Annotated in this window: 55 protein-coding genes, 1 pseudogene and 1 riboswitch (1 of these 57 running past the window's edge); of the genes and pseudogenes, 31 read left to right on the top strand and 25 right to left on the bottom strand. The window is 74.0% G+C overall.

Annotated elements, in window-relative coordinates:
- Positions 1 to 87 carry the start of a GntR family transcriptional regulator gene (locus ABZX67_RS14995; RefSeq protein ID WP_355359445.1) on the bottom strand. It extends 723 nt beyond the left edge of the window, so only the first 87 of its 810 coding nucleotides appear in the window; its start codon is at positions 85 to 87; the stop codon falls past the left edge of the window.
- Positions 88 to 281: 194 nt separating this feature from the next.
- Between ABZX67_RS14995 and ABZX67_RS14990 the strand changes: the two genes are divergently transcribed.
- Positions 282 to 1472, top strand: coding sequence for a zinc-dependent alcohol dehydrogenase (locus tag ABZX67_RS14990; RefSeq protein WP_355359442.1), 1191 nt, complete (start codon positions 282 to 284; stop codon positions 1470 to 1472).
- 7 nt (positions 1473 to 1479) lie between these two features.
- On the opposite strand, the gene ABZX67_RS14985 is transcribed toward ABZX67_RS14990, so the two are convergent.
- Positions 1480 to 2889, bottom strand: coding sequence for an FAD-dependent monooxygenase (locus ABZX67_RS14985; protein ID WP_355359439.1), 1410 nt, complete (start codon positions 2887 to 2889; stop codon positions 1480 to 1482).
- 23 nt (positions 2890 to 2912) lie between these two features.
- A complete protein-coding gene (locus ABZX67_RS14980; RefSeq protein ID WP_355359436.1) occupies positions 2913 to 3290 on the bottom strand; it encodes a metalloregulator ArsR/SmtB family transcription factor in 378 nt (125 codons plus the stop codon).
- 120 nt (positions 3291 to 3410) lie between these two features.
- On the opposite strand from ABZX67_RS14980, the gene ABZX67_RS14975 reads away from it, so the two are divergent.
- From ABZX67_RS14975 to ABZX67_RS14965, 3 genes are all read left to right on the top strand, one after another.
- A complete protein-coding gene (locus tag ABZX67_RS14975) occupies positions 3411 to 5381 on the top strand; it encodes a heavy metal translocating P-type ATPase (protein ID WP_355359433.1) in 1971 nt (656 codons plus the stop codon).
- Between the two features lie 45 nt (positions 5382 to 5426).
- Positions 5427 to 5651: a hypothetical protein gene (locus tag ABZX67_RS14970; protein WP_355359430.1), complete on the top strand. Its 225-nt coding sequence runs from the start codon at positions 5427 to 5429 to the stop codon at positions 5649 to 5651.
- A gap of 66 nt (positions 5652 to 5717) precedes the next feature.
- Positions 5718 to 6608, top strand: a complete 891-nt coding sequence (locus tag ABZX67_RS14965; protein ID WP_355359665.1) for an alpha/beta hydrolase — start codon at positions 5718 to 5720, stop codon at positions 6606 to 6608.
- On the opposite strand, the gene ABZX67_RS14960 is transcribed toward ABZX67_RS14965, so the two are convergent.
- Complete coding sequence (locus ABZX67_RS14960) at positions 6556 to 7476, bottom strand: LysR substrate-binding domain-containing protein (RefSeq protein ID WP_355359427.1); 921 nt, start codon at positions 7474 to 7476, stop codon at positions 6556 to 6558. The two genes, ABZX67_RS14965 and ABZX67_RS14960, sit on opposite strands and share 53 nt — an antisense overlap.
- 111 nt (positions 7477 to 7587) lie before the next feature.
- Between ABZX67_RS14960 and ABZX67_RS14955 the strand changes: the two genes are divergently transcribed.
- Positions 7588 to 7950 (top strand): nuclear transport factor 2 family protein, encoded by a 363-nt coding sequence (locus tag ABZX67_RS14955; RefSeq protein WP_355359424.1) that lies wholly within the window; start codon positions 7588 to 7590, stop codon positions 7948 to 7950.
- Between the two features lie 63 nt (positions 7951 to 8013).
- On the opposite strand, the gene ABZX67_RS14950 is transcribed toward ABZX67_RS14955, so the two are convergent.
- Positions 8014 to 8931 (bottom strand): NAD(P)-binding domain-containing protein, encoded by a 918-nt coding sequence (locus tag ABZX67_RS14950; protein WP_355359421.1) that lies wholly within the window; start codon positions 8929 to 8931, stop codon positions 8014 to 8016.
- Positions 8932 to 9006: 75 nt separating this feature from the next.
- Here ABZX67_RS14950 and ABZX67_RS14945 point away from each other — a divergent pair, with 75 nt between their 5' ends.
- Entirely contained in the window at positions 9007 to 12249 is a 3243-nt protein-coding gene (locus ABZX67_RS14945) for a BTAD domain-containing putative transcriptional regulator (RefSeq protein WP_355359418.1), read from the top strand.
- Here the strand turns inward: ABZX67_RS14945 and ABZX67_RS14940 are convergent.
- The 5 genes from ABZX67_RS14940 to ABZX67_RS14920 form a co-directional block, all read right to left on the bottom strand.
- Positions 12246 to 13490 (bottom strand): GTP-binding protein, encoded by a 1245-nt coding sequence (locus tag ABZX67_RS14940; protein WP_355359415.1) that lies wholly within the window; start codon positions 13488 to 13490, stop codon positions 12246 to 12248. The two genes, ABZX67_RS14945 and ABZX67_RS14940, sit on opposite strands and share 4 nt — an antisense overlap.
- Positions 13491 to 13495: 5 nt before the next feature.
- The gene (gene rpmF, locus ABZX67_RS14935) at positions 13496 to 13666 is read right to left on the bottom strand and encodes a 50S ribosomal protein L32 (protein WP_355359412.1); all 171 of its coding nucleotides are present in this window, start codon (positions 13664 to 13666) and stop codon (positions 13496 to 13498) included.
- 82 nt (positions 13667 to 13748) lie between these two features.
- Positions 13749 to 14288 carry a PadR family transcriptional regulator gene (locus tag ABZX67_RS14930; protein WP_355359409.1) on the bottom strand — a complete coding sequence of 180 codons (540 nt, stop codon included), beginning with the start codon at positions 14286 to 14288 and terminating at the stop codon, positions 13749 to 13751.
- A gap of 68 nt (positions 14289 to 14356) precedes the next feature.
- Positions 14357 to 16378 carry an NADPH-dependent 2,4-dienoyl-CoA reductase gene (locus tag ABZX67_RS14925; protein ID WP_355359406.1) on the bottom strand — a complete coding sequence of 674 codons (2022 nt, stop codon included), beginning with the start codon at positions 16376 to 16378 and terminating at the stop codon, positions 14357 to 14359.
- 92 nt (positions 16379 to 16470) lie between these two features.
- Positions 16471 to 16719, bottom strand: a complete 249-nt coding sequence (locus ABZX67_RS14920; RefSeq protein ID WP_355359662.1) for a hypothetical protein — start codon at positions 16717 to 16719, stop codon at positions 16471 to 16473.
- A 225-nt stretch (positions 16720 to 16944) separates the two neighbouring features.
- On the opposite strand from ABZX67_RS14920, the pseudogene ABZX67_RS14915 reads away from it, so the two are divergent.
- Positions 16945 to 17376, top strand: a pseudogene (locus tag ABZX67_RS14915) (MBL fold metallo-hydrolase); the annotation flags it as partial.
- Between the two features lie 202 nt (positions 17377 to 17578).
- Entirely contained in the window at positions 17579 to 17812 is a 234-nt protein-coding gene (locus ABZX67_RS14910) for a hypothetical protein (RefSeq protein WP_355359403.1), read from the top strand.
- Between the two features lie 53 nt (positions 17813 to 17865).
- Here the strand turns inward: ABZX67_RS14910 and ABZX67_RS14905 are convergent, their stop codons facing one another.
- The 8 genes from ABZX67_RS14905 to ABZX67_RS14870 form a co-directional block, all read right to left on the bottom strand.
- Positions 17866 to 18711, bottom strand: coding sequence for an ATP-binding cassette domain-containing protein (locus tag ABZX67_RS14905; RefSeq protein WP_355359400.1), 846 nt, complete (start codon positions 18709 to 18711; stop codon positions 17866 to 17868).
- On the bottom strand, positions 18708 to 19457 hold the full coding sequence (gene cbiQ / locus ABZX67_RS14900) for a cobalt ECF transporter T component CbiQ (RefSeq protein WP_355359397.1): 750 nt from the start codon (positions 19455 to 19457) through the stop codon (positions 18708 to 18710). Before cbiQ ends, ABZX67_RS14905 begins: the two co-directional genes overlap by 4 nt.
- 6 nt (positions 19458 to 19463) lie before the next feature.
- Positions 19464 to 19862, bottom strand: coding sequence for an energy-coupling factor ABC transporter substrate-binding protein (locus ABZX67_RS14895; RefSeq protein WP_355359394.1), 399 nt, complete (start codon positions 19860 to 19862; stop codon positions 19464 to 19466).
- Positions 19859 to 20551, bottom strand: a complete 693-nt coding sequence (locus ABZX67_RS14890; RefSeq protein WP_355359659.1) for an energy-coupling factor ABC transporter permease — start codon at positions 20549 to 20551, stop codon at positions 19859 to 19861. Before ABZX67_RS14890 ends, ABZX67_RS14895 begins: the two co-directional genes overlap by 4 nt.
- A gap of 29 nt (positions 20552 to 20580) precedes the next feature.
- Positions 20581 to 20817, bottom strand: a riboswitch (cobalamin riboswitch).
- A gap of 11 nt (positions 20818 to 20828) precedes the next feature.
- Positions 20829 to 21251, bottom strand: a complete 423-nt coding sequence (locus ABZX67_RS14885) for a PTS fructose transporter subunit IIA (RefSeq protein WP_355359391.1) — start codon at positions 21249 to 21251, stop codon at positions 20829 to 20831.
- Complete coding sequence (gene dhaL, locus ABZX67_RS14880) at positions 21248 to 21874, bottom strand: dihydroxyacetone kinase subunit DhaL (RefSeq protein WP_355359388.1); 627 nt, start codon at positions 21872 to 21874, stop codon at positions 21248 to 21250. The genes ABZX67_RS14885 and dhaL overlap by 4 nt, the downstream gene beginning before the upstream one ends.
- Before the next feature lie 8 nt (positions 21875 to 21882).
- Positions 21883 to 22875 carry a dihydroxyacetone kinase subunit DhaK gene (dhaK, locus tag ABZX67_RS14875; RefSeq protein ID WP_355359385.1) on the bottom strand — a complete coding sequence of 331 codons (993 nt, stop codon included), beginning with the start codon at positions 22873 to 22875 and terminating at the stop codon, positions 21883 to 21885.
- Positions 22876 to 23085: 210 nt separating this feature from the next.
- Positions 23086 to 23238: a hypothetical protein gene (locus ABZX67_RS14870; RefSeq protein WP_355359382.1), complete on the bottom strand. Its 153-nt coding sequence runs from the start codon at positions 23236 to 23238 to the stop codon at positions 23086 to 23088.
- A 293-nt stretch (positions 23239 to 23531) separates the two neighbouring features.
- Here ABZX67_RS14870 and ABZX67_RS14865 point away from each other — a divergent pair, with 293 nt between their 5' ends.
- The 4 genes from ABZX67_RS14865 (at position 23532) to ABZX67_RS14850 (ending at position 29055) form a co-directional block, all read left to right on the top strand.
- Positions 23532 to 23891, top strand: coding sequence for a hypothetical protein (locus ABZX67_RS14865; protein ID WP_355359379.1), 360 nt, complete (start codon positions 23532 to 23534; stop codon positions 23889 to 23891).
- 12 nt (positions 23892 to 23903) lie between these two features.
- Complete coding sequence (locus tag ABZX67_RS14860) at positions 23904 to 27488, top strand: hypothetical protein (RefSeq protein ID WP_355359376.1); 3585 nt, start codon at positions 23904 to 23906, stop codon at positions 27486 to 27488.
- 341 nt (positions 27489 to 27829) lie between these two features.
- Entirely contained in the window at positions 27830 to 28267 is a 438-nt protein-coding gene (locus ABZX67_RS14855; RefSeq protein WP_355359373.1) for a hypothetical protein, read from the top strand.
- Positions 28268 to 28428: 161 nt separating this feature from the next.
- On the top strand, positions 28429 to 29055 hold the full coding sequence (locus tag ABZX67_RS14850; protein ID WP_355359370.1) for an antibiotic biosynthesis monooxygenase: 627 nt from the start codon (positions 28429 to 28431) through the stop codon (positions 29053 to 29055).
- 21 nt (positions 29056 to 29076) lie between these two features.
- Here the strand turns inward: ABZX67_RS14850 and ABZX67_RS14845 are convergent, their stop codons facing one another.
- The gene (locus tag ABZX67_RS14845) at positions 29077 to 29871 is read right to left on the bottom strand and encodes a VOC family protein (protein ID WP_355359367.1); all 795 of its coding nucleotides are present in this window, start codon (positions 29869 to 29871) and stop codon (positions 29077 to 29079) included.
- A 111-nt stretch (positions 29872 to 29982) separates the two neighbouring features.
- A complete protein-coding gene (locus ABZX67_RS14840; RefSeq protein ID WP_355359364.1) occupies positions 29983 to 31593 on the bottom strand; it encodes an FAD-binding oxidoreductase in 1611 nt (536 codons plus the stop codon).
- Between the two features lie 214 nt (positions 31594 to 31807).
- Here ABZX67_RS14840 and ABZX67_RS14835 point away from each other — a divergent pair, with 214 nt between their 5' ends.
- Positions 31808 to 32329 (top strand): DUF2165 domain-containing protein, encoded by a 522-nt coding sequence (locus tag ABZX67_RS14835; RefSeq protein ID WP_355359656.1) that lies wholly within the window; start codon positions 31808 to 31810, stop codon positions 32327 to 32329.
- Positions 32330 to 32352: 23 nt separating this feature from the next.
- On the opposite strand, the gene ABZX67_RS14830 is transcribed toward ABZX67_RS14835, so the two are convergent.
- Positions 32353 to 33222 carry an aldo/keto reductase gene (locus ABZX67_RS14830; protein WP_355359361.1) on the bottom strand — a complete coding sequence of 290 codons (870 nt, stop codon included), beginning with the start codon at positions 33220 to 33222 and terminating at the stop codon, positions 32353 to 32355.
- Positions 33223 to 33366: 144 nt separating this feature from the next.
- Between ABZX67_RS14830 and ABZX67_RS14825 the strand changes: the two genes are divergently transcribed.
- Both ABZX67_RS14825 and ABZX67_RS14820 read left to right on the top strand, forming a co-directional pair.
- Positions 33367 to 34746: a condensation domain-containing protein gene (locus tag ABZX67_RS14825; RefSeq protein WP_355359358.1), complete on the top strand. Its 1380-nt coding sequence runs from the start codon at positions 33367 to 33369 to the stop codon at positions 34744 to 34746.
- Between the two features lie 298 nt (positions 34747 to 35044).
- Positions 35045 to 36256: a glycosyltransferase gene (locus ABZX67_RS14820; protein ID WP_355359355.1), complete on the top strand. Its 1212-nt coding sequence runs from the start codon at positions 35045 to 35047 to the stop codon at positions 36254 to 36256.
- A gap of 78 nt (positions 36257 to 36334) precedes the next feature.
- Here ABZX67_RS14820 and ABZX67_RS14815 read toward each other — a convergent pair whose 3' ends face one another.
- The gene (locus tag ABZX67_RS14815) at positions 36335 to 37033 is read right to left on the bottom strand and encodes an alpha/beta fold hydrolase (RefSeq protein WP_355359352.1); all 699 of its coding nucleotides are present in this window, start codon (positions 37031 to 37033) and stop codon (positions 36335 to 36337) included.
- Positions 37034 to 37274: 241 nt separating this feature from the next.
- Here ABZX67_RS14815 and ABZX67_RS14810 point away from each other — a divergent pair, with 241 nt between their 5' ends.
- The 5 genes from ABZX67_RS14810 to ABZX67_RS14790 all read left to right on the top strand — a co-directional run bounded on the left by ABZX67_RS14810 (position 37275) and on the right by ABZX67_RS14790 (position 41791).
- Positions 37275 to 37940 (top strand): hypothetical protein, encoded by a 666-nt coding sequence (locus tag ABZX67_RS14810; RefSeq protein WP_355359349.1) that lies wholly within the window; start codon positions 37275 to 37277, stop codon positions 37938 to 37940.
- Between the two features lie 151 nt (positions 37941 to 38091).
- Positions 38092 to 39177: an S-(hydroxymethyl)mycothiol dehydrogenase gene (locus ABZX67_RS14805; protein ID WP_355359346.1), complete on the top strand. Its 1086-nt coding sequence runs from the start codon at positions 38092 to 38094 to the stop codon at positions 39175 to 39177.
- Entirely contained in the window at positions 39174 to 39806 is a 633-nt protein-coding gene (locus ABZX67_RS14800; protein WP_355359343.1) for an MBL fold metallo-hydrolase, read from the top strand. The genes ABZX67_RS14805 and ABZX67_RS14800 overlap by 4 nt, the downstream gene beginning before the upstream one ends.
- Positions 39807 to 39933: 127 nt before the next feature.
- Complete coding sequence (locus ABZX67_RS14795; RefSeq protein ID WP_355359340.1) at positions 39934 to 40749, top strand: universal stress protein; 816 nt, start codon at positions 39934 to 39936, stop codon at positions 40747 to 40749.
- 16 nt (positions 40750 to 40765) lie between these two features.
- Entirely contained in the window at positions 40766 to 41791 is a 1026-nt protein-coding gene (locus tag ABZX67_RS14790; protein WP_355359337.1) for a pyruvate, phosphate dikinase, read from the top strand.
- Between the two features lie 39 nt (positions 41792 to 41830).
- Here the strand turns inward: ABZX67_RS14790 and hpnR are convergent, their stop codons facing one another.
- A complete protein-coding gene (gene hpnR / locus ABZX67_RS14785) occupies positions 41831 to 43342 on the bottom strand; it encodes a hopanoid C-3 methylase HpnR (protein WP_355359334.1) in 1512 nt (503 codons plus the stop codon).
- A gap of 154 nt (positions 43343 to 43496) precedes the next feature.
- On the opposite strand from hpnR, the gene ABZX67_RS14780 reads away from it, so the two are divergent.
- Together ABZX67_RS14780 and ABZX67_RS14775 are read left to right on the top strand one after the other, a co-directional pair.
- The gene (locus ABZX67_RS14780) at positions 43497 to 43805 is read left to right on the top strand and encodes a DUF1876 domain-containing protein (RefSeq protein ID WP_355359331.1); all 309 of its coding nucleotides are present in this window, start codon (positions 43497 to 43499) and stop codon (positions 43803 to 43805) included.
- A 102-nt stretch (positions 43806 to 43907) separates the two neighbouring features.
- A complete protein-coding gene (locus ABZX67_RS14775; RefSeq protein ID WP_355359328.1) occupies positions 43908 to 44183 on the top strand; it encodes a DUF1876 domain-containing protein in 276 nt (91 codons plus the stop codon).
- A 126-nt stretch (positions 44184 to 44309) separates the two neighbouring features.
- Here the strand turns inward: ABZX67_RS14775 and ABZX67_RS14770 are convergent, their stop codons facing one another.
- A complete protein-coding gene (locus tag ABZX67_RS14770; protein ID WP_355359325.1) occupies positions 44310 to 44711 on the bottom strand; it encodes a ChaB family protein in 402 nt (133 codons plus the stop codon).
- Positions 44712 to 44943: 232 nt separating this feature from the next.
- On the opposite strand from ABZX67_RS14770, the gene ABZX67_RS14765 reads away from it, so the two are divergent.
- From ABZX67_RS14765 to ABZX67_RS14750, 4 genes are all read left to right on the top strand, one after another.
- Positions 44944 to 45909 carry a thiopeptide-type bacteriocin biosynthesis protein gene (locus tag ABZX67_RS14765; protein ID WP_355359322.1) on the top strand — a complete coding sequence of 322 codons (966 nt, stop codon included), beginning with the start codon at positions 44944 to 44946 and terminating at the stop codon, positions 45907 to 45909.
- 1 nt (position 45910) lies between these two features.
- Positions 45911 to 48640, top strand: coding sequence for a lantibiotic dehydratase (locus ABZX67_RS14760; protein ID WP_355359319.1), 2730 nt, complete (start codon positions 45911 to 45913; stop codon positions 48638 to 48640).
- Positions 48641 to 48659: 19 nt separating this feature from the next.
- Positions 48660 to 48812, top strand: coding sequence for a hypothetical protein (locus tag ABZX67_RS14755; protein WP_355359316.1), 153 nt, complete (start codon positions 48660 to 48662; stop codon positions 48810 to 48812).
- A gap of 77 nt (positions 48813 to 48889) precedes the next feature.
- A complete protein-coding gene (locus ABZX67_RS14750) occupies positions 48890 to 50056 on the top strand; it encodes a lanthionine synthetase LanC family protein (protein WP_355359313.1) in 1167 nt (388 codons plus the stop codon).
- Here ABZX67_RS14750 and ABZX67_RS14745 read toward each other — a convergent pair.
- On the bottom strand, positions 50021 to 51199 hold the full coding sequence (locus ABZX67_RS14745; protein WP_355359310.1) for a galactosyldiacylglycerol synthase: 1179 nt from the start codon (positions 51197 to 51199) through the stop codon (positions 50021 to 50023). The two genes, ABZX67_RS14750 and ABZX67_RS14745, sit on opposite strands and share 36 nt — an antisense overlap.
- A 210-nt stretch (positions 51200 to 51409) precedes the next feature.
- Between ABZX67_RS14745 and ABZX67_RS14740 the strand changes: the two genes are divergently transcribed.
- The 5 genes from ABZX67_RS14740 to ABZX67_RS14720 form a co-directional block, all read left to right on the top strand.
- Positions 51410 to 52192, top strand: coding sequence for an SDR family NAD(P)-dependent oxidoreductase (locus tag ABZX67_RS14740; RefSeq protein WP_355359307.1), 783 nt, complete (start codon positions 51410 to 51412; stop codon positions 52190 to 52192).
- 4 nt (positions 52193 to 52196) lie between these two features.
- Entirely contained in the window at positions 52197 to 53081 is an 885-nt protein-coding gene (locus ABZX67_RS14735; protein ID WP_355359304.1) for a DMT family transporter, read from the top strand.
- Positions 53075 to 53941, top strand: coding sequence for a polysaccharide deacetylase family protein (locus tag ABZX67_RS14730; RefSeq protein WP_355359301.1), 867 nt, complete (start codon positions 53075 to 53077; stop codon positions 53939 to 53941). Before ABZX67_RS14735 ends, ABZX67_RS14730 begins: the two co-directional genes overlap by 7 nt.
- A 161-nt stretch (positions 53942 to 54102) precedes the next feature.
- A complete protein-coding gene (locus ABZX67_RS14725; RefSeq protein WP_355359298.1) occupies positions 54103 to 55179 on the top strand; it encodes a class I SAM-dependent methyltransferase in 1077 nt (358 codons plus the stop codon).
- Positions 55180 to 55226: 47 nt separating this feature from the next.
- Positions 55227 to 55442: DUF6153 family protein (locus ABZX67_RS14720; RefSeq protein ID WP_355359296.1), on the top strand; the 216-nt coding region annotated here is incomplete at its 3' end.

The raw sequence follows: 55442 nt of genomic DNA, 5'->3' as shown, positions 1-55442 counted from the left end.
CGCTATCCGGCGGTGGATGAGGTCGTCGCGCAGCGCGGCGGCGACCTGGAGGTAGAGCGGAAGTGCGGGGGCCTGAGGCTCAGCCATGTTCAACCCTCAATTTCCTTCGCTCAGCGTAGCGGAGCGTGCTGTTTGCGTGAGGAATCCTTATCATTGGTCTAAACCTTCACGGAAGGGGGGTCCGGCCCGTCCCCCGCACTCTGGCCGAAAACGGATTCACCGGCGACGCGCCCGGGTACCCGGTGCGCGCCCCCGCAGGAGCCGGTGAAGGGACACGCACGATGAGGGCCGTGACATGGCAGGGCAAGCGCGACGTACGGGTGGAGACAGTGCCGGACCCCCGGATCGAACATCCGACGGACGCGGTCATCAAGGTCACCTCCACCGGGCTGTGCGGCTCGGACCTGCACTTGTACGAGGTGCTCACGCCGTTCATGACCCCCGGCGACATCCTCGGGCACGAGCCGATGGGCATCGTGGAGGAGGTCGGCGCCGAGGTGCCGGACCTCAAGCCCGGCGACCGGGTCGTCGTCCCCTTCCAGATCGCCTGCGGCCACTGCTGGATGTGCGTCTCGGGGCTCCCGACCCAGTGCGAGACCACCCAGGTGCGGCAGGAGGGCATGGGCGCCGCCCTGTTCGGCTATTCGCGGCTGTACGGCTCTGTGCCCGGCGGCCAGGCCGAGTACCTTCGCGTGCCGCAGGCGCAGTTCGGCCCCATCAAGGTCCCCGAGGGCCCGCCCGACGACCGCTACCTCTACCTCTCCGACGTCCTGCCGACCGCCTGGCAGGCCGTGCGGTACGCCGATATCCCGCCCGGCGGCTCCGTCGCCGTCCTCGGACTCGGCCCCATCGGCGACATGTGCTGCCGCATCGCCCTCCACCAGGGCGCCGCGCAGGTCATCGGCGTCGACCTGGTGGGGGACCGCCTCCAGCGCGCGAAGGCGCGCGGGGTCGAGGTGTTCGACCTGAGCGGCCACGACAGCCAGGAGGAGCTGGTGGACGCGGTCAAGGCCCACACCCGGGGCCGCGGCCCCGACGCCGTCATCGACGCCGTCGGCACCGAGGCGCACGGCAGCCCCCTGGCCCGCACCCAGCAGCAGGCCGCCGGTCTGCTGCCCAAGTCGTGGGCGGCCAGGCTCCACCAGAAGGCCGGAACCGACCGGCTCGCCGCCCTGTACCTCGCCATCGACCTGGTGCGGCGCGGCGGCACGATCTCCCTCAGCGGCGTCTACGGCGGCGCCGCCGACCCGCTGCCGATGATGACGCTGTTCGACAAGCAGATCCAGCTGCGCATGGGCCAGGCCAACGTCCGCCGCTGGGTCGACGACATCCTGCCCCTGCTCACCGACGACGACCCGCTCGGCGTGGACGGCTTCGCCACCCACCACCTCCCGCTGGCCGACGCCCCGCACGCGTACCGGATGTTCCAGCACAAGGACGACGGCGCGGTGAAGGTGGTCATGCGCCCGTGACGCTAGGTCAGGCGCCCGCGGACTCCCGCCACATCTGCGGCTCGGTGGGCGCCTCGCGGACCGGGCCGAACAGCACCGCCCGCACGATCCGCGGCGCGAACAGCGCGGTCGGCGGCTCCACCAGTGACAGGACGGAGCGGAAGGCCGCGCCCACCTCCGGGTCGCCCACCGCCCGTGCCTGGACCCGCTGGAGGTACCAGGCGACGGCCCGGTCGGCGGCCCGCGTCCGCGCGGCGTCGCCGCGGGCGCCCGGCATGTTCCGGTCGGCGCCCGCCGAGACGTCCCACGCCTGCCGGGAGGCGTCGAACAGCGCGCGCTGCACACGCCGGGTCGTCGGCGTACGCCGCGGATGGGCGAGCGCGTCGCGCAGCGCCACCGCGGAGAGCGCGGCGACGGACATGCCCTGCCCGTAGATCGGGTTGAACGTGCACAGCGCGTCGCCGGTGGCGAGGAAGCCGGCCGGGCGGCGGCCCGGACGGTCGTAGCGCCGCCGCACGTTCGCCGTCCGGCGGAAGCCGTGGACCGGCCCCTCGGGCTCGGCCTTGGCCAGCCACTCGCTCACCAGGGGGTGGGGCAGGCGGGCCGCGTACTCCTCGAACGCCTCGGCGTCCGTGGGCGGTTCGTCGCCGCGCAGCCCGGAGAGCGTCACCAGGTGGCGCCCCTCTTCGGTGGGAAGCACCACGGCGCCGCGCGTCTGGTGCGGGTTGGGGACGATGTACTGGCCCAGCCCGTCGGTGCCGTCGCCCGCCGAGCCGTCGCGGTACACCCTCGTCGCGTAGGCGAGGCCCGTGTCCAGCGTCTCCTCGTGCGGCGGCTCCGCGCCGATCGCCGACAGCCACGCAGGCGCGCGCGAGCCGCGCCCGGACGCGTCCACGACCAGGTCCGCCGCGAGTGGCCGCGCCTCCCGTTCGGCGCCCTGGGCCGCGCCGCGCTCCCGCAGCAGCACGCCCCTCACGCGCGCGGCGTCGCCGACCAGTCCGACGGCCTCCGTGCCCTCGACGGTCCGGATCCTGGGGTCGGCCAGCACGCGGCGGCGCACGACGTGCTCCAGGTGCGGCCGGGAGCCGGTGAGCAGGTACGCGCTCGCGGGCGTGCGGCGGTACCAGTGCCCGTCCTGCCACTGTACGAGGTCCTCGGGCATGCCGACGCGGGGCGCCCCCTGGGCGCGCAGCTCGTCCACCACGCCGGGCAGCAACTCGTCCAGGGCCCGCCGGCCGCTGTCCAGCAGGACGTGGATGTGTCGTCCCTGCGGCACGCCCGCGCGGGGCTCCGGTCCCTCGGGGAAGCGGTCCCGCTCGACGATGGTCACGCGCTCCGCGTGGTCCGCCAGCACCCGGGCCGCGAGGAGTCCGGCGAGACTTCCGCCGATGACCACCGCGTGCCGCACGTCGTGCGCCGTCTCCAACTCGTCGGCCATGCCCGCCCCTTCGGGTCGTCCGTCTAGGACTGCCCAGTATCCACGGCGGATTGGGGCAGATCACGCGCGCCCAGCCGAAGGTGCTCGATGTGGTACACGGCCTCGTCCAGCAGTTGGGCCACGTGGTTGTCGTAAAGGCTGTACTCGATCCGGCGGCCCTGGCGCACGCCGGTGACCAGGCCCAGCGCCCGCAGCAGGCGCAGCTGGTGCGAGACGGCGGACTGCTCCATGGCGACCGACTCGGCGAGCTCCGTCACCCCGCAGGGGCCCTGGCGCAGCCGGGTCAGGATCATCAGCCGGGATGGCGTGGCGAGGGCCTGCAGCGTGGCGGCGATGGTGGCCGCGGACTCCGCGTCGAGGCGGGCTGCGGGGGTCGTCTCGCCATGCACTCCGTGTCCCATGCAGGTCATCGTAACCGCGTGTCCACACGTATAGATGAAGACGTCTTCATGTATTCGGGTATGGTGAGACCGTACTCCCCGTCCTCACCCCCGTGCGTCCCTTGGAGAGGTGTGCCTCCGATGGCTTCCCCGGTGCTCGACACCGACCGGTCCGCTTCCCGGTCCGCGGCTCCCTCCGCCGCCCCCGCGCCCCCCGCCCGCCGGACCCGGCTCCTCGCCCTGCCCGAAGTGCGCTGGGCGGCCCTGTCCGCCGTCGCCTTCCTGGCGGCGTTCCCGCTCGACCTGGCCGGGGCGCCGGCGTGGGCCTGGGGCCCGCTCTACGCCCTGTGCTACGCCGCCGGCGGCTGGGAGCCGGGCTGGGCCGGACTCCAGGCGCTGCGCGAGAAGTCCCTCGACGTCGACCTGCTCATGGTCGTCGCGGCCCTCGGCGCCGCCTCGATCGGCCAGTTCCTCGACGGCGGGCTGCTCATCGTCATCTTCGCCGTCTCCGGCGCGCTGGAGGCCCTCGCGACCCGTCGTACCGCCGACTCGGTGCGCGGCCTGCTCGACCTCGCCCCCGCCAAGGCCGTACGGCTGACGGACACCGGGGAGGAACCGGTGGACGTGGCCGACCTGCGGGTCGGCGACCTCGTCCTCGTACGGCCGGGGGAGCGGCTGCCCGCCGACGGCACGGTCCTCGACGGCGCGAGCGACGTCGACCAGGCCACCATCACCGGCGAACCGCTGCCCGCCGCCAAGGCCCCCGGAGACGAGGTCTTCGCGGGCACCCTGAACGGCACCGGCGCGCTGCGCGTCCGCGTCGACAAGGACGCCTCCGAGTCGGTCATCGCCCGGATCGTCGCCATGGTCGAGGAGGCCAGCGCGACGAAGGCCCCGACCCAGCTGTTCATCGAGAAGATCGAGCAGCGCTACTCGGTGGGCGTGGTCGTCGCGACCCTGGCGCTGTTCGCCGTGCCGCTCGCCCTCGGCGCGGAGTTCACCGAAACGCTGCTGCGGGCCATGACGTTCATGATCGTTGCCTCGCCGTGCGCGGTCGTCCTCGCCACCATGCCGCCGCTGCTGTCCGCCATCGCCAACGCCGGGCGCCACGGCGTCCTCGTCAAGTCGGCCGTCGTGATGGAGCGCCTCGGCCAGGTCGACCGCGTGGCCCTGGACAAGACCGGCACCCTCACCGAGGGGGCCCCGCGCGTCACCGGCATCCGGCTGCTGAACGACACCGAGACCGACACCGTCACCGAGTCGGAGGTCCTGTCCCTCGCCGCCGCGGCCGAGCTCCCCAGCGAACACCCCCTGGCCCGCGCGGTCGTCGCGGCCGCGCGGGAGCGGGACCTGCCGGTGCCCGCCGCCACCGACTTCGCCTCGACCCCGGGCGTCGGCGTCCGGGCCCTCGTCGAGGGGCGGAAGGTCACGGTCGGCCGCCCGGAGGCGCCGTCCGACACCGTGCGCGAGGTAGAGGCCGAAGGCCGCACCGCCGTCGTCGTCACCGTCGACTCCACCCCCGTCGCCGTCCTCGGCGTCGCCGACCGGCTGCGCGACGGGGCCCCGGCCGCCGTCGCCGCCCTCGCCCGGCTCAGCGGCACCGCGCCCGCCCTGCTGACCGGCGACAACGAGGCCGCCGCCCGGCGGATCGCCGCCGAGGCCGGGATCGAGGACGTCCGGGCCGGGCTGCTGCCCGAGGACAAGGTGGCGGCCGTCCGCGCGTGGGAGCGCGCGGGGCAGCGCACCCTCGTGGTGGGCGACGGCGTCAACGACGCCCCGGCCCTCGCGGCCGCGCACAGCGGTGTCGCGATGGGCCGCGCCGGCTCGGACCTGGCCCTGGAGACCGCCGACGCCGTCGTCGTACGCGACGAACTGGCCACGGTCCCCGCGGTCGTGGCCCTCTCCCGGCGCGCCCGCACCCTGGTCGTGCAGAACCTCGTCATCGCGGGCGTCTGCATCGGCGCCCTGGTCGTCTGGGACCTCGCCGGCCACCTGCCGCTCCCGCTCGGCGTCGCCGGCCACGAGGGCTCCACGGTCCTCGTCGGCCTCAACGGCCTGCGCCTGCTGCGCGAGTCGGCGTGGCGGAAGGCGCTCGCGGCGCCCTCCGGCTGAGGCCCGGGGGCCGCGCGCCGGTCCTTCGCGGCAGAATGCCGAGCCATGACCGACACCGAACCCTCCCGCTTCCTGCGCCTTGTCCTGCGCGCCGACGCCTTCACCACCTCCACTCCCGGCACGATCACGCTGATCGTGGCCCTGCTCACGCTCGTCTTCACCGACACCGCCGCGGGCTTCGGCGCCGCGGCGGTCCTCTTCGCCGCGTGGGTCGCCGTCGGCTGGACCGGCCGCAGGCATCAGCGGCCGGGCGGGCGGAACCGGGGATGAGGAAGGAGTGCCCGGCCGCGCCGACGGTAAGACGTGATGCGTGAGCCGAGCCCCAGGGAGGCCGGGATGTTCGAGGGCTTCGAGACAGCGCGGATCGACACCGGTGAGGCTTCCGTCTTCGTACGCTTCGGCGGAAGCGGTCCGCCCGTGGTGCTGCTGCACGGTCACCCCCGCACCTCGGCGACGTGGCACCGGGTCGCTCCGCTGCTCGTGCGGGCCGGCCACACGGTGGTGTGCCCGGACCTGAGGGGGTACGGGCGCTCCCGGGGGCCGCGTTTCACAGCGGATCACGCGGGCTATTCCAAGCGCGCGGTCGCCGGGGACGTGGTGGCCGTGATGCGCCGCCTCGGGCATCGCCGGTTCGCGCTCGTCGGCCACGACCGCGGAGGAGCCGTGGCCCTGCGCCTGACGCTCGACCACCCGGAGACCGTCTCCCGGGTGGTCTTCGCGGACTGCCTGCCGCTGACGGAACACCTGTCGCGGATCACCGTCGAGTTCGCCACCCAGTGGTGGCACTGGTTCTTCTTCGCGCAGCCGGGCATCCCCGAGCGGGTCATCACCGCCGATCCCACCGGTTGGTACCGCGGCGACCCCGAGGACATGGGGCAGGAGAACCACGACGAATGGCGGCGGGCCACCTCCGATCCCGACGTGGTGCGGGCGATGCTCGAGGACTATCGCGCCGGTCTTACCGTCGACCGGCGGCATGAGGAGGCCGACCGTGCCGCCGGTGCGCGCATCGCCTGCCCGACGCTCGTCCTCTGGTCACTCCGGGACGACCTGGAGGACCTGTACGGCGATCCCCGCGCGATCTGGCGCCGGTGGGCCGCCGACGTCCGGGGCCACGGCATCGACTCCGGACACCACGTCGCCGAACAAGCGCCCGAAGAACTGGCCTCGGCGCTCACCGACTTCCTGCGGCCGGACCGGGACCGCCTTGATCAGCGGGTCCGCTGAAGGCCTGCCCGCAGTGCCGCAGCAGCTCGCGTACCGCCGGGTTGTGCGTGCTCCGCCAGACGAGGACGAGCAGCGCGGGGGTGGTGATGTCGTCGAGGGGGAGGGCGGTGAGGCGGTCGCCGTAGTGCCGGGCCATCGAATCGCTGAGGACGGCGACGCCGAGCCCGCGGGCGGCGAGGTCGGCGATGGCGTCCGGGGCGCTGGCCTCCAGGGCGATCGGGGGCCGGACGCCCTGGGCCGCGCAGGCGTCGTCGAACACCGTGCGCAGGCCGGTGCCGGGCGGCATGCAGACCAGCGGGTGGGAGCACGCGTCGCGCAGGGTGACCCGCCGGCGCCGCGCCAGGGGATGCCCGGCCGGGACCGCGACGCAGAGCCGCTCGTCGATGAGGGTCAGCGCGTCCAGCCCCTCCGGGACGGCGGCCGCGGCCCCGATCAGGGCCAGATCGAGGGTGCCCGCGCGCACCGCCTCGGCGAGCCGGTCGGAGCGGTCCTCCAGCAGCGAGAGCTCCACCCCGGGATGGGCTCCACGGAACGAGGCGAGCGCGTCGAACAGCGGCGTGACGGTGCAGCCGCTGACCATCCCGACGGTCACGCGCCCGCGGATCAGGTCCGTCACCTCGCCCACCGCCTGGCCGACCGCCCGGGCGGCGGCGAGAGCGGCGCGGGCCGGTTCGAGGGCCGCCTTCCCCGCGACGGTGAGGGTGACGGTCCGCGCGGAACGGTCGAACAGCTCGGCCCCGAGCTCCCGTTCCAGCTGCCGGATCTGCGCACTGACGCCGGACTGGCTGATGTGCACCCGCTCCGCGGCCCAGGTGAAGTTCCGCTCTTCGGCGACGGCGACGAAGTACTCCAGCTGCCTCAGTTCCATGACTGAGGATTCTAGTTCTCAGAAGAACCATCTGTTCGACTTCTGATCGGGAGGTCGGGAGGATCGGAAGCGCTGAAAGACCGACACCCAGCCCGCCTCCAGGAGGAATCCATGCCGGAGTACGAGAAGGCCATGCGCCCCGAGGACATCACCCGCCTGCTCGTCGAACGCTCCAACGCCGGCGACGCGGCCGGAGTCGCCGCGCTCTACGAGGAGGACGCCGTGCTGGCCTATCCTCCCGGCCGGCAGACGGTGGGCCGTGAGGCGATCCGCGCCCTGTGGGAGAAGGTGCTCGCGGGCGGGCCGCGGTTCGAGCCGGAAGAGCCCCTCCCGACGCTGATCAGCGGCGACATCGCCCTTACCTCGACCCCGCCGAAGGACGGTGCCGGCGCTCGCGCGCAGGTGGTCAGGCGCCAGCCGGACGGAAGCTGGCTGCGCCTGCTCGACCAGCCCGAGTTCGTCCCGCTGCCCTGACACACGGGGAGGCACCCGGCCGGATGTTCCGGCCGGGCGCCCCGGCCCGGCAGGCCGCCGCGGCTACGCCCGGCCCCGGAAGACCTCGACGAGGGCGGCATAGCTCGCACCGGCGTGGCCCGCGTCGATGGCGCGCTCGGTGAGGGCCTGGATACGGGCCGGCCAGTCGGTGTCGACGCCGGCGGCCGCGCTCTCCCGCACCAGGTGCTTCATGGTGGCCAGATGGGTCTCCAGAGCTGCGTCCTCGGCCGGGTAGGCGCCGCGGTCGATCTGGCCGGCGTACGCGCTGATGAACCCGGTCACGCTGCCCACCCACTGGTTGGTGAAGGGCGCGAACGTGCCGGCGTCGACCTTCGCCGCGCCGAGCAGCGCGGCTCCGTGCAGGAACGCGTTGAGCGTGCCCCACATGACGCCGAGCAGCGCCACGTCGTACAGGGAGGCGAGCCCGGGGTCCTCGCCGAAGAAGGTCGCCTTGCCGAGCCGGCCGAGGGTCTCGCGGTGCTTCTCGAAGGCCTCCGGCGCCCCGCTGAACAACAGGAACGCGTCCGGGCTGCCGATCACCTCGGGGATGGCCATGATCGCGCCGTCCACGTAGTCGGTGGTCCACTGCGCCAGCTCGCGCGCCTCCTCGGAGGTCCCGGAGGTGAGGTTGACGAGGGTACGTCCCGCGAGGTCGTCCCGGTACGGGCCGAGCGCGTCGCGTACCGCGGTGGCGTCGCTGAGGCAGACGACGACCAGGGAGCTCGCCCGGAGGGCGTCGGCGAGGGAGGGCGTGAACACGGCCCCGCGGGCGACCAGTTCGTCCGCCTTGCCCGCGGACCGGTTCCACACGGTGGTCGGGTGACCCGCGTCGAGGAAGGTGCCGGCGAGGGCCCTGCCCATCAGGCCCAGGCCGATGACGGTGACGGCCTCGCCGCCCCGGTCGGCGTTCGACGCGGCGTCAGAAACGGTGCTGGTTACGGGATTCGGTGTGTTGGTCATGGCACGACTGTGCGCGAGCGGGGTTCCGGTCCGTCTCCGGAAACGTTCCGGTGAGGTTGCGGGTAACGTGACGGGGTGCGTTTCGGAGTGCTGGGTCCCCTGGAGGTGCGGACGTCGGACGGGCAGCCCGTACGGGTCCGTGAGGCGAGGGTCCGCGCCCTGCTGACCGCGCTCCTGGTGCACCGGGGCCGGGCCGTCTCGGTCGACCGGCTCATCGACGCCCTGTGGGGCGACGCGCCACCGGCGAACGACGTGCGCACCCTGCGGTCCAAGGTCTCGCTGCTGCGGCGCACCCTGGAGGACGCCGAGCCGGGCGGCCGCGACCTCATCGAGTCCCGGCCACCGGGCTACCTGCTGCGGGTCGACGACGGCGCGGTCGACGCCGGACGCTTCGAGGCGCTGCTGCGCCGGGCGCAGGCGTCCACCGGCGACCCGCGTGCCAGGGCCCGGCTGCTCCGCGAGGCCGCGGGGCTGTGGCGGGGCGAGGCGGCGTTCGCCGACCACGCCGACGCCGATTTCGTACGCGCCGAAGCCCGGCGGCTGGAGGAACAGCGGCTGGCCGCACTGGAGGAACTGGCCGAGGCACGGCTCGAACTGGGCGAGCACGCGCTGCTCGCCGGCGAGCTGGGCGAACTCGTCGCCGCGCACCCGCTGCGCGAGCGGCTGCGGGCCGCCCACGTCCGCGCCCTCTACCTCGCGGGCCGGCAGGACGAAGCGCTGGCGAGCCTCGCCGAGCTGCGCGACCGGCTGCGCGACGACCTCGGCCTCGACCCCGGCCCCCGGCTGGCCGCACTGCACGAGGCGATTCTGCGGCAGGACGCCGACCTCGCCCCCGCGGCCGCCGCCACGGCGTCGCACGGCGTACGGCAACACGGCAACCTGCCCGCCCCGCTGACCGACCTCGTCGGTCGCGACGAGGACGTACGACGGATCGAGGCGCTGCTGACGCGCGAGCGGCTGGTGACGCTGACCGGCGCCGGCGGGGTCGGCAAGACGCGGCTCGCACTGGAGGCGGCCGCACGCCGCGCCCTCGGACTCGCGGACGGCGCCCGGCTGGTGGAGCTCACCACGGCACGCACCGCCGCGGAGGTGCACGAGGCCGTCGCGGCGGTACTCGGCCTGCGGGACGACCCGCGCGTGCCCGCGCGGCCCGCGGCCGACCAGCTCGCCGTCGCCCTCCGGGGCCGCGACACGCTGCTGGTGCTGGACAACTGCGAGCACGTCGTCGAGCCGGTCGCCGAGCTGACCGCACAGCTCCTGCGGGCCGCGCCCGCCCTGCGGGTCCTGGCCACCAGCCAGGAGCCGCTGTCGGTCGTCGGCGAACGCCTGTGGCCCGTGGCGCCCCTGGACCTCCCGGACGCCGACGCGCACATCGACCCCGACGGACGCGACGCGTACGACGCCGACGAGCCCGACACGGACCGGCTGCTGCGCTCCAGCGCCGTACGGCTCTTCGTCTCACGCGCCACCGCCGCCGCCCCCGACTTCCGGCTCGAACCGGGCAACGCGCGGGCCGTCGCCACCATCTGCCGCCGCCTGGACGGCATCCCCCTCGCGCTCGAGATGGCCGCCGCCCGGGTGCGCCACATGCCGGTGGCCGAGCTCGCCGCCCGGCTCGACGACCGCTTCCGGGTGCTCACCGCCACCCTCCGCTCCGCCCCGACGCGGCAGCGGACGCTGCGCGCCGCCCTCGACTGGAGCTGGGGCCTGCTCGGCGAGCAGGAGCGGATCGTGCTGCGCCGCCTGGCGGTGTGCGCCGACGGATGCACGCTGGAGGCCGCCGAGGCGGTCTGCGCCGGCGGCCGGGTGCGCAGCGCCGACGTCCTCGACCTGCTGAGCCGGCTGGTCGACCGCTCGCTGGTCGCCCGGCACGACGGCCGCTACCGGCTGCTGGAGTCGGTCGCGGCCTACTGCGCGGAGCGGCTGGCCGAGGCCGGGGACGACGAGGTCCGGGGCGCGCGCGACCGCCACGTCGCCCACTACACCGCGTTCGCCGCACACGCCGACGCCCGCCTCCGGGGTCCCGAGCAGCGCCTCTGGCTGCGCCGGCTGGAAGCCGAGACCGCCAACGTCCGCGCCGCCCTCGACCACGCGGTACGCCACGGCCTCGGGGACGCGGCCCTGCGGCTGGCCAACTCCATGGCGTGGTACTGGTTCCTGCGCGGCCGGTTCGCCGAGGCGCGGCGCTCCTTCGACCTCGCGCTGTCCGGCGACGGCGCCCCCGCACGGAAGGCCGCCGCCCGCGCATGGCGGGCGGGCATGTCGCTGCTCCTGCTCGACACGCGGTACGAGACCGACGACCAGGCGGCGGTGACGTCGTACGACACCGTCGACGACCCCGCGGGCCGGGCCCGTGCGCGGTGGTTCCTCGCGTTGAGCAGGACCGGGTTCGGCGATGCGGCGGTGACCTGCCACCTCGCCGAACGGGCGCATGCCGGGTTCGAGGAGCTGGGCGACCGCTGGGGCGCCGCCGCGGCGCTGGCGGTCCGCGCCGAAGTCCTCCTCCACCAGGGCAGGCTGGACGAGGCGCGGACGGACGCCCGGCAGGCGCGGGCCGCCTTCGAGGAACTCGGCGACGGGTGGGGCCGGCTCCAGGCCGCGTACACCCTCGGGGACCTGGCCGAGATGGCGGGCGACTACGGCGCGGCGGAGGGCCTGCGCGAGGAGGGCCATCGGCTCGCGAGCGCGCTCGACCTATGGAACGACGCGTCCAGGATGCTGGCACGGCTCGGCCGCACCGCCGTGCTCACCGGTGACCTCGACCGCGCCGAGGAGCTCCACGAGCGCGCCAGGCGGCTGGCCGCCGCACACGCCTACCAGCGTGGCGAGGAGTTCGCCGAGGTGGGGCTGGGGATCGTGGCGCGCCGCCAGGGCAGGCTCGACGACGCCGCGGCGCACTTCCACGCCTGGCTCGACTGGTGCCGCCGGTGGGAAGGAGACCACGGCGTGGCGTTCATCCTCGCCGAGCTCGGGTTCATCGCCGAACAGCGCGGTGACGCCGCCGCGGCCCGGGAGCTCCACCGGGAAGGACTCGGCCACGCCCGCCGCACCGGCGACCCGCGCGCCCTCGCCCTCGCCTTCGAGGGCCTCGCCGGAGCGGAGGCCCTGGCCGGCGAGCCCGTGCGGGCCGCCCGCCTGCTCGGCGCGGCGGCCGCCGCCCGCGACGCGGTCGGCACGCCGCTGCCCAAGGCGGAACGCGGCGACGTCGACCGCATCACCGATCGCGTCCGCGCGACCCTGGCGCCGGAGGCGTACGACCACGCCTTCGCGCAGGGCGCGGCGGACTTCCCCGCCTGCGCGGGCCCCGACATCCCCTAAGCGGAAATCCCCTGAACGCCGACGCCCCCACCCACACCCACGTGTGAGTGGTCGTGCCGGTGCACGGGTCCTTCGTCGAGGTCGCAGGCGTCGTCCGCCCCGTGGACGTCCCACGCGGGGAACGGGTCCTCCCACGGGCCGCTCTCGCGCTCCGTCATCAGGCAGGCATCCAAGGCGGTGTGCAGCGCGTCGGCGCGCAGCTCCGTCCCGATGAAGACCAGCTCCTGGCCGCCCTGGTCGCCGTCCTCGCGGGCGCCGGACGGCTCGAAGCGGGCGACGGCGCCGGCCTGGGACCACAGCCCGGTCACGTGGTCGCGGCCGGCGAGCCGGAAGAAGCCCTTGGAGCGCAGGATGTGCCCGTAGGCTCCGCTGTCCATGCCCTCGGTGACGAACCGCCACAGCCGCTCGGGGTGGAAGGCGCGGTCCGCCCGGAAGACGGTGGAGGAGATGCCGTACTCCTCGGTCTCGGGGACGTGGTCGCCGTTGAGCTCCATGACCCAGCCGGGCGCCTGCTGGGCGCGCTCCAGGTCGAACAGGCCGGTGCCCAGGATGTCCTTGGGCTCCACCCGGCCGCGCTCGGCGGTCAAAATCCGGGCGGCCGGGTTGAGCCGGGTGAGCGCGGCCGCCAGCCGGGCCGCGTCCGCCTCCCCGACGAGGTCCAGCTTGTTGAGGACGATGACGTCCGCGAACTCGATCTGGTCCATCAGCAGATCGCTGACCGTGCGCTCGTCGTCCTCGTACTGGTCGAGGCCCCGCTCGGCGAGCCCGTCGCCGCCCGCCAGCTCGGGCAGGAAGTTCGCCGCGTCGACGACCGTGACCATGGTGTCGAGCCGGGCCAGGTCGCCCAGGGTGGCGCCGTCGTCGCGGGGGAAGGCGAAGGTCGCGGCGACGGGCATCGGCTCCGAGATGCCGCTGGACTCGATGAGGAGGTAGTCGAAGCGGCCCTCGCGGGCCAGCCGGTCCACCTCCTCCAGGAGGTCGTCGCGCAGGGTGCAGCAGATGCACCCGTTGGTCATCTCGACCAGCCGCTCCTCGGTGCGGGAGAGGGCCGCCTCGCCGCCGCGCACCAGGGCGGCGTCGATGTTGACCTCGCTCATGTCGTTGACGATCACGGCGACCCGCAGGCCCTCCCGGTTGCCCAGGACGTGGTTGAGCAGCGTCGTCTTGCCCGCGCCGAGGAAGCCGGAGAGGACCGTGACCGGGAGGCGGGCGTCGGACGCGGTCGCCGTGGCCGTCGTCATCGTGCTCAGCCCTCCGGCTGGATCAGGCCGCGCTCGTACGCCTTCACCAGGCGCTGCGGCACCTGGTAGACGGAACCGTCGACCGTCACGGGCACCAGCTGGGGCGTGGACGCCTTCCACTGGGCGCGGCGGTGGCGGGTGTTGGAGCGGGACATCTTCCGCTTGGGTACGGCCATGACTGCGAGACCTCCATCGTCGGTACGGTGGCGGTCACGCTACATGGAAATGATTACCGTTAACAAACTTGGTGGAGTCCCGTCAGTGGTCGCGGTCGAACTCGGCCAGCGCCTCCGTCAGCCACGCCGTCCAGAACCGCTCCAGCTCGATGCCCCCGCGCAGCACCAGATGGCGCAGCCGGTCCGCCTCGGCGGCGCGGCGCTCCGGCGGGAACTGCCGCTCCTCCATGCCGAGGTACTCCTCCAACTGCGCCTGGTGCAGCACGAGATGGCGGCGCAGCTCGTCGGCGAAGCCCTCCGTCCCCACCACCGCCGCGGCGCGCAGCCGCAGCAGCAGGGCGTCCCGGATGGGCTTGGGGTCCTCGCTCCTGCGCACCCACGCGGTCAGCGCCTCGCGGCCCGCGGGCAGGACCTCGTACTCCTTCTTCTGCCCACGGGCCGGAGCCTGCGAGGGCAGGGCCCGGATGTGCCCCGCCTGCTCCAGTTTTCCCAGCTCGCGATAGATCTGCTGATGCGTGGCCGACCAGAAGTAGCCGATCGACCGGTCGAACCGGCGGGTCAGCTCCAGACCCGAGGACGGCTTCTCGAGCAGAGCGGTGAGGATCGCGTGCGGGAGTGACATGACCGCATCCTAGGGACGCGCGGACAGCGGGATCAGCACGGTCGGCGCGGTCAGCGGGGTCCGCGCGGTCACAGCTCCGCCGCCAGCCGCGTCCCCTGGTCGATCGCGCGCTTGGCGTCCAGCTCGGCGGCCACGTCGGCGCCGCCGATCAGGTGCGCGGACACCCCGGCCGCCACGAGCTCCTCGTACAGCTCGCGCCGCGGCTCCTGCCCCGTGCACAGCACGACCGTGTCGACCGGCACGGTACGGGCCTCGCCGTCCACGGTGATGTGCAGGCCCTCGTCGTCGATCCGCTCGTACGTGGCGCCCGCGACCATGGTCACGCCCCGGTGCTTGAGCTCGGTGCGGTGGATCCAGCCGGTCGTCTTGCCCAGCCCCGCGCCGACCTTGGACGTCTTGCGCTGCAGGAGGTGCACGGTGCGCGGCGGCTTCGGACGCTCGGGGGCGCGCAGCCCGCCGCGCCCGGCGTACGACGTGTCGACGCCCCACTGCCGGAAGTACGTCTCCGGGTCCCGGCTCGCGCCCTCGCCGCCGTCCGTCAGGAACTCCGCCACGTCGAAGCCGATGCCGCCCGCGCCGATGACCGCCACCCGCTCGCCGACCGGCGCGCCGTCGCGCAGCACGTCCAGGTAGCTGACCACGGACGCGTGGTCGACACCGTCGATGGCGGGCGTGCGGGGGGTCACGCCGGTCGCGACGACGACGTCGTCGTAGCCGGCGAGCGACTCGGCGGTGGCGTACGTGCCCAGGCGTACGTCCACGCCCTGCTCGGCCAGCCGCGTACGGAAGTAGCGGAGCGTCTCGTCGAACTCCTCCTTGCCCGGCACCCGCTTGGCGATGTTGAGCTGTCCGCCGATCTCGTCCGCGGCGTCGAACAGCGTGACGTCGTGGCCGCGTTCGGCGGCGCTCACCGCGCACGCGAGCCCGGCCGGGCCGGCGCCGACCACCGCGACGCGCTTGCGCAGCCGGGTGGGGGAGAGGACCAGCTCGGTCTCGTGGCAGGCGCGCGGGTTGACCAGGCAGGAGGTGATCTTCCCGCTGAAGGTGTGGTCCAGGCAGGCCTGGTTGCAGCCGATGCACGTGTTGATGGCCTCCGGCCGGCCCTCCGCCGCCTTGGCGACGAAGTCCGGGTCGGCGAGGAAGGGCCGGGCCATCGACACCATGTCCGCGCGCCCCTCCGCCAGGATGCGCTCGGCGACCTCCGGGGTGTTGACGCGGTTGCTGGTGATCAGCGGCACGGAGACCGAGCCCATCAGCCTCTGCGTCACCCAGGTGTACGCGCCGCGCGGCACGGAGGTGGCGATGGTCGGTATCCGGGCCTCGTGCCAGCCGATGCCCGTGTTGATCATCGTCGCGCCGGCCGCCTCGATCTCCTTGGCGAGCGCCACGACCTCCTCCAGGGACGAGCCCCCGGGCACGAGGTCCAGCATCGAGAGCCGGTAGATGACGATGAAGTCCTCGCCGAGCCGCTCGCGCGTCCGCCGGACGATCTCCAGCGGGAAGCGCACCCGGTTCTCGTACGAGCCTCCCCACCGGTCGGTGCGGTGGTTGGTCGCGGCGGCGATGAACTCGTTGATCAGGTAGCCCTCGGAGCCCATGATCTCCACACCGTCGTACCCCGCCGACTTCGCCAGCTCGGCGGCGCGTACGTAGTCCTCGATCGTCTGCTCGACCTCGGCGTCGGTCAGCTCGTTCGGTACGAAGGGGCTGATCGGCGCCTGGAGGGCGCTGGGCGCGACGAGGTCGCGGTGGTAGGCGTACCGCCCGAAGTGCAGGATCTGCATCGCGATGCGCCCGCCGGCCGCGTGCACCGCGTCCGTCACGACCCGGTGCTGCGCCGCCTCCTGCTCGGTGGTGATCTTGGCCCCGCCCTCGTACGGCCGCCCCGCGTCGTTCGGCGCGATCCCGCCCGTCACGATCAGCCCGACGCCCCCGCGTGCCCGGGCCGCGTAGAAGGCGGCCATGCGCGCGAAGCCGTTCTCCGCCTCCTCCAGGCCGACGTGCATCGACCCCATGAGCACGCGGTTGGGCAGGGTGGTGAACCCCAGGTCCAGCGGGCTGAGCAGATGCGGGTACGGGCTCGGGGTCATGGGGCCTCCTCGGCGGGTGTCGTCGCACCAGTTGTAGACGACGCCGGACGTCTTGTGCAACAAGTTGCATAAGGCTCCCGGCGTGACCTGCGCTACGTACGGCGCGCCCCCGCATTGAGGAGCTCGAAGACGGAGGAGAAGCTTTCCGCCCCCTTCCCCTCGGCCGCCCGCCCGTCCAGCAGCGCCTTCAGCGGCTCGTGCACGGCGGCGCCGACGCCGTGGGTCCGGCCGAGCCGGACGAGACGGCCGACCGCGACCCGGTTCAGGTCGACGGTGGAGACCCCGTTCGGGTACGCGCCCGAGGCGGCCTCGCCCGCGACCTCCGGCAGGAACTCCGCCATCCCGCGCAGCCCCCGCCGCCGGCGGCGCGAAGTCCCCCGGCGGCAGGCCGCCGACGGCGTCGAGCAGCGCGGCCGCGGGCGGCCCTGGGCGCGGCGCGGTTCGCCGCCGCGTACGCCACCGGCCTCCGGCAGGGGGCGTGACGGGCGCGAGCTGCGGTACGCGCCCCCGCGGTACCACCATGGAAGGGAGGACGCCCCATACCCCAGGAGCATCGGAGCTCCGCCATGACCAATCTGAAAGCCGGCCGCGATGTCACCGTCCTCGCGGACTGCCTCGAAGTACCCGGGATCGGCTTCCTGCCGGTCAACGCGTTCGTGCTGCACGCCGAGGAGCCGGTCGTCGTGGACACCGGCCTCGGCCTGCCGGACCGCGATTTCCTGGAGCGGCTCGGTTCGGCCGTCGACCCCGCCGACGTGCGGTGGATCTGGCTGACGCACCCCGACCGCGACCACACCGGAGGACTGTTCGCCCTGCTGGAGGCCGCCCCGCGGGCACGGGTCGTCACCACCTTCGTCGGTGCGGGGATCATGTCCACCGAGCGCCCGCTGCCCCTCGACCGGGTCTTCCTGCTGAACCCCGGGCAGTCCCTGGACGTCGGCGACCGCACGCTCGCGGCGTTCCGGCCGCCGCTCTACGACAGCCCCGTGACGGTGGGCTTCTACGACGACCGCTCGCGCACCTGCTTCACGTCCGACTGCTTCGGCGCGCCGATGCCGGACGCGGACCTCGCCGACGGCGGCACCGCCGAGGCGGTCGCCCCCGAGGACCTGCGCGCCGGGCAGCTGCTGTGGGCGACCGCCGACAGCCCCTGGGTGCACAACCTGGACGTCGACAAGTACCTCGCGACGATCCCGGCCGGTGCGGGAGATGGACCCGGAGGTGGTGCTCAGCACGCACCTGCCGCCGGCGACCGGACTCACCCCCCTGATGATCGACACGATCAGCGGCGCACCGGGCGCGGACCCGTTCATCGGGCCGGACCAGCAGGCGCTGGAGCGGATGCTCGCGGGCTTCGAGCCGTCCGGAGCGGCGGCCCGGGGGGATCCCGCCGAGGCCGCCGCCGCGACCCCCGTGCCGGGCCCGCCCACCTGAGCACGCGGCCCCCGACCCCTACGCCTCCCGGGGGCCTACGCGCCCCGTACCGCCTACGCGCCCCGTACCGCGGCCGCCCACTCCTCCAGCTCCTCCGGCGTGCGCGGCCCCGGCGCGTCCGCGCCCAGCAGGCCCCTGTCCCGGAGCACCCGGGCCACCGCCATGCCCCACGGGCGGCGCAGCCGGGCCGCGTCCAGCAGGGCGGCGTCCGCGAGGAGCTCGGCCACCGGGCCGGTGCGCAGGCCGTCCGGGGTGAGCACCGCCGCGTCGTCCGCCCAGCGCAGGGCCAGGTCCACGTCGTGCGTGGCCATCACGACCGTCGTCCCGGACGCCCGCAGCCGGTCCAGCACCTCCAGCAGCCGCTCCTGGCCGTGCGGGTCCAGGCCCGCCGTCGGCTCGTCGAGGATCAGTACCCGGGGGCGCATCGCGACCGCGCCCGCGATCGCCGCCCGCTTGCGCTGCCCGTACGACAGCAGGTGCGTCGGCCGGTCCTCCAGCGCCGTGATGTCCAGCGCCTCCAGGGCCTCGCGCACGCGGGCGCGTACCTCCGCCTCCGCCAGGCCCAGGTTCATCGGCCCGAACGACACGTCCTGCCCCACCGACGCCGCGAACAGCTGGTCGTCCGGGTCCTGCACCACCAGCTGCACGGTCGTCCGCAGCCGGGTCAGCCCCGCCCTGTCGTACGACACGTCCTCGCCCGCCAGCAGCAGCCGCCCGCTCGCACACCGCAGGCCGCCGCTCAGCAGCCGCAGCATCGTGGTCTTGCCGCTGCCGTTGCGGCCGAGCAGCGCGATCGCGCGCCGCTCCGGCACGGCGAAGTCGATGCCCGACAGCACGGCGGGCCCGTCGTCGTAGGCGAATCCCGCACCGACCAGTTCCACGACGGCGTCACGATTCATGGCAGGAACCTTTCGAGTACGAGGGTGGCGGCGACGAGCCCCGCCAGCAGGGCGCCCGTCGCGGCCAGGAACCGCCGGGAGACCGCCGCCTCCGGCACCAGCACGCGCAGCGTGCCGTCGTAACCGCGCCCGGCCAGCCCGGTCTGGAGCCGCGCCGCCCGGTCGAAGGCGCGGACGAACGCCGTCGCGCCGAGCCCCGCCAAGGACCGCCAGGCGGCCGCCCGGCTGGTCAGCCCGAGTCGCGCCGCCTGCGCTTCCCGGATCCGCCGCACGGCGTCCAGCAGCAGGAAACTGATCCGGTACATCACCAGCGCCACATCCACCACCGGCGCCGGCACTCCTGCCCGCACCAGCCGGGGCAGCACGTCCGAGACCGGCGTCGTGAACGCGAACAGCAGCACCCCGAGCGACGCCGCCGACGTCCGCAGCAGCAGCTGCCCGGCGTGCACCGGACCGTCCGGCGCGAGCGCCACCCACCCTTCCGGACCGCCGACCTGGAACAGCAGCGGCACCGCGCCCGTGACGCAGAAGCCCAGCGGCACGCGGAACGCCCGCCACAGCTGCCGGCGCCCGACACCGGCCGGGCCCAGCAGCACGGCGAGGGTGGCGGCGGCCACCAGCACGGCCCCCGGCCACGGCGGCAGACAGATCGCGAGGACCGTCAGACCGAAGCCGAGCACGGCCTTCTCGCACGGGTGACGGCGGCGCCAGCGACTGCTGTGCGCCGCCGCGTCGATCGGCAGCACCGGCGGCTACTCGGCCGTCGTCTCGGCGACTTCGGCCGTGCGGGCGGTGTCGGCGGTACGGCTGGTGCCGGCAGTAGCGGGAACGGCCCCGGTACGGTCCAGTGCCCGCGCCTCACCCTGCCTGCGGCCGCGCCGCAGCCCGAAGTAGTACGCCAGCACGCCCGCGCCGATCGCGGCCTGGAGCGCGAAGAGCGCCGACTCGATCTCACCGGACGGCGGCTCGTACAGCGGGCTGAACCACGGCTCGTAGTCCGGATCCAGCTCGGTGATGGCGGTCTCGGCCTGCGCGTCCGCGCCCGTGAACGGCTCCTCCTTGTGGTCGCCCATGCCCAGCGCGAGCGGAAGCACGGCGAGGGCCACGACGACGAGGAGCAGCAGCGTGTTGATCCTGGCGTTACGGCTCATCGCGCCACGGCCTCCTTCTTCACGGGGTGCGCCGGCAGCACACCGAGGCGGGCCAGATCGCCCTTGCTGGACTGCGTCAGCAGCCGCATCACCAGCACGGTGAGCAGGCCCTCGCTCACGGCCAGCGGAAGCTGCGTGACGGCGAAGATCCCGCCGAACTTCGCCAGCGCCCCGGCGAAGCCGCTCGCCGGGTCGGGGAACGCCAGCGCCAGCTGCACGCTGGTGACGCAGTACGTGGACAGGTCGGCGACGAACGCCCCGAAGAACACGCTCACCATCAGCGGCACGTCGAAGCGGCGCAGCAGCCAGTACGTCCCGAAACCGGCCCACGGCCCGACGACCGCCATCGAGAAGGCGTTGGCGCCCAGCGTGGTGAGCCCGCCGTGCGCCAGCAGCAGCGCCTGGAAGAGGAGCGTGATGGTACCGAGCACCGCCATGATCGGCGGCCGGAACAGGATCGCGCCCAGCCCCGTCCCGGTCGGATGGGAGCAACTGCCCGTCACGGAGGGCAGCTTCAGAGCGGACAGGACGAAGGTGAAGGCACCGGACGCGCCGAGCAGGAGAGTCGATTCGGGATGGGCCTTGACCTCGCGGGTCAGGGCCCGGACGCCATGGGCGACGAAAGGGGCGGCGGCGACGGTCCAGGCGACCGCGTGCACAGGGGGCAGGTACCCCTCGGCGATATGCATGATGTGGGAGACCCTCTCCAGCACCTCGTGGATGGACAACGCGCCCTGGCCGGTCTCCTGGCTGACGGGTCATGCAACGCCGCGGCTCCGCCTTCCCGGACACCACGGTCTCCCGTGGGGTTCCAGTGGCTTCCCGGGGTGGTTTCCCCGGAAGTGGAGCCGGACTTCCCGATCACAGTGGCGAGGGCCGCACCGGTACCGCACCGGTTTCCCGTACACCAAGGCCCTGCGACACTAGTGCGTTGACCAGGTACATCACAACCCGTCCCGCACGCGGTCACTCCTTGCGATAGCCGTACGCCTCCGACGCGGCCGCCACCACGGCCTCCAGGTCGCCGCCCGCCGAGGCGGTGACCACGGCCGCCACCGCGCCCTCCACGAACGGCGCGTCGACCAGCCGTGTGCCCTCGGGAAGCTCGTCGCCCTCCGCCAGCAGCGCCTTCACCGTCAGTACGGCGCTGCCGAGGTCGACCAGGACGGCCACGCCCGCCCCGGCGTCGACCGACGCCGCCGCCCCGGCGATCAGCTCGGCGCTGGTGCCGAGCCCGCCGTCCGCGGTGCCGCCCGCGGCGGCCACGGGCGCGGTCCCGCCGCCGCCCGCCAGGCCCCTGGCCAGCTCGGCCACGGACGACGCGACCGCCGCGCTGTGCGACACGAGGACGATGCCCACGCGCCCGCCCGCGCCCGCGCCCCCGCTCACCGGGCGGCCTCCGCTTCCCGCAGCGCCGCGATCAGCAGCGCCGAGGACGCCGCGCCCGGGTCCTGGTGCCCGATGCTGCGCTCTCCGAGATAGCTGGCCCTGCCCTTGCGGGCCTGCATCGGTACGGTCCCGAGGGCGCCCTCCTCGGCCGCCCGCGCCGCCGCGGCGAACGCCTCTCCCGGCGGGGCGGTGCCGAGCGCCTCGACGGCCGGCTCCAGTGCGTCGAGCATCGTCTTGTCCCCGGCCTTCGCCCCGCCGAGCTGCGCCACCGCGGCCGCGCCCGCGCGCAGCGCCTCGGCCAGCGCGGCGGGAGTCACCTCGGCGGCGTCGCCCAGCTCCTTGCCGGCGCGCCGTAGCAGCGTCCCGTACAGCGGCCCCGACGCCCCACCCACGGTCGAGATCAGCTGCCGCCCGGCGAGCACGAGCACCGCGCCGGGAGTCGCGGGCGGCTCCTTGTCCAGCACCTCGGCCACCGCCGCGAACCCGCGCCGCAGGTTGGCCCCGTGGTCGGCGTCGCCGATGGCCGAGTCCAGCTCGGTGAGCCGGTCCGCCTCGCGCTCCACGGCCGCCGCGGCGGCCGCCATCCAGCGCCGGAAGAACTCCGTGTCGAGCGTCACGGGCATCACGGTCCTCACATCCCCCATCGCAGAGCGGCCGTCCGCACCGGCGCGTCCCACAGCCGCAGCATCTCCTCGTCGGCCTCGCACAGCGTGACCGAGCAGCCCGCCATGTCCAGCGACGTCACGTAGTTCCCGACGAGCGTACGAGCCACCGGCACGCCGCGCTCGCGCAGCACCCGGTGCACCTCGGCGTTGAACCCGTACAACTCCAGCAACGGCGTCGCCCCCATGCCGTTGACCAGCAGCAGCACCGGCCCGCCGGGCCGCAGGTCCTCCAGGACGGCGTCGACGGCGAAGTCGGCGATCTCCCGCGAGGTCATCATGGCCCGCCGCTCGCGCCCCGGCTCGCCGTGGATGCCGACGCCCAGCTCCAGCTCGCCCGGCGGCAGATCGAACGTGGGCCCGCCCTTCGCCGGCGTACTGCACGCGCTGAGCGCCACCCCGAAGCTGCGCGACGCGGCGTTCACCCGGCGCGCGATCGCCTCCACACGCTCCAGCGGCGCCCCCTCCTCGGCGGCCGCGCCCGCGATCTTCTCCACGAACAGGGTGGCCCCGGTCCCGCGCCGCCCGGCCGTGTACGTACTGTCGGCCACCGCCACGTCGTCGTCGACCAGCACCTTGGCGACCTGCACGCCCTCGTCCTCGGCGAGCTCGGACGCCATCTCGAAGTTCAGCACGTCACCGGTGTAGTTCTTGACGACGAACAGCACGCCGCGCCCGCTGTCCACGGCCGCCGCGGCCCGCACCATCTGCTCGGGCACGGGACTCGTGAACACCTCGCCGGCCGCGGCCGCCGCCAGCATCCCCGCCCCGACGAACCCGGCATGCAACGGCTCATGCCCCGACCCGCCCCCCGACACCAGCGCCACCTTCCCCTCGACCGGGGCGTCACGCCGTACGACGATCCGGTTCTCCACGTCCACGGTCAGCTCGGGATGCGCGGTCGCGATCCCGCGCAGCGCGTCGGCGACGACGGTCTCGGGCACATTGATCAGCATTCTCAACGGTGTCTCCCAGACGGGTTGTCAGGACGGCCCCTCTCGGCGCCCCATGGCGCCCTGCGGTGCCCTCCGGCGGGGCTGGTGCCGACTCGATGCCGACTTTACTGATGATGTGTCACTTGCCGGTGTGAGCGGCGCAAGCCAGTCGGGCCCAGACAGTGTGCCCTCGTGCGTGGAGCCTGTCGCCCCAGGAGCCGGCCAGGGACAGCGGCTTCACCCCGGCTTCGGCCGGCACGTCGGCCAGGCGTACGCCGATCCAGCGGCATGGCCGGCGTAGGGGCCGCCGACCTCGTTGGACACGCACGCGAGCGCGATGTCCCGCTCGACGAGCTCCCGGTCGAGGAGGTCCTGAAAGGTGAGCGTCAAGGCCTGCGCGCCCCCTGGGCACCGGTACGGCGGGCGAGTCCCGGCCGCGGCCGAACGAGGGCTGCCCTGGGGGACACAGCGTCACGCGCACGCGACGGGCCCAGTGTCCGGCCCAGGACGCCGGCGCCGGTGGAAGCGACAGCGGGGCCGCTCTTGCGCGCTGTGAGAGTCCACGAGGGAGGGGGCGTGGCCCCGGAATCCGCCCTTGTCCCGGCACGGGAAAAATCGTCGAAGTCCCGCGCGAAGAAGGCGGCGTGGTGGAAACTGGGCGCTGACTGCGTCAGGGGGGTCTGATGACCGAGGTGGATCTCGTGGTGGCGGCGCTTGCCGCCGGTGCGTCGGCGGGGCTTGTGGACACGGCGAGCACCGCCGTGCGGGACGCGTACGGCGCGCTCCGTGAGGCGGTGCGCCGTCGGATGTCCGCACGTGGCGAGGAGGTGCTGGACGCCGAGCAGGTGGAGCCGGAAGTCTGGGAGGCGCGGCTGCGTGAGGAGCTGATCGCCTCCGGTGCCGACCGGGACCGGGAACTCCTGGCGGCGGCTCAGAACCTCTGGGCGCTGGTCCGCCCGGAAGGCAAGTACCACGTCGACACGCGCGGGGCCAAGGGCGTGCAGATCGGCGACCACTCCACCCAGAACAACACCTTCAACTGAGGGCCGTAGCCGGTGGACAGCCACGACGGCCAACCCCCGTGGGTCGACGCCCGAGGGGCGTCCGGGTTCCAGGTCGGGGAGGGGAACCTGCAGATCAATGTGCGGGCCGGCGAACCAGTCCCGGCCCGGTCGGCCTACCTCTACCAGGTGCGGTCGATCGCACCGGAAAGGCTCCACGGCCGGGAGGCGGAGCTGGCCGAATTGGCCGAGTTCTGCACCCGCCCCGGCGGGAGCGCCTACCGGTGGTGGCGGGCGAAGGCGTGGGCGGGCAAGTCGGCCCTGCTGTCCTGGTTCGTGCTTCACCCGCCGGAAGACGTGCACGTCGTCTCGTTCTTCGTCACCGCGCGATTCGCCGGGCAGAGCGACCGCGAGGCGTTCATCGACGTCGTCATGGAGCAGCTCGCGGCGCTACTGGGCAGGCCCGTGCCCGCGCACCTGACCGGGGCCACCCGTGCCGCGCACCTCCTCGCGCTGCTCGACGACGCGGCCACTGTCTGCCAGGAGAAGGGGTCGCGGCTCGTCCTGGTCGTGGACGGGCTCGACGAGGACCTGGGGGTGACCACCGGCCCCGACGCGTACAGCATCGCCGCACTGCTCCCGGCCCACCCTCCCGCCGGGATGCGCATCATCGTGGCCGGACGCCTCGCACCGCCGCTGCCCAGCGACGTGCCCGACCATCACCCGCTGCGCGAGCCCGGGGTCGTACGGCTCCTGGAGCCGTCCGGGTTTGCCGAGGTCATCCGGCACGCTGCCGAGCAGGAACTCAAACGGTTACTGACCGGCACACCCACCGAGCAGGACCTGTTGGGCCTGCTGACGGCGGCGGGCGGCGGCCTGTCCGTCCAGGACCTGATGGAACTCACCGGTACCCGCGACCCGTGGAAGATCGCTGAGACCCTGGACACGGTGTCCGGCCGAACTTTCGAGCAGCGCCCGGCATTGGTCCGGCACGGACCGGAGCGGCCTGAGCACGTCTACCTGCTGGCCCACGAGGAGCTCCAGCAGGCGGCGGTGACCCGCCTCGCCGGAGATCGGCTCACCGCCTACCGTCAACGCCTGCACAACTGGGTGGACGGGCACCGGGAACGCGGCTGGGACGCGCACACCCCCGACTACCTGCTGCTCGGCTACTTCCGCAGTCTGCGCGCGGACGGCGACACCTGCAGGATGCTCGACCTGGCGCTCGACCCGGGCCGCCACGCCTGGCTGCTCGACACCACCGGCGGCGACGCCACCGCCCTCGCCGAACTCACCGTGACCCAGGACGCGATCCTCGCCGCCGCGAGCCCGGACCTGCCCAAGCTGACCAGGATCGTCCTGTGCCGGGGGAGTCTGTCGGAGCGTAACGCCTCGCTGCCTGTGGCGGTGCCCGTCGTCTGGGCGCTGCTCGGCCGCGTCGACCGGGCCCGGGCGCTGGCCGAGTCCATGGGGCGGGGGAGCTCGGCGAGGGCGCTCGCCGGGGTGGCGAGGGAGGTGGCCGAAACCGGCAACCGGGCGCTCGCCGAGTCCATCGCACGGAGCATCACCGAACCGGACGAGCGGGCCAAGGCGCTTTCGGCGGTTGCCGCAGCAGCCGCCAGGGACGGCGACCGGCATCGGGCGGCCGAGCTGGCCGACGCCGCCGAGCAGGCGGCCCGCCGGATCGACAACTACCTTACCCGGGCCTCCTGCTGGGCCACGCTGGCAAGGGACGCAGCTGCGGCAGGTGACCAGCGGCGCGCCGCCGAGCTGGTTTGCGAGATCAGGGCGCTCGCCGACGATCCGAAGATCGCTGCCGGGAGATGGTGGCTCGACGCCGATTTGGCCGCGGCGCTGGCCGCGGCCGGCGAGCACGGCGACGCCCTGGCGGTGGCCCGCGCCATGGATGACCCTGATCGGCGGGCGAAGGCCCTTGCCACTGTGGCGCGGGCGGTGGCCCGCAGCGGCGACCTGACCTCGGCATACCGGGCGGCTGCCGAGGCAGAGGCCGCAGCCCGCGCGGTCAGCGGAGTCTGGCTACAGCATCCGATGGCAGTGGTGATCGAGGCGATGGCCGCCGCTGGGGCCCCGGATCGTGCGGCGGAGCTCACGGCCGAAGCTGTCATCGGACTCATCGACGGCTCCGACGACCGCCCGGTCTTCCAGCTGGGGGGCGATCTCGCCGTCCTCACCGGTGCCGCAGCCCGGGCCGGCGACCACCACCGTGCCGAGACACTGGCCCGGGCCAACCCCGATCCGGAGTCCAAGGCGCGGGCGCTGGCCGCAGTGGCCGAAGCGGTCGTGCGGTCCGGAGACCACCGACGCGGGCTCGATCTGGTGTCGGAGGCCCAGGAAGTGGCCCGGGCGGTCCGGTCCCCCGTGCATCAACAGGCGGAACTCGCTGCCTTGGCCGGAGTTGCGGCCCGATCGGGAGACCTCGACTGGGCCCTGGCCATCGCCGGGACGGTGCACGACCCCGCCCGTGCAGTGGCCGCGCGGAAAGCTGTGGCCCGGGTCGCGGCGAACGCGGGGCACTTCGATCGTGCCGAGGCCATCGCCCGCGCCATCGACAACGTGAGCGGCCAGCGCGACGCTGTACTGGCCGTCGTCGCCGAGGCCGTCCTCGAAGCGGGGGCCGTGGAGCGGGCCGTGGAGATCATTCTCACGATCGAGACAATGCGCCCGTGGATGCTGGCCTTGGCCGCGATGGCCGGCATGAGAGAGGCATCTGGCAACCGCGATGATGCGATCAAACTGATGGACTGGCTCCTGGCCGGCATCCCCGAAGCGGGCGAGGACCTGGACGAGTCGAACGTGCTCACTCTGGCCGAGGCTGTCGCCGACACCGGTGGCGTCGAGCAGTCCGAGCGCGTCGCCCGCGTGATCGAGGACTTCGCACTACGGGCCCGGGCACTGGCGGCGGTGGCGCGGGCAGCCGCCCGCAGCGGCCAGGTGAGCCGAGCCACCGCGCTCGTCGACGAGGCCGAGGCGGTGGCCCGCAGCATCGGCGGACCTCACGATCGGGGACGTACCCTGGCATCTCTCGTCGAGACGATCACCAGGACCGGAGACCAGGAGCACGTCATCCTGGTCGTCGGCGGGGCCGGGGCGCTGGCCCGCACCGTCGATGCAACGTCGGAGCGGGCACGCACCCTGGCGGTGGTTACCGAGGCGATCGCCTGGACCGGGGACCACGAACGGGCCGCCACACTCGCCACTGAGATCGAGGACGCGCTCGAGGCGGCGGGCTCGCACGGGAACTGGGAGCTGTTCGCCGACCTCGCCCGGGCAGCGGCCGAGACCGGACACCCCGAGCGAGCGGAAGGGATCGCGGACCGGATCGCTCTTCCGGCGATCCGAGCCCGAACCCTGGCCCACCTGGCCAACGCGGCCGAGCCCGCAGCGGCCCAGCGCCTTACGGCGCGGGCTTTCGCCATCGACTTGTGGACGGCCGTGGACGTGCTGCACCGGCTGGAACCGGAGGTGCTGCTTCTCCTCGCGGAGGACCTGGGCGTCGCCGGCTTGCGCACCGTACCGCCGAACCCCGTCGACGCTCCGCCCCTCAGGCCGGCGTCGGCCCGCCGCCATCGGATGCACCTCGCCCTACGCTGGCTCCGCCGCACCGGTCAAGGAACGTGATCAGTGTGCTCAGGCTCCCCTGAGGAGGCTGCGCCGCCCAGGCGCTCGCGCGGCGCCCAGGGCTTCAGCGGACGCAGCGCCGTCTGCGGCCAGGCGGTCGACCCTCGCCACCCCTCGCCGGCTCCGGTCGGCAGGCGGTGGGCCGGGGAGCCCCGGTCGGGCCGGACGAAGTCGGTGATGAGCCACCCGGCCGGCAGGCTCGTCTTCCCCGGCCCCGTAGCCCGCGTACGCCGCGGCGGTGGTCCCGGCGTGGACCTGGTGGCGTTCAACTCCTAGCGGCAAGAGGTGAATTGGTCCGAGACTGGGTCCACAGCCGGCCCTACCACCGAAAGGTAACCGAGTTGACGGACGCGGGTACGGAACAGTGGCGCGTGGTGGCGCTGGCCTATGCCGGTCTTGGTGTCGGCTTCGTGGCCTTGAGCTTGGTGTGCGTCTTCTGGGGCGGGCTGTTCAGTGTCGTCTTCACCCTGATCGCCGGGGTGAGCGCTGTCCTTGCGTTGATGGCGGCGGCCGGATTCCGGGGGCTTGTTCCTGGGAGCGGGACCAGGGTGCATGCGGACCTCGCCCAGTTCGGCTGGGGGTTTCTGAACCTCGTATGGACGGCGCTATCGGTGCTGATGCCCTTCGCTGTGTGCGCTTGGCTGTTCTTCCTGGACGAGCGGTTCCCGGGGGAGACGCTGAGGGCGGGCGTCGCTCTGCCGGGGTTCCTGGTGCTGAGTGCGCTCGTGCGGCACGCCCACCGCCTGGCAGCCAGGACATTCGACCGCGGTGTCGGATGAGATGCGGGGTGCTGAGGATGAGGCTGCGGCCCTGTGATCCGGCGACGCCAGCGGTCAGCAGCGCAACCGGAGGATGCCCCTGACCCACGGCCCGGGATCCGGGCTCGGTTGCGGAGGCCCGTATGGTGGGCCTGGGCGCGGCGCGATGACGAGGAGAACGAGTGACTGCGCCGAGCCTTGAGCATGCCACTGTCCCCGCCGACGCCGGTGAGGTGACGCTGCTGATAGCCCGCCAGGTCGAGCCGGGCCACGAGGCCGTTTTCGAGGAGTGGGCGAGAGGCATTCTGGACAGCGCGTCCCGCTTTCCGGGCCATCTCGGCTACGGGCTGTTCCGGTCCTCCGGGGACGGGGCACCCTGGTTCCTCGTGCACCGCTTCCGCGACGCGGAGGCGTGCAGGGCATGGCAGGAGTCCCCGGAACGGGCGGCATGGTTCGCGAACTGCGAAGGGCACCATCACACGGAGATCGCCCGGCGCACGCTGACCGGCATGGAGACCTGGTTCGCCAAGCCCGGATCGACACGCCCCGCGCCTCCACGGTGGAAGATGGCGATCAGCGCCACCCTGGCGATCTATCCGATCACGCTCCTCGGCAGCTACCTGCTGGTGCCGCACCTGACCACGCTGCCGGTGATCCTCTCCAGCGCCGTCATCGCCGGCGTGTACAACGTCCTGATGACGTATGCGGCGATGCCGGCGGTGAGCCGGCTGCTGCGCGGGTGGCTCGGCGGTCAGCGGGGCAAGGGCGGACGGTGGACCGGCCGGGCCCGCGGCGGCCCGCGCCCCTGACCGCTCGGTCCGGGCGTCGGTTCACCCCTCGACAGGTGCGAGGACCACGAAGTCCGCGCCGGACGGGTCGACGCAGACGGCGAGCCGGCCGACGCCCTCCGCGTCCTCGGGGCCCATCTGGACGGTGCCGCCCTTCTCCCTCACCTTGGCGACCGTCGCGTCGCAGTCGGTGGAACCGAAGACCGGATGCCAGTAGGCGCGGCCGCCGGTCAGCGTGAGCGCGCCGGCCGGGAGCTGCATCAGACCGCCGTGCATACGCTCCGGAGGCTGGCCGGACGGGGTGATCAGCGCATACGTCCCGCCCCCGCCCGGAAGGTCCACGTCCTGCGTCTGCCAGCCGAACAGGTTCCCGTAGAACTCCTTGGCGGCGGCCGCGTCCGTCGTGTACAGCTCGGTCCAGCCCAGACTTCCCGGACCGTCCACCGCCTCCACCCCCTTGTACGACCCCGGCTGCCACACGGCGAACTGGCCCCCCTGCGGGTCGGTGTACTGAGCCATCCGGCCCTCGCCGTCGGCGTCCATCGGGGCGACCCGGACCGTGCCGCCCGACCGCTGCACGGCTTCGGTGGTGGCATCGGCGTCCGGTGTACTGAAGTAGATCATCCAGGCCGAACGGGCGCCCTCCTCGGTGAGCTTCCCGAGCCCGGCGACCGTCTTGCCGTCCAGCTTGAACGAGCCGTAGTCCCCCTCCTCCGGGCTGAACGGCTGGAACTGCCAGCCGAACACCGCGCCGTAGAAATCGACCGCCGCCGGGATGTCCGGTGCGCCGAGGTCGAGCCAGCAGGGGGAACCGGGGACGAAGTCAGTGGTGATCACGGCACATGCCTCGCTTCGCGGGTGTCACGGCGATCGCGTACGGCAGAAGCGTGACACCCACCACTGACATCCGCCCTCCGGAAGGGACGAACCGGTGACGGCGCCCGGGCCTCAGAAGGTCTGCGCGTGGCGGAAGAGCCGGCCGGGATCGTATGCCGCCTTCACTTTCACCAGCCGGTCGATGTTCACGCCGTAGTAGGCGCGACGCCAGTCCCGCAGGGCCGGATCGGTGTAGTTCTGGTACGCCTGGCCGCTCGCCCACGGCCGCATCACGTCGTACGTGGCATCCAGCCAGGCCCGGTGCCGTGCCACCGTGGCGGCGGGGGCCCGGTCGGGCCAGGAGACGATGTACTGGGCGAGGAAGAGCGCGTCACGGTGGACGAACGCGGTGTCGGCGGCCCGTACCCGGTTGGCCGCGCCGCCCATCGCGTCCAGCGCGATGCTGCCCGCCCCGCCGCCGCTGAGACGCGCCAGCTGCTCCACCCGGGCGATCAGCGCCTTGATGCCCGCGGCCGGGATGGGGCGCGTGTAGAAGTCGGAGCGCGCGGTGTACGACTCGCGCGCCACCCGGCCCTGCGGGTTACGGCCCGGCAGGGATCCCTTCTGGTGGGCCTGCGCGATGGTCCAGCCGGACACCCCGCCCATCACCTTCATCGCGTCCATGAACGGACGGGTACGGATCGACGCGGACTTCGGCGCCGCGCCGATGGCGTCGGCCAGCCGGTCCAGCCGGTTCTCCAGGTCCGCCCGGCCCGAGAGGGCGAGCCCGCCGACCCGGACCGACCCCGGCCGCCCGCCCACCGGAGCCGCCAGGTGCAGGTTCGCCCAGATCTCGTCCGGCGCGGTCGGAGCCCAGCGCTGCCACTGGCGCACCACGGCGGCGGCACGCGACCAGGGCCAGCTCAGGAAGAACGTCGTGCACTCCGGAGCCGCGTGCGTCCGCATGCGCAGCTCCGTGACGACACCGAACTGCGCGTTGCCGCCACCGCGCAGCGCCCAGAACAGGTCGGCGTCGCGCTTGGCGTCGACGTCGCGTATCCGGCCGTCGGCCGTCACGATCCTGGCTCCCGTCACGCTGTCGCTGGTCAGCCCGTAGGCACGGGTGACGACGCCGATGCCCCCACCGAGCGCCAGACCCGCCACGCCCACGGTCGGGCAGGACCCGGCCGGCACCGTCCGGCCGCGGGCGGTCAACCGGTCGTAGACGTCGATGAGTTTCGCCCCCGCCCCGATCGTCGCGGTGCCGCCGCTCAGCGAGACGGACGCCATCCTCTGTACGTCGACGATCAGCCCCGGCCCGGACGACCAGCCCGCGTACGAGTGCCCACCGCTGCGCACCGCCACCGGCACCCCGTGGCGGCGGGCGAACGCCAGGCAGCCGCGGACGTCCTCGGGCCGCGCGCAGTACGCGATCCCGGCCGGGCGCACGGCGTCGAAGCGAGGGTTGAACAGGGTACGGGCCGTGTCGTAGTCGCGATCGCCCGGCCGGACCAGCGTTCCATCCAGCCCCTTGGCCAGCGCCGCCCAGTCCGCCGCGCGCGGTGCCTTCGGTGCCTTCCCCGCCCCGCCCGCTCCCGCCCCGGACGCGCGGGTGCCGGCGACGCCGGTCAGGAACGCCCCGGAAACGGCAGCGGCGGCGCCCGCGCCCAACAGGCGGCGCCGGCTCGGCCCACGGCCCGCTTCCGCTCGCGTGCCGCTTCCGGGTGTCGTCGTCTGGTTCATCGTCCGTTCCCCACTGCTGTGTCGACCTGTCGCAGGAGGGATGATGAAAGGAAGCGGAACGGGGTTGCCCGTAATCGTCCGGGTGTTGAGGGGGCTTCAAGTGACAGGCAGTTCCGAACGCGCCGAGCGCACCGAACCGAGCGAACGCACCGAACCGACCGAGCGCACCGAACCGAGCGAACGCACCGAACCGACCGGCCGCGCCGGCACCCCGCTGGACCGGCTCCTCCGGCTGGGCACCCTGCCCGGCGCGGCGGCCGCGCTGACGGGGACCGTCGCGCTGTCCATGGTCCTGGTGGCCTTCGGCAACATCACCGACTTCGGGACCAACCAGCAGTTCGTCCAGCACGTCCTGGCCATGGACACCACCTTCAAGGACCCGCAGTTGATGTGGCGGGCGATCACCTCGCCCGCCCTCCAGAACGCGGCGTACCTCGCCATCATCGTCTGGGAGGTCCTCACCGCGGGTGCCCTGGTGCTCGCCACCTGGCTCTGGGCGGTGGGGCTGCGCCGCAAGACCTACGACACCTACGACCGTGCCCGCCGGGCGAGTACCGTCGGCCTGGTGATGGTGCTGCTGCTGTTCGGGGGCGGTTTCTTCGGGATCGGCGGAGAGTGGTTCGCCATGTGGCAGTCCTCCGACTGGAACGGCCTGGACTCGGCCCTGCGTTACGTCGTCCTGGCGGCCTTCGCCCTCGTCGTGGTCCACCTCCCGGCAGCACGCGACAGGCGGTAGCGTTCCGGTTGCCCCGTCCAGGACTACCCGACGCGGAGGGCCATACGCTCGAGGCGCTGCCGCTGCGAGTCGGTGAGCCGGAGGTCCGCCGCGGCGAGGTTCTCCTCGAGATGGGCGAGCGAGCCGGTTCCGGGGATCGGCAGGACGACCGGGGAACGGGCGAGCAGCCAGGCGAGCAGCACCTGGGGGACGGTGGCCCCGAGTTCGGTGGCGACGGTGGCGAGCACGGCCGCCTGACCCGGGTCGGTTTCCGCCCCGATGGGACGCCAGGGAAGGAAGGCGATGCCGTCGGCCTCACATGCCTCCAGAACCGGCTCGTGCTCCCGGTCGAGAAGGCTGTAGCGATTCTGCACGCTCGCGATCTCGGCGGTCTGCCGGGCCTCGGCGAGCTGCGCGGTGGTGACTTCGGACAACCCGATGTGCCCGATCTTTCCTTCGAGCTGGAGCTCGCGGAGCGTGCCGACCTGGTCGGCGACGGAAACCTCCGGGTCCATCCGGTGCAGCTGCAGGAGGCCGACGCGCTCGGTCCGCAGCCGGCGCAGGCTCTGCTCCACCTGCTCGCGCAGGCTCTCCGGCCGTGCGTCGTACGCCCATCCCTCCGGACCGGACCGAGTGACACCGACCTTGGTGGTGATCAGCAGGTCACTCGGGTACGGATGGAGCGCTTCGGCCAGGAGTTCCTCGTTGGCCCCCCATCCGTACAGGTGGGCGGTGTCTATCAAAGTGACGCCCAGTTCGACGGCGCGCCGGACCACCGCGATGGCGCCATCCCGCTCGGAGCCCGGCCCGGTCGGCAGGCGCATGGCGCCGAACCCGAGTCGGCGTACCGGGAATTCCGCTCCTATGGAGAACGTGCCTGCCGCGTCCGGAGCGTTCGAGGTGCTTGAAGTCATCGGTTCCCCCCTTGGCGCCCGACGATACCCGGGCGTGCCATCGCCGGCGCCGGCTCGGACCCGCTGGGAAGCACACCGTTGCCGTTCACGGTGCGGTGGCGTTGACAGGAGGCGTGTTGATGGTGGACGGCGGGAGAGGACGGCATGCTGCAGGTCTCGGTGAAGGACACGAAGATCCGGCCCGGGAAGGCGCACCGGTGGCATCTCGTGCCGGTGTCCGGTGACGGACCGCCGGCCGTGCCGCGGATGGCGGGCTACAACCAGGCGAAACACTTCGCAGTCGCCCGGCACGCACGGACCGTGAACGAGCCGGTCCGCTCCTATGTCGCCGCGACGTTCGAGATCACCGGTCCGGTGGACCTGGACGCTCTCGGGGAGTCCCTGCTGCATCTGGTACGCCGCCATGAGGTGCTGCGCGCGTTCTACGAGCCGCTCGGCGAGGACCTCTCCTGCAAGGTCCTCGCTCCTGGCGAGGTCGCCCTCAAGCATGTCGAGTCGGACCAGTTGGACACGTCGGAGCAGGCCGGTGCCTACCTCCACCAGGCGGTCAGGGAGGTCGAGACCCTCTCCTGGCCGCTCATCGCCATGGGCGCGGTGGTCCGGGACGACTCGGCCACGGTGTGGTTCTCATGCGACCATCTGGTCACCGACGGACTGTCCACGGCCATCGCCGTCAACGACATCGCCGGAGCGTACCGGGCCCTCACAGCAGGCGAGGCCCTCCCGGTGGCGGAGGCGGGCAGCTACCTCGAGTTCAGCCGGAGCCAGCGCCGCAGAAACCAGGACCTGCACTCCGACGACCCGCGACTGGACTACTGGCGGGACTTCACCCGGCGCAACGGCGGCCTGTTCCCCCGCTTCCCCCTCGATCTCGGCACCTTGCCCGGCCGGTTGTACGCGCCGGTCACCACCACCGAGCGACTCCTGGACGCACAGGGCGTCGAAGCCTTCGAGGCGGCGTGCAGGGACCTCGGCGGGAGGCTGTCGATGGGGCTGCTCGCCGCGCTGGCCACCGCCGTGCGGGAAGAGGGAGGGCCTGCGGTGTACCGAGGTCTCATGCCGGTCAACGAACGAGGCAAGGGCGTCTACGCGCAGTCCATGGGCTGGTTCATCAACACCCTCCCCATCGAGTTCGCCGTGGGCGGAGCAGAGAGGTTTGCCGGCACTCTGGCCGCCGCCCACACCGCGTACGCGCACATGCAGGCCCACCGGGAGGTGCACTTCGTACAAGCGTGGCGCCTGCTTGCCCCGGCCGAATACGCCAGGCTGCATTACTGGCCGCACGCGGTGAACTTCTACTCCTACATCGACTTCCGGCGGATGCCCGGCGCCGCGTACCACACCGGCCTACAGGCCCGGATGCACGTGTGGGTGTCCGGGTGCAACGGAATCCTGCACTGGTTCCACCGGGCCGACGACGGCCTCCACGTCAACACCATCCATGTCGACACCCCTCAGGCCCGTACCACTCACGCGGGTCTTCTCCGGGCCCTCACCCACACCGTGACCACGGCCCTTCAGTGACACCTGTGGTTCTTGGCGAGCTTCGACGCGCGAGGAGGCGGCGTCGCTGGGCAGGAGAGCCACAGCGTCCACTGGAGCTCCAGCGCGGGAAACGCGGGCATCGCTCAACGGGCGAGCCGGCCGCCTGCGGCGGAGTCGGCACACACCGAAGTCTCGTACCGTGTCGGCCAGAGCGCGGATGAGGTCTTCTCGCATTCCGTCCGCCGGATCAGGCGGCCGGCGCAGGGAACCGGGCCGTACCTCGGAAATGGCCGGCCCGGCCGCGCATCAACGGACATGGGAGATCGACGAAGTGCGTGTGTTGTTGTCGACGTATGGGTCGCGTGGGGACGTCGAACCGCTGGTCGGGCTCGCGGTGCGGCTGCGGGAACTCGGCGCGGAGGTGCGGGTGTGCGCGCCGCCGGACGAGGACTTCGCGGAGCGGCTGGCCGGGGTCGGTGTGCCCATGGTGGGGGTCGGGCAGTCGGCGCGCGCGCTGACGACTGCGGCGCCACCGCCGTCGAAGACCAATCTGCCGCAGCGCGCGGCCGATTTGATCGCCGGTCAGTTCGAGGTGATACCCGCGGCGGCCGAGGGGTGCGACGTGCTGGTGGCGACGGGCGCCATGCCGGCCATCGCGGGGGCGCGGTCGGTGGCCGAGAAACTGGGCATCCGCTACGTGTCGGCGATCTTCCAGCAGCTGACCCTGCCCTCGCCGCAGCGCCCGCCGCTGGCGTACCCGGGGCGGCCGTTCCCGCCGGAGGTGACCGACAACCGGGCGCTGTGGGACCTGGATGCCCAGAGCATCAACGCGCTGTTCGGTGAGGCGCTCAACACCAACCGGGCGTCGATCGGCCTGCCGCCGGTGGACAACGTCCGCGACTACGCCTTCGGTGACCGGCCGTGGCTGGCGACGGACCCGGTACTGGACCCGTGGCTGGAGACGCCGGACCTCGACGTCGTACAGACCGGCGCGTGGGTGCTGCCCGATGAGCGGCCGCTCCCGGCGGAGCTCGTCGCCTTCCTGGACGCCGGCGCGCCACCCGTGTACGTGGGCTTCGGCAGCATGGCCGTACGCGCGGGGGAGGACGCGGCCCGGGTGGCCATCGAGGCGGTTCGCGGATTCGGCCGCCGGGTGCTCGTCGGGCGCGGCTGGGCGGATCTGGGCCTCATCGACGACCGGGACGACTGCTTCGCCGTTGGCGAGGTCAACCACCAGGAGTTGTTCGGACGGGTGGCTGCCGTCGTGCACCACGGCGGCGCGGGTACGACGACGACGGCCGCTCGGGCCGGCGCTCCTCAGGTGGTGGTGCCCCAGTTGGCGGACCAGCCGTACTGGGCCGGCCGGGTGGCCGAGCTGGGCATCGGCGTAGCCCACGACGGTCCGGCGCCGACCGTCGAGTCCCTGTCGGCCGCGCTCAAGACGGCGCTGGATCCGGAAACCGGCGCCCGGGCGAAGGCCGTGGCCGGCGCGGTCGGCACCGACGGGGCGATGGTGGCCGCGAAGCTGCTGGTCGACGCCGCCGGCTGAGAAAGGTCGAGAGACGAGTCCGCGCGAACCGCGCGGACTCGTCCCGCCAGGGACAGTGCGGTGCTTAGGGGGGGTCGGTTACCGCCCGGCCGCTTCGAGGAGGACCCGCGCCAGTTCGCCCGGCTGGGAGAACATCGGCCAGTGGCCGGTGTCCATCTCGACCAGCCGCCACCGCTCGCCGGTCAACAGCGCGGCCACGTCGTCGGTCGGCTCGGCGCCGTCGAGCAGGCACTTGACGTACGTCGCCGGAAGCTCGCCGAGCGGCCGGGCCAGTACCGCCGGGTCGGCCAGAGAGGCACCCGGATGTGGCGTCGCTCCGGCCACGAGCCGGGCGATCTGCTCATCCGTGAGGCCCTGACCGGCGAAGTCCGCCGCGGCCGGCGGCGCCCAGAAGCCGCCGTTCTCGGCGATGGCGGCCTCCAGCTTCGCCGGGCCCTCCCACCAGGTGGAGACGAACGACTCGCCGGCGGCGGGAACGCTGGAGTCGACGAAGACCACATGCGCCAGCCGATCCCCGATCCGGCCGGCGGCCTGACCGACCGGGATGCCCGAGTAACTGTGCCCGACCAGCACGACATCGCGCAGATCGAGGCGCTCCACCTCCTCGACGATGTCCCGCACGTGACTCTGCCGCCCCGCGGGCACGGACTGCTTGTCGGCGAGGCCTGACAGCGTCAACGGGCGAGCGCCGTGGCCCGCCTCCCGCAGTGCGGGCACCACCTCGTCCCACGCCCACGACCCGAGCCACGCCCCTGCGACCAGTACGAAGTTCGACATGGCCGCACAGTAGAGGAGGGGTCTGACAACGACCCGAAAGAGTTTTCGATAAGAGCAGAAGGTGCTGGACCAGGTCGTGGACACGGTGCAGGCGGTCCAGGTCGAAGGCCTCCAACAGCCCGGCCGAGCAGGCCGGCGGACGGCCCGCCCAGGGCTGAACCAAGCCCCCCGCCGCGATGGTCTAACCTCGAGCGGCTGACCGGAGGCAAGCGCGGACGCGCTCGACGGGGTGGGGGACAGGGTGAGGCTCGTACCGGACGACGATCCGCTGGACGGGATGCGTGTCCGGCTGGAACAGGACGAGGCTCTCCTGGGGTACGAGCCCCAGGAGGGCTTCGCCGACCGCTGCTGGGTGCTCCACACGATCCACGAGGGAGTGGTACGACTCCGGTGGAACGCCGTGCTCGCCCGCGCCGGAAGGCGCCTGGAGGACTGGGAGTACACCCCGTCCTGGAGGGTCTTCGACGGGATCGGCCTGGCCGACGACGCCGACGGGCCTTCCGGGGGCGAGATCGACCGGGAGTGCCTGGTCCGCCTGGTCGGGCTCCTGGCGCGCCACAGTCCCGACGGCCTGGCCGCAGAGTGCTACTGGGCGCAGGCGGCGATCCACGAAGCCGGCCGCCCGGTCACCGTGTGGCGCGGCCGCCTCGGCGAGGCGCCGGCGTTCCACGACACGGCTTGCTCGGAGGAGGGGAGCGCGGCAGCGCACTTCCCGGCGCAGTGGTGGCCCCTGGACCGCTCCTGGTACGTCCTCACCGACTGGGACCTGAGCGCCACCGAGGTCTTCGGCAGCCCGGACCTCGTCGCCGCCCTGCTCGTGGACGACGAACTCGACGCCGTACGCCACCCCGGGATCGCCGAGGTCCTGAACGACGAGGGAAGAGACGCCCGCTGGCGCAGCCGGTGAGGCTCACGGGCCCGGCCGTGCCGCCCGTCCGACGGACCGCGGCGCCGACGCGCTGGCCGAAATGATCTGTTCCGTCGCCCTCCCGAGGGACCCCGTACCGAAACTGGTACCGAGAACGCGTCCATTCACTTCAGCGGACAGGACTGTCACCATGGCGCAGCAGGTACAGGGGGTCGTCGCCCCGGGGCGGAACGAGCCCGTGCGGGTCGAGACCATCACCATCCCCGACCCCGGCCCCGGCGAGGCGGTCGTCAGGATCCAGGCGTGCGGGGTCTGCCACACCGACCTGCACTACAAGCAGGGCGGGATCAACGACGACTTCCCCTTCCTCCTCGGCCATGAGGCGGCGGGCGTCGTCGAATCGGTGGGCGACGGCGTCACCGAGGTGGCCGCCGGAGACTTCGTGATCCTCAACTGGCGGGCGGTGTGCGGGAAGTGCCGGGCGTGTCTGCGCGGCCGGCCCTGGTACTGCTTCGACACCCACAACGCCCGGCAGAAGATGACCCTGGCCGACGGCAGAGAGCTGGCACCGGCGCTCGGCATCGGCGCCTTCGCCGAGAAGACCCTGGTGGCGGCGGGCCAGTGCACCAAGGTCGACCCGGCCGTCGCCCCTGCCGTCGCCGGGCTGCTGGGCTGCGGGGTGATGGCCGGCATCGGAGCGGCGATCAATACCGGACAGGTCTCACGGGGTGACTCGGTCGCCGTCATCGGCTGCGGCGGCGTCGGTGACGCGGCGATCGTCGGCGCACGGCTGGCCGGCGCGGCGAAGATCATCGCCGTCGACATCGACGACCGCAAGCTGGAGACGGCGACGTCGATGGGAGCCACGCACACCGTCAACTCCCGCTCCACCGACCCGGTCGAGGCGATCCGGGAGCTGACCGGCGGCTTCGGCGCGGACGTCGTCATCGAGGCGGTCGGCCGCCCCGAGACGTACCGCCAGGCGTTCTACGCCCGCGACCTGGCCGGCACGGTGGTCCTCGTCGGCGTGCCCACCCCGGAGATGAAGCTGGAGCTGCCGCTGCTCGACGTCTTCGGGCGCGGCGGCGCGCTCAAGTCGTCCTGGTACGGCGACTGCCTGCCCTCGCGGGACTTCCCCATGCTCATCGACCTGCACCAGCAGGGCCGTATCGACCTCGGCGCGTTCGTCACCGAGACCATCGGCCTGGGCGACGTCGAGAAGGCCTTCGCCCGGATGCACGAGGGCGACGTGCTGCGCTCGGTGGTGGTCCTGTGAGCGCCGCGCGCGTCGACCGCCTCGTCACCTCCGGCACCTTCTCGCTCGACGGCGGTACGTGGGACGTCGACAACAACGTGTGGATCGTGGGTGACGGCTCGGAGGCGATCGTCATCGACGCCGCCCACGACGCCGACGCCATCCTGACCGCCCTCGACGGCCGCACCCTGCGGGCCGTGGTGTGCACCCACGCCCACGACGACCACATCGGCGCCGCCCCCGCGCTCGCCGCCGCCACCGGCGCGCCGGTCCTGCTCCACCCCGACGACCTGCCGCTGTGGAAGCGGACCCACCCCGACCTCGAGCCGGACGGCGAACTGCGCGACGGCCAGGTCCTGACCGTCGCGGGCACGGACCTGACCGTCCTGCACACGCCGGGCCACGCCCCCGGCGCCGTCTGCCTGTACGCGCCCGGCCTGGGCACCGTCTTCACCGGCGACACGCTGTTCGCGGGCGGCCCCGGGGCCACGGGCCGGTCCTTCTCCCACTTCCCGACGATCATCGAGTCGATCCGTGGCCGGCTGCTCACCCTGCCGCCCGGCACCGTCGTGCGCACCGGCCACGGCGAGCAGACCACCATCGGCGCCGAGGCGCCCCACCTGGAGGAGTGGATCAGGCGGGGCCACTGAGCAGCCTCCACCGGCGGCGGCCGTGCGCCCGCCGTGCACGTCCGGCCCCCGTCAGCCGCCGCCGCGCCGTGTTCATGCAGCACAGTGGAGGTACGGGGGACGACGACCGGACGCCGGAGGAGGCGAGATGGCGCGCACCGTCACCGTCGGTGTCGACGAAACGCGCGAGAGCATGGTGGCGGCCGACTGGGCCGCCGGTGAGGCGCTGACCCGGGGGCGCCCCCTGCGGCTCGTGCACGTGTGGAGCCCCGCCACCGACGCCGTCACGCCGGTGGCGGACCGGGGGAGCGGGCGCCGCGGTGCCGAGCGGCTGCTGCACGCCGTGGCCGGACACGTCCACCGCCGCCATCCGGAGGTGGCGGTGGAAACCGCGCCGTTCAGCGGCAGCCCCGTCGACCGGCTGTGCGACGCGAGCGAGGACGCGGAGCTGCTGGTGCTGGGCTCGCGTCGCCTCGGGACCGTGACCGGCTTCGTCGCCGGGTCGGTGTCGCAGGCCGTGCTCGTCCGCGTACGCCGCCCGGTGGTCCTGGTGCGCGCCGAGGGGCGGCCGGCGCGGTGGGCGGGGGACCCGGCCGGTGACGTGGTGCTCGGGCTGGGCCTCGACCGGCCGCGCGACGACGTGGCGGCCTTCGCCTTCGACTGCGCCGTCCGGTACGGCTGCGGGCTGCGGCTCGTCACCGACGTCGCGGATCTCGAGGAACGGGAGCACGTGCTCGACGACGTACTCGCGGCGTGGACGCGGACGTACCCGGCCGTGCCGGTCGCGTGGGAACACGGGCCGGGGCGGCCCGGCCGGACCCTCGCCGAGGCGTCGCGGGGCGCCCGGCTGGTCGTGCTGGGCCTGCGCAGGCGCCGGCTGCGGTGGCGCGCGCACCTCGGCCCCGCCCTCCACGCGCTGCTGCACGACGCGGCGGCCCCCGTCGCCGTCGTACCGCACCGCTGACCGAGGGAGGCGGCGGATGACGACCAGGTACGTGTACGACTTCACCGAAGACGGCCGGCAGGGGTCCGGGCTTCTCGGGGAGAAGGGCGCCGAGCTCGCCGAGCTGACCCGGATGGGCCTGCCCGTCCCGCCCGGCTTCACCGTCACCACGGAGGCCTGCCGCGTCGTCCTCGCCACGGGCGAGCCGCCGCCCGGCCTGGACCGGGAGATCGGCGAGCACCTCGCCGCCCTGGAGCGGACCACCGGGAAGAGGCTCGGACGGGTCGACGACCCGCTGCTGCTCTCGGTCCGGGCCGGCGCCGAGCGTCCCGCGGCGGGCCTTATGGAGACCGTCCTCGACCTCGGGCTGAACGACTACGCCGTCCTGGGCCTGGGCAAGACCGCCGACCGCGAACGCTTCGCCTGGGACTCCTACCGCCGCCTCGTGCAGATGTTCGGTACGACCGTGATGGGCGTGGACCCCGCCCGCTTCGGGCGCGTCCTCACCGGCATCGAGCGGCAGCACCAGGCGGCCGACGACAGCCGGCTGGACGCTTGCGACCTCATCCGGACCGTCGAGACCTTCAAGGACGTCATCGCCGAGACCACGGGGCGGGAGTTCCCCCAGGACCCCGCCGAACAGCTCCGCCGCGCCGTCCGCGCCGCCTTCGCGCGCCTCCCGGAAAGCCCCGGCAGCCCCGGCAGCCCCGGCAACTCCGGCAACTCCGGCAGCCCCGGCAGCCCCGGTGTCGCCGTCACCGTCCAGACCATGGTGTTCGGCAACCTCGGCCCCGACTCCGGCAGCGGCCTCGCGGCCGTTCGCCGGGAGGCGGGCGCCGAGTTCGAGGGCCGCTACCTGCCCAACGCCCAGGGCCGGGACGTCGTCTCGGGCGCCCGCCGGGCCCTGCCGCTGCGCGAGCTCGCGGAGCTTGACCCGCCGTCGTACGCCCGGCTGACCGCCTGCCTGCACCGGCTGGCGGCGCACCACGGGGGACCGTGCGAGGTGCAGTTCACCATCGAGCACGGCACGCTGTGGCTGCTCGGCGCGCGCCCCCTGCCGTAGCGGGTGCTCAGACCCCGTCCGGCTCAGACCCCGTCCGGCTCAGACCCCGTCCGGCTCGGGGTCCGGCCGGCGGACCGGGTGCGCCTGCGCCCGGGTGTGGATGAACAGATCCTGGCGCCCGGGCGGCGCCGTCCGGCGCTGGGGGAGCGGCAGCTCGAACTCCACCGGGCGCCGGTGGTCGGCGAGCTGGCGGCCGGCGTTGTAGACCCGGCCGAACTTCCACAGCATGCGGGCGAAGTTGGTCTGGCCGCGCGCCAGGTTCCGGCCGAGCACCCCCATGGCCCCGATGGCGTTGCTCAGCCCCAGGTGCTTGCGGTTGATGACCGCCTGGGTGCGGACGAGCTCGCGGTAGAACTCCTCCAGGGGCAGCTTCGTGGGCACGACCGCGTGCTGGATGTCGAAGAGGCGGTAGTCGCGTGTCGTGAGCTGGCGGGCCTCGGTGTGCCAGATCTCGGTGCCGGGGTACGGCGTCATCACCGTCAGGTGCACGATCTCCGGCACCGCCAGGGCGAATTCCCGGACGACGCGGAATCTCTCCTTGTCCCAGGCGGGGTCGACGATCAGGTTGATCGCCACCATGATCCCCATCTCGCGGGCCACTTCCAGCGCCCGGAAATTGTCGTCCGGGCTCACGCGTTTCCGGTAGAGGTCCAGCCCCTCGGCGTCGATCGCCTCCATACCCAGGAACATGTAGCGCAGCCCGAGCCGGGTCCACCGCTCGAATACCTCCCGGTTGCGCAGCAGGACGTCACTGCGCGTTTCGAGGTAATAGCGCTTGCGGATTTTCCGCCGCTCCAGCTCGGCGGCGATTCCGTCGCCGTGTTCCGGCCGGATGAACGCCACGTCGTCGACGATGAACACATTCGGTTCCCGGATCGACGCCATTTCCTCGGCCGCCCCTTCCGGGGTCGCCTTGCGGTAACTGCGTCCGTAGAACGTCCACGCGGAACAGAACGAGCAGTCCCACGGACAGCCGCGGGTGAACTCGATCGACGCGCACGGATCGAGCTCGCCGATGAAGTAGCGGTGGCGCTTGCGCATGAGATCGCGGGCCGGGCGCGGCTGGTCCAGGCTGTCCAGCAGCCGCGGGGCCGGTCCGCGGCCGTCCGCGGACACCACGCCGGGGACCGTGCCGAGCCCGCCGTCGCGGGCGGCCGCGAGCAGTGGCGCGACGGCCGGCTCGCCCTCGCCGCGGACGACCGCGTCCACCGCGCCGCCGGCCTGCTCCAGCACGTGCTCGGCGATGAACGAGACGCTGTGGCCGCCGAGGAAGACGAAACATCCCGGAGAGGCGGCCTTCGCCTGCCGGGCGATCTCGATGGCCTCGGGAATGTTGGCCAGGTAATTCAGCGAGATTCCCAGCGCCTCCGGTGCGAACGAGGACATCTCGCGGTCGAGCAGCGCACGGGAAAGGACCTGGAGATCCACCACGCGCACCTCGTGACCGGCGTCCCGGGCCGCCGCCGCCACCCGCTCCAGCCCCAACGGCTCCAGTCGCAGGAAGATCTCGGAGTACATGAGGGCACTCGGATGGACAAGCATGACGCGCATCTGGGTCTCCGGCCGCCGGCAATAGAAGGTTTCCGCTGGTTCCGCTGGTTTCCGCTGGAACATTTCTGCCTTGTCGGCCCGCCTTCTCCCGGGAGGCACGCCGCAGGCACGCGGCCCGGGGCCCGGAGAGGGATCCTGAAATCAGGAGGTTGCCATGGCACGAACACTGGAGTGGCGGGTCCGCCTGGAACTCGCCGAGGACGACGGCACCACGCGGGCGCGGGCGACCGTGGAGACGGGGACGGAGACGCTCACGGGGCACGGGACGGCCCGGCGCAACCCCGACGACCCGGACGTCCCCGAGATCGGCGACGAACTGGCGGCGAGCCGCGCCATGAGCGATCTGGCGCGGCAGCTTCTGCGGACGGCGTACCGGGACATCGGCAAGGTGGGCGCGGGGCTGCCGGAGGCCGAGCGGTACGAGGACGCCGGCGGCTACGGGTGGTCGGCGGTCAGCGGGTAGGGCGGGGCGCACGACGCCGCTCCGCCGAATGGGCGAGCCCTCGCGCTCGGGTGCACGCTGGAGGAGTGACCCAGGAGGGGAGTGACCCAGGAGGTGAGTGTGATGCAGACGATCGTCGGATGGCACGTCGACCTGGAGTTCTCCGAGGACGAGGACACGGGCAAGACCAAGGCCTCTTGCCTCGTCAGGCTCCCGGACGGCACGGAGCTGCGCGGCCACGGCAGGGCCAAGCGGCACCCGGACGACATGGAGCAGCAGCGGGTCGGCGAGGAGATCGCGGCGGCGCGCGCGCTCAATGAACTGTGCAGGAATCTCATGAAAAAGGCCGGACACGAGATCGAGGAGGTGACGCACATCCCGGCGCACATCGCGATGTGAGCCGCCGAGCCGGACACCTCTGAGAGCCCCGGACCCGCCTCGGGCGGCCCGGGGCTCCCGTCGCTCGCCTCCGCGGGCGAAGCGGCGAGGCGCGCCTCTTCGTCGCGCGTCCTCCGCCGTGCGCCCTCAGTCGCGCGCCTTGCGCGTCTCGGACCTGTTCGCCTTGCGGATGGCCTCCACGAGCTCGGGCTTCGACATGCGCGAGCGGCCCTCGACGCCGAGCTTCTTCGCCAGCTCGTACAGGTGCTCCTTGGAGGCGTGCTCGTCGACGCCCTCGCCGCTGCGGCCGCCCTGGCCGCGCGGGCGCGCCGCCAGCGAGTCCGAAGGCCCCTTGCGGCCGCCCTCCTTGCGCTCCCAGTGGTCGCCGACCTTCTCGTGCGTGTGCTTCAGCGCGCTGAACGCCACCCGGTGCGCGCGCTCACCCTCGCCGTACTGCTCGACGGCCGAGTCGTGCGCCTCCGCCCACGTGCGCTGCGCGCTCTCCGGAGAGCGCTTCAGTGTCGACGGCATGACCTCTCGTCCCGGCATGACCGCCGCCTCCCTCCCTCGGGTGGATGTCGGACGAGGGACGAGTGTCCGAGGAGTTCCCGGACAAACGGCACGGCCGGCGGCCGGCTGGCGTGCGCGCCGGTAGTTCCGGAATGCGGAAATGCGCCCGCGTACGTCCATCGATAATACGATCAATTCTTTTCGTGCTTTCGGCACAAAGCGGCCCGGACATCACTGAGGAGGAATCCCCCCCCACCAGCGAGGAGGCCGCATGCTGCAAGTCGAGCGTCTGCTGGCCGATTGCCTGGACGACGCACGTTCCCAGCCGCTGGGCACCGTGCCGCTCGTCCCCGACGGCCCCGCCTACGCGGCGGCCCGCCGCGCGTTCCTCACGGCCGGGCTGCGGGCATTGCGCGAGGACCTGCCGGAGACCGGCTGGGTGCAGGTCAGCGTGGCGCCCGGGGCGTCCGCCTGGCCGCTGCTGTACGCACGCCTCGCCGAGGCCGCCGACGAGCTCCTCTCCACCGGCCTGGCACGCGACTTCTTCTTCATGCACAAACCACCGGGCCTCCGCGTCCGCTTCCGCGCCTCCGATGCGTCCCGGGCCGCCGAGCTGCGCGCCGCGCTGGCCCGCCACTTCGAACGGCGGGACGGCGCCTGGTCGCGGCCGTACGCCGGCGTGTACGAGCCGGAGACGTACCTCTTCGGCGGCCCGCGCTCGATGCCGTACCTGCACGGGCTGTTCACCGCCGACTCCCGGGCCTGGCTGGACCTCCACACGGCCGCGGCCGGGGAGCCCGCCCCGCCCGACTGGCGCGTGTCCCTGATCCTGCTGCGCACCGTGCTGGACTCCCTCGGCATCGTCGGCTGGGAGCATCGCGGGGTCTGGCAGGTCGTCCGGGAGGAGACCGGGCGCCGCCTCGCCGACGGCCTGCGCGGCGAGGCCCGGCAGCGCGCCGCCGACGGCATCCGCGCGTACTGGAACGAGACGCCCGACGCGCAGCTCGACGCGCTCCCCAAGGCGTGGCGCGACGTCCTGCGGTCCCACCGGGAAGCGGCGCGGCGGGCGGCGGACAGCTGGCGCGCCGGCTACTTCGAGTCCGGCGAGGCGACGGTCGGCCCGCGCCGGGCAGCCGCCCACCACGTCATCTTCCACTGGAACCGAGGCCGCTTCTCCGTGGCCCGGCAGTGCCTGCTCACCGAGGCGCTCGCCGACGCCGACGAGGGGACGGCCTGAGGTGGCGGCCGCACGCGAAGCGGCCGACGCGCGGGACGCGGCGCAGGCACCGCGCGTACGCGAAGCGCCCGGCGTCGCACCGGGCGCGGCCGGCGCACCGGACTCCGGGGGCGTACGCGACCGGGCCCTCGGCGCCACGGCGCTGCTGCGCGTCGCGGGCATGCCCTGCGGCGCCTGGACCGCGGCCGCGAACCCCGAGCTGTTCGAACGGGTCGTCCGCCGGACCGAGGCCGAGGACCGGCGCGCCGAACGCGCCCGGCTGCTCGCCGACCGGCTCGGCACCGACGTGGTACCGCACGTCCGGTTGGCGGGCGCGGACCGCCGCGCCGTGCTGGCCCTGCGGCGGCGGCTGCACTCCGGCGCGGCGCCGGGCGCGGCGGACTGCCGCCTCCTGGAGGACTCCCCGGCCGTCCCCGCCCGCCTGGCGGCCGAGGCCCGGGCCCTGCTGCACGAGACCGGCACCGCGGCCGCCGACCTCACGGCCCTGGAACACGCGGTCGCCGCCGAGCAGGAACGCATCGCCGTCCAGGCCTGGGACACCGCCCGCTCCAGCCCCGTCCTGCGCGCCTTCCTGGCGGCCGCCGCCCCCGGCCTCACCGAGGACGTCGAACGGCGCCTGGCCGAGGGCCAGCCCTGGACCGGCAGGCAACTGCGCAAGCGCACCGCGTACATCTGGCGCGTCCTGGGCCGGGCCGCGGCGAAGACCACGCCCCGCGGCTGGGCGGGCCAGATCGCCGCCCTGCCCGTCACCGCCGCACCGGACGGCAGCTCCCTCCTCGCCCCTGCCGCCGAGCTCGGCGCGCTCGCGGCCACCGCCATGGAGAACATCCACCTCGTACGGGCCCGGATCGCGCCCCTGGACCTGCGCACCGCCGACCCCGGCACTCTGCTCGTGCCCGCACCCCTCCACTTCACCGAGCCGGCCACCGCACCGGAGGACCCCGCGGGACGGCTGCGCGCTTACGTCGTCGACCCGCGCGAACCCGGCCGGCTCCGCCAGGTCGTGCTGCGCCGCACCCGCGCCCTGGAGGCCGTCCTGGGCCTCCTCGCCGACGGGCCGTGTCCGCTGGGCGAGCTGGAGAAGACGGTGCTGGGCGCCGCCGCGCCGCCCGGCGGTGCGCCGGCCGCCGACCCGGGCGTGCTGCGCGGGTTCCTCCAGCACCTGCTCTCCATGGGCGTCCTCCAGGTCTGCGCGGCGCCCCGGCATCGGTACAGCCCTTGGACCCGCGTCGACGCCGTCACCACGAGCGGCACGCTGCCGCACCCCGACACGCCCGAGGCCACCGACCCGGGCGGCTGGTTCCTCGACGCGTACCGGGCCCTGGGGCCCGGCGTCACCGTGCCCGTACCGGCGGCCGAGCGCGTGCTGCGGGGCCTGCGGGTCGCCGCCCGGATCGCCGCCCTGCGCGAGGCCGAGGGCCACCCGGACATCCCGGCCCAGGCCCGCCCCGAGATCGCCGCCCTCACCGAACGGCCGCGCCCCGTCAGCGAGATCCTCGCCGACCGGCTCTCCGCGGCCGATGGCTCGCCGCCCACCCTCCGCCGGTACGGCGGCTGGGCCCCCGCCCGCGACCCCGGGTCCGGCTACGCCCGGCTCCTGGACCACCTGGACGCCGCCGCCCGCTCCGGCGCTGAACGGGTCGACGTGGACGACGCGCTGCTCGACGCCCTGGGCGCGCCGCGGGGCCGCGACGCCGTGCCGCCCTGGCCCGTCGACTGCCTGCTGCGCCCCCTGCGCCCGCACACCGGCCAGGGACCGGTGGCCGTCCTGGAGACCGCCTCGGCCGCCGGGGTGCTCGACGCCCGCTTCGCCGACGGACTGCGCACCCTGTACGGCGGTTATGGCAACGCCGACGCCTACCGCGACTTCCTCGCCGCCGTCGAACGGCGCACCGGCGTCCGGTTCGTCGAGCTCCTCGTACCACCGCTCGCCGAACGGGCCGCCAACGCCGTCCGCCGCCCCGCGACGACCACGTGGTGGACCGGCGACCCGGACCCCACGCCGTACTACGGGCCGCTCGGGGCGCACGCGCGCTACCTGCCGCTGGACCGCATCACCGTGCGCCGCAGCGGCCGCCGGATCATCGCCGAGGCCGACGGGCAGCGCATCATCCCCGTCCACCACGCCACCCGCTCCCCGGTCCCGCCCTACGACGTGCTCGTCCGGATCCTGCTCGCCGCGAGCCACCCGGCCGCCTCCTGGCTCGTCCGCCTGGACGGCCTGGACGCGGCGCTGCCGGACCGGCGCAGGCTGCCGCGCCTCACTGCGGGCGGCGAGCTCGTCCTCTCCCCGGCCACCTGGCGGCTCGACCGCACGCGCCTGTGGCACCCCGGCGACGACCTGCTCGCCAAGGTCCGCACCCTCGCCCTGCTGCGCCGCGACACCGCGCTGCCCCGCCACGCCTTCGTCCGTTCGGCCCCCGGCGCGAAGCCCGTGCCCGTGGACTTCGACTCGCTCACCGCCCTCCACCTCGTCGAGCGGCTCTGCGCCCAACAGGCGGGCGGCGAACTCCTCGTGGAGGAGATGCTCCCGGCACCGGGAGAGCTGCTGCTGCGCGATCCCCTGCACCACGGCGCGGCCGTCGCCGCGCAGGCACTGCTGCGGCTTCCGCACGACCGGAGCGCCGAACAGCTCGCCGTCACCGCCGCCGACGCACTGCTGCGCGGCGACGGACAAGACCTCCCCGGCCCGCCCGCCAGGCGGTCCGCCGGGGCGGACACCATCCAGTGAGGAAGAAAGGGAACGTCCCATGCCCAACATCGAACTGGCCGACCTCGACCTGCTGATCAACGACCTCGACGAGCGCATCACCGACAGCGAGCTGCCGTCGGCTGCGCCTTCGACCGCCGGGTGCAGCGGTCTGTGCACGATCGTCATCTGCGCCACCGTCGTCATCTGCTGACGGCCTCTACAGGAGCCGCCCGGCCCGTCCGGGCGGCTCCGCCCACGTGACACCGCGCCCCGCCCGGGAGGAGCCCGATGGCGCACACCACCCACGACACCGCTCACGACCTCGCGGTCCGGTACCTGGAGAAGTGGTCCACCGCACCCCACGAGGCCACGCACCCCTCCGACCCCGGCATCCCCGTCCTCGCGCACCTGGTCGCGGACAGGGATACGGCGGCCGCCGCCGTGGCCGTCTGGGCCAAGTCGGCCGGACGCGGCCCGTCCCACCCCGCGCTGTACGACGGCGGCCTCGCGGGCACGCTCGTCGGCCTGCGCCTCGGCGCGCGCCTCCACCCCGCGCTGCACCGGGCCGCCGACCGGCTCCGCGACCACCTCGGCACCCGCACCGCGGAGTACCGGACACGGGACGTGGCCTTTCCCGACTACGACCTGATCTCAGGACCCTCCGGCACGCTCCTCGCCCTGTGCGCGGGCGCCGACCCGACACCCGGTCAACTGCGCCCGCTCGCCGCCCACCTGGCGCTCCTGTGCGACGGCGACGAACTGCCCCGCCTGAGGGCCGGACAGTACGAAGGACACCCGTACCTCGCGTGGACGCAGGGCCGCGTCAACACCGGCATGGGCCACGGCGTCGCCGGACTCGCCACCGCCCTCACCGCCGCCCGCCGCCGCCTCGGGCCCGACCCGGAGCTCACGGCCGCGCTGACCCGGGCCACGCGCTGGCTGGCGCGCCAGGCGTACGACGACGCCCGCGCCATCCGCAGCTGGCCCGGTGCCGGACTCGACGGCGACCCGCCACCGGACGGCGCGAACCGCCGCCAGGCCTGGTGCTACGGCAACCCGGGCGTCGCCTGGGCGCTGTGGGACGCGGCCGACGCGCTCGGCAACAAGGAGGCGGCCGAGAAGGCCGCCGGGGCGTTCACCACCCTCGCCGAGCACTACGACGAGGAGTTCCACCTCTTCGGCGACACGCCCGGTGACCTGCTGGGCCTCTGCCACGGAGCGGCGGGCGTCCTGGCCGTCGCCGACGCCTTCGACCGCCACGCCCGCGTGCCCGCCGCGGCCGCGCTCAAGGAACGGCTCGTCCGCCACCTGGTGGCGCGGCTGCCCGACACGTGGGACGACCTCGACGCCTGGCCACCGGGCCTGCTCTGCGGCGTACCCGGCGCGCTCGGCGCCCTGCTCACCGCCGCCCACGGCGCCTCACGCGCATGGCTGCCCTGCCTCGGGCTCCGCTGACGGGTCGCCGGCCGGCGGAGCGCCGAGCCCCGCCACCAGCCGCGCCGCGTCGTCCCGGAACACCGCGGCGCCGCGCTCCACACGCCCCTCCCGCTCCGGCCCCGGGCGTACCAGTCGCTCCGCCAGCTCCAGCAGCTCCGCGACACCGGACGCGTACACGGTCAGGCCCTCGGCCGCCATCCGCCGTACGCCGACGGCGCCGTGCCCCGGGATGGGCCGGTAGCCGATCACGGGCACGCGCGCGGCGAGCGCCTGGACCGAGGTCTGGCCCGCCGCGTTGTCCACCAGCAGCCGCGCGGCCGACATCAGCCCGGGCATGTCGTCCACCCACCCCAGCGCCAGCACCCCCGCCGCCCGGGCCGCGCGCCGCCGCAACCGTGCGTCGCGCCCGCACAGCAGCACCGGCAGAAACCCGCGACCGGCCAGCGCCCCGGCGGTCGCCTGGAGCCCGTTCCCGACGCCCCACGCCCCGGCCGACAGCAGCACCGGCGGCCGCCCGCCGCCCGCCCGCGCCAGGCGCTCCGCCCACGCCTCCGACCGGGGCGGGCGGTCGAACCCCGGCGGCACCACCGGCCCCGGCGCGGCGGCCGGGCGCCCGGTGAGCGCCCGGGCCGTCCGCGCCCCGGCCTCCGACACGCACAGGAACGCGTCGTTCCCCGGCTCCAGCCACGCCCGGTGCAGCGCGAAGTCCGTGACGAACACCGCGCTCGGCACCCGCAGCGTGCCGCGCCGCCGCATCCGCCCCGTCACCTGGCCCGCCAGATGGAACGTCGACACGACGACGTCCGGCCGCCAGCTCCGCACCAGCGCGGCCAGCCGCTTCTCGGCCAGTGCGGCCATCGGCGACACGTCGAGCCGGCCGCGCGCCGGCGCCGCGCCCCGCGACGCCTCCGCCGGGCCTGCCTCCGCCGGCCCCGGCGCCAGGAAGACCGCGTAGATCAGCTCGTACAGCCAGGGCGCATGACGCACCGTGAACCGGTAGAACGACCGCACCGCCGGCCCGGCCCCCGGCGGCAGGAGCGCCAGCACATCGCGGACCAGGACGTCGTGGCCCGCCGCCCGAAGCCGGCGCGCCAGCTCGGCGGCCACCGTGTCGTGGCCCGCGCCCATGCTCGCGCTGAGCACCATGCACCGCCGCCCCATGGACGCCTCCCGACCTCGACGCCGGTCTCGGTTTCCGGCGAATTCCATGCTCGTCCGTCCGGGTGCGGGGCGCGGCCCGGGAAGGCACCGAATCGGCCTGTTCGGGTGGATCTGCGCCGGAACGTGGTGGGCGCGCCCGCTCCTGGGAGGCGAACCGGCCGGAAACAGGGACGCTGGAAGGGCACGTTCCCCACACCCCGGAGGATCCAGATGCCCCCGACACCCGCAGGGCAGGCGCCCGCAGGGCCGGTCGTGCTCGTCACGGGAGCCTCCTCCGGGATCGGCGAGGCCGTGGCCGAGCGCATCGCCGCGGCCGACCGGGGCTGGCGCCTGCTGCTCGGCGGGCGGGACGAGGAGCGGCTGGACGCGGTGGCCCGGCGCACCGGCGGCACGCCGCTCGCGGTCGACCTGGGCGACCGGGAGGGCGTGGAACGGCTCGCAGCCGAGGCCCTGAAGCGGGAGGGCCGCGTCGACGCGCTGGTCGCCGCCGCCGGGGTGGGCTGGGCGGGGCCGTTCGTCGGCATGCCGGGCGACGACATCGACCGGCTGCTGACCGTCAACCTCACCGGGGTGGTGCACCTGGTGCGGCTGGTGCTGCCCGGGATGGTGGAGCGCGGAGCGGGACGCATCGTCGTCATCGGGTCGATGGCCGGCCGGGTCGGCGTCGCCAACGAAGCCGTGTACGCGACCACGAAAGGCGGCCTGCTCGCCTTCGCCGAGAGCCTGCGCTACGAACTCGCCGGTACGCGCGTGCGCGTGACGGTCGTCCTGCCGGGCGCGGTCGACACGCCGTTCTTCGACCGCCGGGGCGTCCCGTACCACCGTGACCACCCGCGGCCGGTGCCCGCCGAACGGGTGGCGGAACTGGTGTGGCGGGCCCTCGCACGCGGCACCGACCACGACCTCTACGTACCCGGATGGCTGGCGATGCCCGCCCGGCTGCAGGGCGCCGTGCCGGGCTTCTTCCGCGCCATGGCGAAGCGGTTCGGCTGATCCCGTGCTCGCCCTGTCGATCCTCCTGGCGCTGCTCGCGGCGCTCGGCAACGCCGGCGCCTCGGTGCTCCAGCGGCGTGCCGCGGCCGACGTCGGCCCCGGCCCCAGGCCGTCCCGGTCCCGGGGCGGGTGGATGGCGGTCCTGGTGCACCGGCGGGTGTGGGTGTGGGGCGCCGGGCTCCTCGCCGTCTCGGGCATCCTCCAGGCGCTGGCCCTGGCCACGGGGCCGCTCTCCATCGTGCAGCCCGTCATGAGCACCGAGCTGATGTTCACGCTCGTCCTCGGCAGCGTGGTCTTCCGCCGCAGCCCCGACACCGCCACCCGCTGGGCGTTCGCCGCCATGGCGGTCGGCCTCGCCGCCTTCCTCGCCCTTGCGGACCCCTCGGGCGGCCGGGACACCGTCCCCCCGGCCGACTGGTTGTGGACCGCCATCGCCGTCGGCGCGTTCGTGGCCGTGATGATCGCCGTGTCGGTACGGCTGCCGTCCGCCCCGCGCGCCGCCGCCCTCGGCACGGCCACCGCGACCGGCTTCTCCTGCACCGCCGCGCTGCTCAAGGACGCCCTGGGGCGGCTGCCGGACGGGCTCGACGCGGTCCTCACCACCTGGCAGCCGTACGCTGCCATGGGCGTGGGCCTCGCCAGCTTCCTGCTCCTCCAGGTGACCCTGCGGGCGGGCACCCTGGTGGCGTCCCAGCCCGCGATGACCCTCGGCGACGCGCTGCTGAGCGTGGTCCTCGGGGTGACGCTCTTCGCCGAGAAGGTCCACCTCGGCTGGCGCGTCGGCTTCGAGGTGCTGGCTCTCGCGATCCTCACCGCCGGCTGCGTCCACCTGGCCCGCTCCCCGCTGGTCGCGGAGGGACCGGAGGCCAACGGGCGGTCGAAATGGTGAGCCGCCTGAGCCCCCTGAGCGCCCCGAGCACCCCGAGCACCCTGAGCACCCTGAGCCCCCCGAGCCCCCTGCGCCCGCTGATCCCCCGCACGGCCGCGTGGGCGGCCCTGACCGCCGCCGCCGGGCACATCGGCCCCGCCGCGACCTGGCTGCCCGGGCCGCGCGCGCTGCTGTGGCCGGGGCTCGACGGACGCGGCGACCCCTCGCGCGTCGCGCTCACCTTCGACGACGGCCCCGACCCCGCCAGCACCCCCCGCTTCCTGCGCGCCCTGGACGAACTGTCCGTCCGCGCCACCTTCTTCGTCCTGGGGGAGCGGCTGGCACGCCACCCGGACCTCGGGCGCCGGATTGCCGCCGAGGGCCATGAACTGGCCGTCCACGGCTGGCGACACGACCGCCCCTGGTGCCCCCGTCCGCTGCGCGACCCCCGCGACCTGGCGCGCGCCACGGAGCTCGTCGCCGAAGCGGCCGGGCAGCGGCCCCTGTGGTACCGGCCCCCGTACGGCATCCTCACCGGCGGGCGCTGGGCCGCGGCCCGCGCCGCCGGGCTGCGCCCGGTGCTGTGGTCGGCGTGGGGCCGCGACTGGACCGCCGACGCCACCCCCTGCAGCGTCCTGGCCGAGGTGACGAGGACCCTGCGCGGCGGGGGCACGGTCCTGCTCCACGACTCCGACGTGACGAGCGCGCCCGGCGCGTGGCGGGCCGCCCTGGGCGCCCTGCCCGGCCTCCTCGCCGCGTGCCGGGCGCGCGGCCTGACGGTCGGACGGCTCGCCGACCACGGCCTGGGCGGCCGGCCGGCGCGGGGACGGCGGACCTCCGGAGCCGGGGCCGAACGTGCTGCCTCCGGGCCGGACGGGTGACCCGGCCGCGCGGCCGGCCCGGGCGGACGCCGCGCCCCTGGCAGGGTGGGAGCCGTTAACTCCCAAGCGCCCCCGCCACAGAGGGCTGCTGGGCCGGGTCCCCCGGGGCGGTCACCACCGCGCCGGGGGACCCTGCCTTGGCCGAGGAGGGCGTGACACGAGTGACGCGAGCGGAAACGGAAGTGGAAGCGGAGGAGTTCGCCGCCCGGGTGGCCGGCATCCTCAACGACGCGTGCCTGGCCCTGCTCACCAGCGTCGGCCACCAGACCGGCCTCTTCGACGCCATGAGCACCCTGCCGCCCGCCACCAGCCGGGCCATCGCCGACGCGGCGGGGCTGCACGAGCGGTACGTACGCGAGTGGCTGGGCGGCATGGTCGTGGGCGGCTTCGTCACGTACGACCCCGAGGACCGGACCTACCGCCTGCCGCCCGAACACGCCGCCTGCGTCACCACGGCGGCGGGCCCCGACAACCTCGCCGGCATGATGCAGTACATCGCGCTGCTGGGCGAGGTCGAGCAGCGGGTCGTCCACTGCTTCCGCGCCGGCGGCGGCGTACCGTACTCCGCCTACCCGCGCTTCCAGGCGCTGCAGGCGGAGGAGAGCGCCCGCGTCTACGACCGCGCGCTGGTGGACACGATCCTCCCGCTCGCCCCCGGCGTCGTGGAGCGGCTCCGGGACGGCATCGACGTCCTCGACGTGGGCACGGGCCAGGGCCACGTACCCGTGATCCTCGCCCGCGCCTTCCCGCGCAGCCGCTTCCACGGCGTGGACCGGGCGGAGGAGGGCATCGCCGCGGGCCGCGCCGAGGCCGAGCGCCTCGGCCTGGACAACGTCCGCCTCACCGTCGGCGACGCGACGGACCTCCCCGGTACGTACGACCTCGTCACCGCCTTCGACGTCATCCACGACCTGGCCGAACCCGGCCCCGCGCTGGCGGCGATCGCCGGCGCGCTGCGCGAGGGCGGTACGTTCCTGATGGGCGACATCGCCGCCTCCAGCAGCCTGGAGGAGAACATCGGCCACCCCTTCGGGCCGGCCCTCTTCGGCTTCAGCCTCTTCTACTGCATGACCACCTCGCTCTCCACCGGCGGCGCCGGCCTCGGCACGGTGTGGGGTGAGCAGACCGCCCGCCGCATGCTGCACGAGGCGGGCTTCCCCGAGGTGGAGGCCCGGTCGGTCGAGGGCGACCCGCTGAACGTCTACTACGTCGCCCGCCCGGGTGACCGGCCCCGGTGACCACCCCGACGCCCGGGGGCGCCGCCCGGCCGCCTACGATGGACGGCGTGATCGCCGCGCAGCACCGCCGCCCCGTACGCCCGTCGGCGTACCGGCGCGTGCTGCTCGTCCTGGCCGTGCTCGCCGGGGTGTTCGCGATGCACGGGCTGGCCGCCGGTACGGCGGCGCCGCAGCACGGTCCTCGTGGGCGCCCTGCGCGGCGCCCGCCGGGCGGGCGCCGACCTCGCCGAACAGGCCCACCTCGCCGACCAGGCACTCATCGC

Origin of the sequence: Streptomyces sp. NPDC003036 (assembly GCF_040611175.1) — a bacterium.
Taxonomy (GTDB): domain Bacteria; phylum Actinomycetota; class Actinomycetes; order Streptomycetales; family Streptomycetaceae; genus Streptomyces.
This window is presented reverse-complemented; position numbering and strand designations above follow the sequence as displayed.

Excerpts from the sequence above, each read along its gene's own strand:
- ABZX67_RS14830 (WP_355359361.1), bottom strand. The coding sequence starts at position 33,222 with ATGACTTCAAGCACCTCGAACGCTCCGGACGCGGCAGGCACGTTCTCC.
- ABZX67_RS14980 (WP_355359436.1), bottom strand. The coding sequence starts at position 3,290 with ATGGGACACGGAGTGCATGGCGAGACGACCCCCGCAGCCCGCCTCGAC.
- ABZX67_RS14740 (WP_355359307.1), top strand. The coding sequence starts at position 51,410 with ATGCCCCCGACACCCGCAGGGCAGGCGCCCGCAGGGCCGGTCGTGCTC.
- ABZX67_RS14930 (WP_355359409.1), bottom strand. The coding sequence starts at position 14,288 with ATGTCACTCCCGCACGCGATCCTCACCGCTCTGCTCGAGAAGCCGTCC.
- hpnR (WP_355359334.1), bottom strand. The coding sequence starts at position 43,342 with ATGCGCGTCATGCTTGTCCATCCGAGTGCCCTCATGTACTCCGAGATC.
- rpmF (WP_355359412.1), bottom strand. The coding sequence starts at position 13,666 with ATGGCCGTACCCAAGCGGAAGATGTCCCGCTCCAACACCCGCCACCGC.
- dhaL (WP_355359388.1), bottom strand. The coding sequence starts at position 21,874 with ATGCCCGTGACGCTCGACACGGAGTTCTTCCGGCGCTGGATGGCGGCC.
- ABZX67_RS14950 (WP_355359421.1), bottom strand. The coding sequence starts at position 8,931 with ATGACCAACACACCGAATCCCGTAACCAGCACCGTTTCTGACGCCGCG.
- ABZX67_RS14905 (WP_355359400.1), bottom strand. The coding sequence starts at position 18,711 with ATGAATCGTGACGCCGTCGTGGAACTGGTCGGTGCGGGATTCGCCTAC.
- ABZX67_RS14825 (WP_355359358.1), top strand. The coding sequence starts at position 33,367 with ATGCTGCAGGTCTCGGTGAAGGACACGAAGATCCGGCCCGGGAAGGCG.
- ABZX67_RS14745 (WP_355359310.1), bottom strand. The coding sequence starts at position 51,199 with ATGGGGCGGCGGTGCATGGTGCTCAGCGCGAGCATGGGCGCGGGCCAC.
- ABZX67_RS14780 (WP_355359331.1), top strand. The coding sequence starts at position 43,497 with ATGGCACGAACACTGGAGTGGCGGGTCCGCCTGGAACTCGCCGAGGAC.
- ABZX67_RS14955 (WP_355359424.1), top strand. The coding sequence starts at position 7,588 with ATGCCGGAGTACGAGAAGGCCATGCGCCCCGAGGACATCACCCGCCTG.
- ABZX67_RS14920 (WP_355359662.1), bottom strand. The coding sequence starts at position 16,719 with ATGGCGGAGTTCCTGCCGGAGGTCGCGGGCGAGGCCGCCTCGGGCGCG.
- ABZX67_RS14805 (WP_355359346.1), top strand. The coding sequence starts at position 38,092 with ATGGCGCAGCAGGTACAGGGGGTCGTCGCCCCGGGGCGGAACGAGCCC.
- ABZX67_RS14940 (WP_355359415.1), bottom strand. The coding sequence starts at position 13,490 with ATGACGACGGCCACGGCGACCGCGTCCGACGCCCGCCTCCCGGTCACG.
- ABZX67_RS14770 (WP_355359325.1), bottom strand. The coding sequence starts at position 44,711 with ATGCCGGGACGAGAGGTCATGCCGTCGACACTGAAGCGCTCTCCGGAG.
- ABZX67_RS14840 (WP_355359364.1), bottom strand. The coding sequence starts at position 31,593 with ATGAACCAGACGACGACACCCGGAAGCGGCACGCGAGCGGAAGCGGGC.
- ABZX67_RS14965 (WP_355359665.1), top strand. The coding sequence starts at position 5,718 with ATGTTCGAGGGCTTCGAGACAGCGCGGATCGACACCGGTGAGGCTTCC.
- ABZX67_RS14970 (WP_355359430.1), top strand. The coding sequence starts at position 5,427 with ATGACCGACACCGAACCCTCCCGCTTCCTGCGCCTTGTCCTGCGCGCC.
- ABZX67_RS14775 (WP_355359328.1), top strand. The coding sequence starts at position 43,908 with ATGCAGACGATCGTCGGATGGCACGTCGACCTGGAGTTCTCCGAGGAC.
- ABZX67_RS14795 (WP_355359340.1), top strand. The coding sequence starts at position 39,934 with ATGGCGCGCACCGTCACCGTCGGTGTCGACGAAACGCGCGAGAGCATG.
- ABZX67_RS14960 (WP_355359427.1), bottom strand. The coding sequence starts at position 7,476 with ATGGAACTGAGGCAGCTGGAGTACTTCGTCGCCGTCGCCGAAGAGCGG.
- ABZX67_RS14890 (WP_355359659.1), bottom strand. The coding sequence starts at position 20,551 with ATGCATATCGCCGAGGGGTACCTGCCCCCTGTGCACGCGGTCGCCTGG.
- ABZX67_RS14815 (WP_355359352.1), bottom strand. The coding sequence starts at position 37,033 with ATGTCGAACTTCGTACTGGTCGCAGGGGCGTGGCTCGGGTCGTGGGCG.
- ABZX67_RS14765 (WP_355359322.1), top strand. The coding sequence starts at position 44,944 with ATGCTGCAAGTCGAGCGTCTGCTGGCCGATTGCCTGGACGACGCACGT.
- ABZX67_RS14790 (WP_355359337.1), top strand. The coding sequence starts at position 40,766 with ATGACGACCAGGTACGTGTACGACTTCACCGAAGACGGCCGGCAGGGG.
- ABZX67_RS14925 (WP_355359406.1), bottom strand. The coding sequence starts at position 16,378 with ATGACCCCGAGCCCGTACCCGCATCTGCTCAGCCCGCTGGACCTGGGG.
- ABZX67_RS14990 (WP_355359442.1), top strand. The coding sequence starts at position 282 with ATGAGGGCCGTGACATGGCAGGGCAAGCGCGACGTACGGGTGGAGACA.
- ABZX67_RS14865 (WP_355359379.1), top strand. The coding sequence starts at position 23,532 with ATGACCGAGGTGGATCTCGTGGTGGCGGCGCTTGCCGCCGGTGCGTCG.
- ABZX67_RS14895 (WP_355359394.1), bottom strand. The coding sequence starts at position 19,862 with ATGAGCCGTAACGCCAGGATCAACACGCTGCTGCTCCTCGTCGTCGTG.
- ABZX67_RS14985 (WP_355359439.1), bottom strand. The coding sequence starts at position 2,889 with ATGGCCGACGAGTTGGAGACGGCGCACGACGTGCGGCACGCGGTGGTC.
- ABZX67_RS14755 (WP_355359316.1), top strand. The coding sequence starts at position 48,660 with ATGCCCAACATCGAACTGGCCGACCTCGACCTGCTGATCAACGACCTC.
- ABZX67_RS14750 (WP_355359313.1), top strand. The coding sequence starts at position 48,890 with ATGGCGCACACCACCCACGACACCGCTCACGACCTCGCGGTCCGGTAC.
- ABZX67_RS14730 (WP_355359301.1), top strand. The coding sequence starts at position 53,075 with ATGGTGAGCCGCCTGAGCCCCCTGAGCGCCCCGAGCACCCCGAGCACC.
- ABZX67_RS14975 (WP_355359433.1), top strand. The coding sequence starts at position 3,411 with ATGGCTTCCCCGGTGCTCGACACCGACCGGTCCGCTTCCCGGTCCGCG.